Here is a 57,671-nt window from a genome sequence, read left to right as displayed (position 1 = left end):
GGTTAAATTAAGAGTGAATAGTAGCACAAAAATAAATAGAAAGTCTCTTGTGCAGATTATAGATTGTGTGATTTTTGCAAAGTTTTAGGAAAAAATGACCGCTTGTACGATAAATTAGTTTTTGGCAAGCGTTTTATTCTGTTTTTACACTGAGTTTTTTCTTTCTTTTTTTAGAAAAAAAGTTAAAATGAACGCTTGTTCATTATGAGCTGGGAGATGAAATGTCTAGGCGAATTGAGCCTAAAGAAGATATGGTTAAACGTATCTTGTTGGCAACAGAAGCTCTTATTGTAAAAGAAGGATTGCAAAATCTTTCAATGCGTAATATTGCTAAAGAAGCAGGAATTGCCTCTGGGACATTATACCTTTACTTTAAGACTAAAGATAATTTATTACATTGTTTAGCAGCACAGTTATTGAACTGCTATAACAGTTATATTGATTTTGATTTCAAACCAGAAATTGAATTATTCAATCAATATCAAGAATTAGTAAGAAAAAAATGGTTATTTTTGACAGAGCGTTTGGAGTTAGTAAAACAATTTCAAGCGGTTATTGGTATTGATGAATTGATCCGAGAAACTATTGCAGCTGAAGATTCATTTTGGAATAAACTTGTTTTTGAAGGAAAGAAACAGCAGCTTATAGTTGATCTTCCTAATGAGTTGCTTTATGCGTTAAGTATTGGCACGCTTGTTGATATGAAGTATTTACAACGATTTAGGCAGGATATCAATTTTGAAACCTATTTAAACGAAATTACTTTACGTACTTGGAAAGCGATCACTTTTTAAGTTTATTTTTATTAATCTTATGGAGAAAGTATGACAACTGAAACTCAAAAACCTGGCAAAGGTAAGAAGTTTTTAATTGTACTCACGTTGTTAATTGTGCTCATCGTTTTTGGTGGGGTAGTTGGAATGCAGCAATTTATTGCGGGCAAAAAAGCAGAGGCTGCTGCTAATATGCCAGAATCAGTTAGTGAAATTACTGCAATGCAAGTGACAACACAAGAATGGACCCCAACAATTTCAGCTGTTGGTTATATTCGCCCAAATCAAGGGGCAATGCTAAGTTCTGAAGCATCAGGTGTAGTAAGCAGAGTTCTAGTAACTTCTGGTCAGAAAGTAAATAAAGGCGATTTATTAGTTGAATTTGATAGCAGTGTTGAAATCGCAAATTTAAAGGCCTCAGAAGCACAGTTACCAAATGCGAAAGCTAACTATGATCGTTATCGTCGATTAATTGCTTCAAATAGTGCATCAAAAGCAGAATTAGATAATGCACAAGCAACATATAATCAATTAGTTGCAAATATTGAAGCATTACGTGCAACAATTAAACGTCGTCAGGTTTATGCACCTTTTAGTGGTGTTGCTGGTATTGTGAATGTCAATGTTGGTCAGTACATCACAATGGGAACTGAGATTGTTCGTGTAGAAGATCAATCTTCAATGAAGGTTCGTTTTACACTTCCTCAAACAAATTTAGAGCAAATCTCTGTTGGGCAAAAAGTAACAGCAGAAATTGATGCTCTGCCAGCTCAAACATTCCCTGCTCGAATTATTGCGATTGATCCAGCGGTAGATCGTCTAACTGGCTTAATTAATGTAGAAGCAGTAATTGAAGAAGGTCAAAATAAATTACTTTCAGGTATGTTTGCTCGTTTAAATGTGGCATTACCAACAGAGGTTGGGCAAATTGTTGTGCCTCAAATTGCGGTAGCTTATGCAATGTATGGTGAGACCGTTTATGTTTTACAACCTTTATCTGATGAAGATAAAGAAATGGTTACAAAAATGGCTGAACAAAACCCAAGTTTAGATGTAAATAAAATCTATCGTGCAAAACAAGTTGAGGTTAAAACTGTAGATCGTAGGGGTAACTATTCACAATTAGGTAAAGGCGTTAAGGCTGGCGATTTAATTGTGACCGGTGGTTTACAACGTTTAAGTAATAATGCTTTAGTAAAAGTATCAGATGTTGAAGCTATTGGGATAACAACCCCAGCAACAAACAGTAAACTTTAATGGAGTAGTAAGTGAAATTTACCGACATCTTTATTAAGCGGCCTGTATTAGCGGTTTGTATTAGCTTATTAATTACTATTTTAGGCTTACAATCGATTGATAAATTGCAGGTGCGTGAATATCCTGAGATGACAGTTTCTATTGTAACGGTGAGTGTTAACTATTCTGGTGCTGATGCAAGTTTAATGCAAGCACTTGTAACCTCACAGTTAGAAGAGGCTGTTGCTCAAGCAGATAATATTGACTATATGACTTCATCAAGCTCGCCAAGTACAACAACAGTAACGGCAAAAATGAAGTTAAATACTGATCCGAATGCAGCACTTTCTGATATTTCAGCAAAAGTAAATGCGGTTCGTTCAAATTTACCAAGTGGTATTGATGACCCGTCAATTAGTGTATCAACAGGTTCTAATGATGCGTTAATGTATATTCGTTTTGTATCTGATGAATTAAATACCTCACAGGTAACAGACTATATTAATCGTGTTGTTAAGCCTCAATTTTTTACCGTAAACGGTATTTCTAGTGTTGATGTATATGGTTCTTCATTTGGTTTACGTATTTGGTTAGATCCAGATAAAATGGCAAGTAATAAGTTATCAGGTGCTGCAGTATTATCTGCGTTAAGTGCAAATAACTTACAAACAGCTGCGGGTAACTCAAATGGCTACTATACGGTGTATCGGAATAAAGTATTATCAACAACACCTTCAGTTGAAGAGTTAGAAGAAGTAACGGTGACAACCACACCTGATGGTAGAACAATTAAATTAAAAGATATTGCTACTGTTGAATTAGATAAATATCAAGATGTTGCTCGAGCAACAGTAAGTGGTAAAGAAGCGGTTGTTTTAGCGGTATCTGTTGCAACAACGGCTAACTCATTAACAGTTGCAAAAGATATTTATCCGGTATTTGAGCAGATTGTAAGAAATTTACCGAGCTCTATTGAAGGCGATATTATTTACGATAAAACTATTGCTATTGATAGCTCTATCAGCGAAGTTATTTATACCATCTTCGAAGCAACAATTATCGTATTAGTAGTAATTATCCTATTCTTAGGATCACTGCGAGCAATGATTATTCCGGTTATTACTATTCCGATTTCATTGATTGGTGCTTTATTCTTGCTACAAATGTTTGGTTTTTCTATCAATCTTTTAACATTATTAGCATTAGTACTAGCAATCGGGTTAGTAGTTGATGATGCGATTGTGGTATTAGAAAACGTAGAACGTCACGTTAAAGAAGGAAAATCGCCTTTTGATGCAGCGATTATTGGTACACGTGAAATTGCAGTACCTGTAATTTCGATGACTATCACGCTTGCAGCGGTATATTCTCCAATGGCATTAATGTCTGGTGTAACAGGAACCCTATTTAAAGAGTTCGCTTTAACACTTGCTGGTGCGGTATTTATTTCGGGTATTGCCGCTTTAACACTTTCTCCAATGATGTCGAGTAAAGTATTAAAAGAGCATAAAGAAGGCGAAGAAGGGGCATTTGCACGTTTAGTGAATAAATCACTAGATAAAATGACAAATTGCTATACCAATATGTTACGAGCAGTATTGGCAGTTCGTAGATTTATGTTAGTGTTTGCGATCGCAATTTTTGCAAGCCTTCCATTTTTATTTAATGCACTTTCTAGTGAAGTTGCACCAACCGAAGACCGTGGTTTCGTTGTAGGGATTTCAAATGGTCCATCTAATACAAACTTAGATTACACACAAGAAGCATTAGTGGATTTTGATACTAAAGTCAGTGAATTGCCTGAAGTGTCTTCAATGATGACAGTATCTGGTTTTAATGGTGGAAATAGTGCTTTATCTATTATTTCTTTAAAAGATTGGAATGATCGTTCACGTGAGCGTGCTGAAATTTCAAATGATATTGCTGCTATTGGTAAGCAAGTTGTTGCAATGGATGTGAATGCGATTGCATTCCCTGAAATTTCAACAGGGGAAAGTGGTTTACCATTCTCGCTTGTTATTACCACTGCCGATAGCTATCAAAAACTAGCAGAAGTGGCATCAGATTTCTTGAAAAAAGCACAAACATCGGGTCAGTTCTTCTTTGCGAACCTAGACTTGAAATTTGATACGGCAACAATGAATATGAAGTTTGACCGTGAAAAAATGGGTGCTTATGGTGTAACAATGCAACAGGTAAGTGGCACATTAGGGGCATTCTTATCAGGAGCTATTATTACTCGTGTTGATATAGATTCTCGTGCTTATCCTATTGTATCTCAAGCGGTGCGTAATGATCGTTTAAATCCTGAAGATTTAATGAACTACTTTGTTACAACAGCAAGTGGTGAGTCAATCCCATTAGGTTCATTTGTGACAATGGAACTAACGACATCACCTTCATCATTACCACGAATGAGCCAGTTAAATTCAGCAACTATTTCTGGTGTTGTGGCAGGTTCTATTGGTGATGCGGTAAATTGGGCAAAAGCTGAGTTAGATCGTAGTTTACCTACTGGATATCAATATGACTTCCGTAGCGAATCTCGCCAATTTATTCAAGAAGGTAATGCGATGGCAATGACGTTCGCTTTAGCAGTTGTTATCATCTATTTAGTACTGGCAATTCAATTTGAATCTTGGCGTGATCCAATGGTAATCCTTGTTTCGGTACCATTAGCCGTAAGTGGCTCATTATTAGTAATGAATATATTAGGTATAGCCGGAATAGCGGGTTCAACATTAAACTTATATTCTCAAGTAGGTTTAGTAACCCTTGTAGGACTTATTACCAAGCACGGTATTTTAATGTGCGAAGTAGCGAAAGAAGAGCAGCTTAATCACGGTGTCTCTCGTTATGAGGCGATAGTGTATTCTGCAACGATTCGTTTACGTCCGATTTTAATGACAACAGCAGCAATGGTGGCAGGTCTTATCCCATTACTATTTGCGGTAGGTGCAGGTGCGATTGCTCGCTTTAGTATGAGTATGGTTATCGTAGCAGGTCTTTCAATCGGTACGTTATTTACACTATTCGTACTACCTGTAATTTATACTTTCTTAGGTCAAGAGCATAAACCATTACGTGAATTTGATGAGGAAAAATACTTCCCTACAACAAAAGAAGCGTAATTACACTTAAAAGACAAAACTGCATCTTAATATTCGTTAAGATGCAGTTTTTTTATGCTCAAAATATAGTGTAAACATGGTGGGAATAGCTCGTTTTATGAGCGAAAAGAAAGCTAAATCTATGTTTTGTGAAGAATTTCACAAAATTAATTTCTAATAAACAGTAAAATATTTGTCCTTTATATTATGGAGTATTCGTTATGAAAAAAATGCTTGGCACTTTATTTATGTTATCAGCTGTGAGTGTAGCGGTAGCTAAAGAAGTTAATATTAAATTTTTAGGCACATCAGATATACACGGTCGTATTGTACCTTGGAGTTATGGTGCAGATGTTGAAGATCGTTCTGGCTCATTTGCACAGATATCCACTTATGTAAATCAAGTTCGTCAAGATCCTAATAACAAAAATGTGATTTTGGTGGACATTGGCGATGCTATTCAAGATAACCAAGTTGAAGTCTTTGCAAAAACACCAGAATACTATAATGATAACCCAGTACCAAAAGTATTAAATGCAATGGGATACGATATTTTTATTCTAGGTAACCACGAATTTAACTTTGGTATGCCAGCATTAGATGCGATTGTAAGAGATATTGAGGCTAAAACACTAACGGCTAATTTCTATTATAAAGATGGTCGCCGTTATGTCGATCCTACAATGATTATTGAGCGTGAAGGTGTGAAACTTGGCATTATTGGTTTAACAACACCAATGTCGGAAATTTTTGAGAAAGATACTGGTCATCTAGATGAGATGAAATTTACTTCACCTATTGAAGAGACAAAGCTCCAGATTGCAGATTTAAAAGCTAAAGGTGTAGATGCGATAGTGGTTCTTGCTCATATGGGAATTGAAAATGAAAATAATATTCCTGATACTGGTGTTGCAGATTTAGTTAATGCCGTTGATGGTATTGATGTCATTATTGCAGGTCATATGCACAAAAACATTCCAAGCGAAATCATTAAAGATACTTTGATTACTGAGCCACATCGTTATGGCACGGTTGTTTCTGAAGTTGATTTGAGCTTTGATGTAGCAGATGATGGCAAAGTAACGTTGCTTTCAAAAACAGCTAAAACGGTACCAATGAAAGATCTTGCAAGCGATCCAAAAATTGAAGGAATTTACAAACCTTACCACGATGAGCTACGTCGAATGAATAATGTGGAAATTGGTGAAACTGAAAATGATATGATTCCACAAGGTAAGAACCACGGGGTATCTATCGCATTTTCACAAGATACTGGTATGTCATCTTTCATCACTGATGCTCAATTACACTATAGTAAAGCCGATGTAGTCTCTTTCGCATTTGACTATGAAACAGTGCGTTTAGATAAAGGCCCAATTAAGAAAAAAGATATTATCTATAACTACCGTTATGCTGGTGGTGATGTAACTGTTTATGAATTGACTGGTAAGCAACTTAAACAGTATATGGAATGGTCGGCAGATTATTTTGATACAATCCAACCGGGGGACAAAGAATATCGTTACAATGAAGTTCGTGGCAAATCAAAATACGTAACCTTTGATATTTTTGGTGGTGTAAGCTACAACGTGGATTTACGCAACCCAAGTGGCAGTAAAATTACGGAATTGAAATTAGCCGATGGAAAAGCCATTACCGATGATATGAAATTAAAAGTCGGTATGAATTCGTATCGTTTCGGGCAACTAAGTAAAAAAGGCGGTATTTTTGAAGGCCAAAATATCCCTGTATTATGGGAATCTAAAGTCGCAATGGGCTCAGAAGCTGGCACAATCCAGAATATGATGATTAGTTATCTGACCAATGTTAAAAATGGCAAAATTGAAGGTGTTTCACATAATCGCTGGAGATTAATTGGCTTAGATTAACTATAAAATAAAAGAAGGCTAGAATACGTTAGATTCTAGCCTTCTTTTATCTATTTATTTTTCTCAAAAATCACGAAAACGTTTGCTTGGGAGATTTACAATATTAGACTTTACCTGTATAATCCGCTCGCAATTTTCCAATACAGTTTTTCAATATTAATTACTTTTTAAGGAATTATTGCAATGTTACGTATCAAAACAGAAGCCCTTACATTTGATGATGTTCTTCTCGTTCCTGCACATTCAACTGTGCTTCCTAATACGGCCGATCTTTCAACTCAATTAACAAAAACAATTCGCTTAAATATTCCTATGCTTTCAGCCGCAATGGATACCGTTACTGAAACTAAATTAGCAATTTCGCTTGCTCAAGAAGGTGGAATTGGCTTTATTCATAAGAATATGTCTATTGAACGCCAGGCAGATCGTGTACGTAAAGTGAAAAAATTTGAAAGCGGGATTGTTTCAGAACCGGTTACTGTTTCACCTGATATCACTTTGGCTGAATTAGCAACTTTGGTAAAACAAAATGGTTTTGCAGGGTATCCTGTTGTTGATGTACAACAAAATTTAGTCGGCATTATTACTGGGCGAGATACCCGTTTTGTGAATGATTTAAGCAAAACAGTGCGTGAATTTATGACCCCGAAAGAGCGTTTAGTAACAGTTAAAGAAGGTGCAACTCGTGAAGAAATTTTCAGCTTAATGCACGAACACCGTGTTGAAAAAGTTTTAGTGGTAAATGATGAATTTAAACTTAAAGGGATGATCACACTAAAAGACTATCAAAAAGCAGAAAGTAAACCAAATGCGTGTAAAGATGAATTCGGACGCTTACGTGTTGGAGCGGCAGTAGGGGCTGGCCCTGGTAATGAAGAGCGTATTGAAGCACTAGTGAAAGCAGGTGTTGATGTTTTATTAATTGATTCATCACACGGTCATTCAGAAGGTGTATTGCAACGTGTGCGTGAAACTCGTGCAAAATATCCAGATTTACCGATTATTGCCGGTAATATTGCAACGGCAGAAGGTGCGATTGCACTGGCTGATGCTGGAGCAAGTGCCGTCAAAGTTGGGATTGGACCAGGTTCAATTTGTACTACTCGTATCGTAACAGGTGTAGGTGTACCACAAATTACGGCAATTTCTGAAGCTGCGACAGCACTAGAAGGACGAGGTATTCCTGTTATTGCCGACGGTGGTATTCGCTATTCTGGCGATATTTCAAAAGCGATTGCTGCAGGTGCAAGTTGTGTAATGGTTGGTTCAATGTTTGCAGGTACAGAAGAAGCTCCGGGCGAAATTGAGTTATACCAAGGTCGAGCATTTAAATCTTACCGTGGAATGGGATCATTGGGTGCAATGAGTAAAGGTTCATCAGATCGTTATTTCCAATCAGATAATGCAGCGGATAAACTCGTGCCAGAAGGTATTGAAGGACGTATTCCTTACAAAGGGTACTTAAAAGAAATTATCCACCAACAAATGGGCGGATTACGTTCTTGTATGGGCTTAACAGGTTCAGCAACCATCGAAGATTTACGCACTAAAGCTCAATTTGTTCGTATCAGCGGTGCGGGTATCAAAGAAAGCCACGTGCACGATGTAACGATTACAAAAGAAGCTCCGAACTATCGAATGGGCTAAAAAGGCGCAAGCGGTCAGATTTAGTAAATTTTTTGCAAAATTTGACCGCTTGAATAGAGAAACAAAATGACACTCTCTTTATCAAAACGAATTTATAATAAATTTAATCAAATTGTTCGTAATATAATGAATCGGGCAAGGCGAAAAAAATTACAAAATACGCATTTTTCAGTGCTGTCGCATAATTGCACAGGTGGCTTTATGCTACACGATTTAGGGCTACAATTTCGTTCACCTTTTGTGAATTTATATCTTTCACCTGAAGACTTTATCCGTTATCTGAAAAACATTGAACATTATCGCCAACAATCATTGGAATTTATCAATGAAAAAGATTATCCAGTGGCAAAATTAGATGATTTAACTCTGTATTTTATGCACTATCATTCTGAGCAAGAAGCTGAACAAAAATGGCATGAGCGTACTGCAAGAATTGATATGAATAATTTATTTGTGATAATGACCGAGCGAGACGGTTGCACTTATCAAGATATGCAAGAATTTGATGCACTACCATTTCCAAATAAAGTACTGTTTACTCATCGTACTTATCCAGATATTAAATCTAGCTTTATGATAAAAGGTTTTGAAAATCAAACGGATGTGGGAGATTTATACGAATATACGGGGTTTAATGGTGAGCGTTATTATGATCAGTTTGATTTTGTGAGCTGGTTTAATCAAACCAAATGATAACTCTACAAGCGGTTAAATTTTCCCTTAAGTTTGCAAAATGAGGTTTCTATGCTTCAAGCTATTATTTTTGATATGGATGGTGTCATTGTTGATACTGAATATTTAGAGTTTTCACTCCAGAAGCAGTTTATTGAAAACCTTAAGGAACATGATCGTCCAATTACTTTAGCTGAACAATCAGTGGTTGTTGGAAAATGTTTAAGCAAAATCCCAGTAGTTATTAAAAAACTAGCGGAATCTAGTTTGCCGATTGAAGAAATTCGTAATCGTTATTATGCATTTTTCCACGAAATATTCAGCACTGTTGATTTTAAAACGATTTTTAGGTCTGATATTCAAAAAATACTGCTGTTTGCTAAACAAAATCAGATAAAATTAGCGGTCGCATCGTCCTCTGAAACAGCACATATTAAGAATATTTTAACAGTTTGTGGCATTATTGATGAATTTGATTTAATTGTCAGTGGTGAACAGTTCGAACATAGTAAACCCGATCCAACTATCTATCGCTATACTTGTGAAAAATTAGGGGTTCAGCCACAAAATGCAGTAGCAGTTGAGGATTCTTACTATGGAATGCTTTCTGCTAAAACGGCAGGCTTAGCGGTAATTGGCTATGAAGAAAAACGGATGTTGATTGACCAATCGCTTGCTGATTATATGGGAAAAGATATAGGTGAAATTTTAGAGATCATACAGCAGCTATATTCTAAAAGATTAGCGTTTGAAAATGTTTAATTGAATGATTTCTAGTTATGAATAATCGATTAATAATTGCTATTGTATATATGATATTAGTAGGATTTGCCTTCCCTATTATTCGTTATATGAGTTTGCATTTTGACGTATTAAATAATAATGCGGTAAGACTGTCATCTGCGGCAGTTGTTTTTATATTGTTAGCTATATGGAAATTTAAAGCACAAGTTATTCGTTTATTTCACGAGCCTAAAACATTATGCTATTTATTTCTGATTGCAATAATAATGTTTTTTAATATTTATCTCTCTACTGAAGGATTAAAATATACAACTGCACTGATGGGCAGTATTTTTGGCATTATTATGATGCCTGTTGCCATTATTATTTCGGCTATCTTTTTTAAAGATGAAAGAGCACAACTTAAATCTTGGTATTTTTATATCGGGGCAATCATTGCAATTATTGCGTCTTTTGCTTTTGTACTAAACAATTCGGAGCAAGGGGAAAGTATAGATTTAACTAAAGGTGTTTTATTTCTTACTGGCTGGATTATTGTTCAGCCGATACAAAATCTTATCGCCAAGAAAATAACCAGACAATATCATTCTATTGTTGTGAGTGCATCTACTGCAACATTAGGCGGATTATTGTATTTTTCTGCTGCCACACAAACTGGTGTTATTACACAATTAGCAGATGTGAGTGGGTTTATGTTTATTGCCCTTATGTTGGCAGGAGTCTATTGCTTAACAGCAGGAATGTTTTTTGCATTTTATATTGTAGAAAAGCAAGGTCTAGTTTTCTACAATATTATACAACTGCTAGTACCGGTTTCTACAGCAATTATCGGTTTTCTTATGCTTGGCGAGGCGATTAATATAGAACAGACAGTAGCTATGTTATTTGTTATGCTAGGTTGTTTTATAGCGTTAAAAAAATAAATTTAAATTCTTTATAAATAAAGGTAAACAATGAACAACATTCACAATCATAAAATTTTAATTTTAGACTTCGGTTCACAATATACTCAACTGATCGCCCGTCGTGTGCGTGAGATTGGAGTGTATTGCGAGCTTTGGGCTTGGGACGTAACGGAAGAGCAGATCCGTGAATTTAATCCGACAGGAATTATCCTTTCTGGTGGCCCTGAAAGTACTACCGAAGAAAACAGCCCTCGTGCGCCGGAATATGTGTTTAATGCAGGTGTGCCGGTATTAGGTGTGTGCTACGGTATGCAGACAATGGCAATGCAATTAGGCGGTTTAACTGAAACTTCAGACCACCGTGAATTTGGCTATGCCTCGGTTGAGTTAAAAGCAACTGATAGCCTATTTGCAAAACTTAACGATGATTTAACCGCTAGTACACCGAAATTAGACGTTTGGATGAGCCACGGCGATAAAGTTACTCGTTTACCTGAAGGCTTTAATATTACTGGTGTAACCCCAACTTGCCCGATTGCAGCAATGTCGGACGAAAGTCGTCGTTTCTATGGCGTGCAATTCCACCCAGAAGTAACGCATACTAAAAGTGGTTTAGAGCTTTTAACTAACTTTGTGGTGAATATTTGTGGTTGTGAGCGTAACTGGACACCAGAAAATATTATTGAAGATGCGGTGGCTAGAATCAAAGAGCAAGTCGGTGATGATGAAGTCATTTTAGGTTTATCTGGCGGGGTGGATTCATCAGTAACCGCACTATTATTACATCGTGCTATCGGCAAAAATTTACACTGTGTATTCGTGGACAACGGTTTATTACGTCTAAACGAAGGCGATCAAGTAATGGAGATGTTTGGCGATAAATTCGGTTTAAACATTATTCGAGTAAATGCTGAAGATCGTTTCTTAGATGCACTAAAAGGTATTGATGAACCAGAAGCCAAACGCAAAATGATTGGCAAAGTGTTTGTGGATGTATTTGATGATGAAAGTAAGAAATTAACCTCGGTAAAATGGTTAGCACAAGGCACGATCTACCCAGATGTAATTGAATCAGCTGCAAGCAAAACCGGTAAAGCTCACGTAATCAAATCACACCACAATGTTGGCGGTTTACCGGATTATATGAAATTAGGCTTAGTCGAGCCACTTCGTGAATTGTTTAAAGACGAAGTGCGTAAAATCGGTTTGGCTCTTGGTTTACCAGCAGAAATGCTTAACCGCCATCCATTCCCAGGCCCAGGCTTAGGTGTGCGTGTGTTAGGCGAGATCAAAAAAGAATATTGCGACTTATTACGCAAAGCTGATGCGATCTTTATCGAAGAGTTATACAACAGTGGTTGGTATTACAAAGTTAGCCAAGCATTTACCGTATTCCTGCCGGTTAAATCAGTGGGTGTAATGGGCGACGGACGTAAATATGATTGGGTCGTGTCACTACGAGCGGTTGAAACTATTGACTTTATGACGGCTCATTGGGCTCATTTACCTTATGATTTACTTGGTAAAATTTCTAACCGCATCATCAACGAAGTTAATGGTATTTCTCGTGTAGTATATGATGTTTCTGGTAAACCACCAGCAACTATTGAATGGGAATAAAAAACTGACGTTTCACAACGTTTCATAACATTTCAAAAATCCCTTTAAGCCCCGTATTTTGGGGCTTTATTCATTTCATAACGTTTCATAGTATTTCAATTTATAAGGCTTAATTTGTCAAATAATTCAATAGGTTAATTCTATGTTATACTAAAAAAGAGTTTATAGTAATTCGTTATTGTTTTGTACATTAAAGCAGTATTCGAAAAGTTATTTTCATTTTAAGAAGGAGTAACAGTGGATTATAAAAAAATAGTAATGATTTCTCTAGCGTATGTAGGCGTAGTAACTGGTGCAGGTTTATCTTCTGGTCAGGAGGTTTTTCAATATTTTGTTAGTTTCGGTAAGATGGGATTAGTCGGTGTAGTTGCTGTCGGGATTTTACATACTCTATTTGGAAAAATCATTTTATCTTTTGGTTCTTTTTATCGTTCAAGTGAACATAGTGAGGTACTAAATCGTATAGCCGGCCCATTAGTTAATCGTTTTTTGGATTTTGCATTAATTGTTAGTGGTTTCGTATTAGGGTTTGTAATGATTGCCGGGGCAGGGGCTAATTTGAATCAAGAATTTGGGTTACCAACTTGGTCTGGAGCCTTGATTTGTTCTTTGCTTGTAATTGGTATTAGTATGCTTGATTTTGAACGTGTTACTCAAGCGATCGGTATTTTTACTCCTATTATTGTTGCGGTAATTTTTGCTTTAACTATCTATACTTTCTGGGGTAAATCATATGATTGGGATTTTTTGAATGAGTATGCGTTACAACAGCCAGTATCTTTCCCGAGTGTTTGGATTTCAGTTGTTAATTATTATGCAATCTGCATTATGGGAGCAACTGCAATGGCATTTGTATTAGGCGGTGAAGCAATGTATGTGGGCGAGGCTGGACGTGGTGGAATGCTTGGCGGAGCTATTATTGGCATAATTACCACTTGTACCGCATTTGTTTTATTAGCTCGAGTCGAATTATCTGCCACAGCAGATATTCCTATGCAGGCTTTAGTTGCAGAAATTAATCCTATATTAGGCACACTGATGTCATTTGTGATCTTTGGAATGATTTTTAATACTGCCATAAGCCTATATTATTCTTTAGCGAAACGTTTTTCAAATGGAGATGAAAAACGTTTTAAAATACTGATGATTACCTTAGTTGCTATTGGGTTTGGTTTAAGTTTTGCTGGTTTTAAAACATTGGTATCAATAATGTTCCCTATTTTAGGCTATATTGGTATGGTTTTAATGTTATTGCTAACTATTGCTTGGTTTAAAAATCGTAAGCTTATAGAAGAAGAACGTTTACGTCGCCGACAAATGTTTGATTTAATGCTTAAAAAACACGATGATAATCAAGAGTTTACGAAAAAACATCAGGCCAAACTTAATCAATTAGTTGAGGATTCTGTGATTGATAATAAAGAAATTCGTAGTGATATGCGAGAAATTGTAAAAAACACGCTTGAAAATAATACTCAAGATACCTCTCGCTAATTATTTATGGTCATAATTTTTGTAAGTCCGTCTGTATATGCAGGCGGATTTTTATATTACTAAGAATAATTCCTATCCCAATCTTATTACAAAATAATTTGTTAAAGATATTTTATAGTCTTGTCGCTAATTGTTTATAAAATGTTAGATTCAGGGCTTTTCTGATTCGATCTTTTGTTTTCTGATTTAGTAAATGATAAACTCAATACAATTACCATAATTAGAGACAATAAAATGAGCAGTACGGAGTTATTAGTAAATGTAACGCCAAGTGAAACCCGAGTAGCGTTACTTGAAAATGGTTTATTAAAAGAATTACATATTGAGCGTGAAGCTAAACGTGGTATTGTAGGGAATATCTATAAAGGTCGGGTAACGAGAGTTCTGCCGGGTATGCAATCTGCGTTTGTGGATATTGGGTTAGAAAAAGCGGCATTTTTACACGCATCTGATATTGTTTCTCATACAGAATGTGTTGATGAAAATGAGAAAAAACAATTTGTTGTAAAAGATATTGCAGAACTTGTGCGTGAAGGTCAAGATATTGTTGTCCAGGTTGTTAAAGATCCAATTAGCACAAAAGGTGCTCGTCTAACAACAGATATTACCTTGCCTTCACGTTATTTGGTGTTTATGCCAGAAAATAGCCACGTTGGTGTTTCTCAGCGTATTGAAAGTGAGTCTGAACGAGAACGTTTAAAAGCATTAGTTGAGCCTTATTGTGATGAATTAGGTGGCTTTATTGTGCGCACAGCGGCAGAAGAAGCCTCAGAAGAAAGCTTAAAACAAGATGTGGAATTTTTAAAACGCTTATGGCGAAAAGTATTAGAGCGAAAAGATAAATATCCTGCTAAATCAACGCTTTATGGAGAGCTTGCACTAGCCCAACGAGTATTAAGAGATTTTATCGGTACACATATCAACTCCGTTAGAATTGATTCCAATCTGACCTATGAGCAAGTGAAAGAATTTTTAACCGAATTTATGCCAGAACTCACAGATTGTGTCACACTTTATACGGGAGCCCAAACACTATTTGATGCCTATGGGGTCGAAAAAGCTATTCAAAAAGCGTTAGACAAACGAGTCGATTTAAAATCTGGTGGCTATTTAATTATTGAACAAACGGAAGCAATGACGACTATAGACATTAATACAGGAGCTTTTGTTGGGCATCGTAACCTTTCGCATACAATTTTTAATACAAATATTGAAGCAACTCAGGCGATAGCACATCAACTTCAATTACGTAATTTAGGTGGCATAATCATTATTGATTTTATTGATATGCAAGAAGAAGAACACCGTGAGCGAGTATTGCAATCCTTAAAAGATGCCCTAAAAGGCGATAGAGTGAAAACCAATGTGAATGGTTTTACGCAATTAGGGCTAGTGGAAATGACCCGTAAGCGAACTCGAGAGAGTCTAGAACGTATTCTTTGCTGTGACTGCCCAGCTTGTCAAGGTAGAGGTACGATTAAAACAGTTGAAACGGTTTGTTATGAAATTATGCGAGAGATTGTACGGGTTGATCATCTATTTAAAACGGAAAAAATCCACGTGTATGCAGCTAAAAATGTGGCTGAATATTTAATTAATGAAGAAAGTCACGCATCACTTGCGGAATTACAAGCATTTATTGGCAAGAAAATTGAGATAAAACTTGAACCGTATTATCATCAAGATCAATTTGATGTTGTTGTAATGTAGGGTTGTTTATTATTGAGGCTAAAGTTCTTAGCCTCATTGAAATTTGGAGTAAATTTGTAAATTTTTTAGAAATTCTTACCGCTTGTTTCCTATCCAAAATGCCTAAAATCACGTATAATCGACCAGTTTTATTCATTCAAATTTTATAAATCTAAGGTAGTTCAATGTCTGAAGTAGAAAATCAAGAATTCGATCTAAACGGTGAAATGCTAGCTCGCCGTGAAAAATTAAACAAAATTCGCCAACAGGGTAACGCATTTCCAAATACATTCCGCCGTGATGCATTAGCGAAAGATCTTCATTCTCAATATGATGCAGTAGATGGAGAATCATTAAAAGAGCAGAATATTCAAGTTAAAGTTGCTGGCCGTATTATGCTAAAACGTGTAATGGGGAAAGCATCTTTCTTCACTATTCAAGATGTGAGTGGTTCAATTCAGCTTTATGTTGCTCGTGATAATCTTGCAGAAAATATTTATGCAGAAAAAGTAGGATTATGGGATTTAGGCGACATCATTGGTGTGGAAGGTACATTATTCAAAACAAAAACGGGTGAATTAACGGTTCGCTGTTCTGAAGTTGAATTATTAACTAAAGCATTGCGTCCATTACCAGATAAACATCACGGTTTAACTGATTTAGAAACACGCTATCGCCAACGTTATTTAGATTTAATTTCTAATGAAGAATCTCGCCGCACATTTATGATTCGCTCGCAAGTGGTGTCGGGTATTCGTAAATTCTTCTTAGACAGAAACTTTATTGAAGTTGAAACTCCAATGTTGCAAGTTATTCCTGGTGGTGCAGCAGCAAAACCATTCGTGACGCATCATAATGCGTTAGATGTGGATATGTATTTACGTATTGCCCCAGAGCTTTACCTAAAACGTTTAGTTGTGGGTGGCTTTGAACGAGTGTTTGAGCTAAACCGCAACTTCCGTAACGAAGGTGTTTCAGTTCGCCATAACCCAGAATTTACAATGATTGAATACTATCAGGCTTATGCGGATTATCACGATTTAATGGATAACACCGAAGAATTACTACGCCAGTTAGCTTTAGATATTTTAGGTACAACAGATGTGCCATATGGCGAATATGTATTTGATTTTGGTAAGCCATTTGAACGTATTACGATGCACGATGCGATTGTAAAATATGGCAATGGCATTAGCCGTTCCGATTTAGATAACTTTGAGAAGTCTGTTGAAATTGCAAAAGGTTTAGGTATTGAGATCCAAAAATCTTGGGGCTTAGGTTCAGTTGTGAACGCAATTTTTGAAGAGGTAGCAGAACATCAATTAATTCAACCAACTTTCTTAATGGCACACCCTGCGGAAATTTCGCCATTAGCTCGTCGTAATGATGAAAACCCAGAAGTAACAGATCGTTTTGAATTATTCATCGGCGGACGTGAAATTGGTAATGGTTTCTCAGAATTAAACGATGCGGAAGACCAAGCAGAGCGTTTTGATGCACAAGTAGCAGCAAAAGATGCAGGCGATGATGAAGCGATGTTTAAAGATGATGATTTCATTGTTGCACTTGAGCACGGCTTACCGCCAACAGCTGGTGAAGGTTTAGGGATTGACCGTTTAGCAATGATTTTTGCAAACGCTCCATCTATTCGTGATGTGATCTTATTCCCTGCAATGCGTCAGAAATAAATTGCTATCATAACCTAAGAAACAGAAAAGCACACTTCGGTGTGCTTTTCTGCATTTTGTGAACAAGCGGTTGTATTTTGGTGAAATATTACAAATTTCATTAATTTATTGAATTTATTTAGCCAATCCTTTTTTAATCATTGGTTCAAAAAAATCATAATCAACTAAAAAAGAATCGTGGCCAAAATCAGAATTAAATTCGTGAAATTCTAGATTAACCCCCGCCTGTTCTAATTTTTGTTTGCTTTTGTGTAAATCAACCTGTTTAAATAGCTGATCGCTGGTTACACCAATTAAGGTATAATTTGCCTTAATGCGTTTTAGAGCTTCATCTTCATTTGTATATCCTAATCCCGGATTGTATAAATCGAGAGCTCTTAATAATCTAAGATAAGTATTCGCATCAAATCGCCCTAAGAATTTCATTCCTTGATAGCTTAAATAAGATTCCACTTGGAAGTGATCTCCCCAGATTTTCCCTTGTTGCTTGGTTTCTCTACCAAAGGCTTTTGCTAATTGAATATCGGTGCGGTAGGTTAGCATTCCAAGCATTCTAGCAATTTTTAAGCCATTATCAGGAGCAATGCCATCATAATAATCGCCACCATTAAAATAGGGATCGTTAATAATAGCTTGTCGCATAACGTGGTTAAAACCAATCGCTTCAGCACTTAGAGTTAAAGAAGAGCAAAGATTAATAATATTACGAACTTGTTCAGGATAACTAATTCCCCATTGAGTTGCTTGCATTCCACCAAAAGATCCGCCCACAACGGCGTGAAGCGTTGGAATATTAAGATAATCAAGTAACTCTCGTTGCACCGTGACAATATCTTGCACCGTAATAATAGGAAATTCGCTGCCGTAAGGCTTATTTGTTTTGGGATTAAGTGAGGATGGCCCAGTAGTACCTTTACAGCCACCTAAAACATTACTACAAATAAAAAAGTATTGTTCAATATCAAAAGCAAGCCCTTTACCAATAAAATCTTGCCACCAGCCTTTTTCAGTCGGCGAATCGTAGCTAGGCTCAGCATCGCCAGTGAGTGCGTGACAAAGTAAAACAGCATTGCTTTTTTCAGCGTTTAATTTACCATAAGTTTGGTACGCCACTGTAATAGGGGATAGCTCGCCCCCTAATGCGAGTTGTAAAGGTCTATCCTTAAAAAGTGTGATGTTCTGAGCCATAAAGTCCTTATTTGCAAAATAAAATAGGGTTTTAACCGCTTGTTATTATTATCGTGTTTGTGTAGTAAATTAGCTTTGTTCATTTAAATTGTCAAGAAGTTTTAGACGTCTAAACGTCTAGATTTTTAAACGTCTAAAACTAGATGTGAATAAGAGTGAAAAAAACGAGTAATCTCTCTTAACAAATGAGGCGAAATAGACTAAATTTATTGAACATTTAAACTATTTTATCTGTCAGAAATTGAATAATTAGACGAAATAGGGAGAATATATTTGAGTCAAAAAGAGAAAAAAACAGTATTGCCATTTCTTCTCCAAATTAAATATTGGGGAATAAAATTAGTAAAATTTATTTTAGGTGTAAATTTACTCATTCTTTTAGGGTTATTAGTCATAGATGCACTAACAAGCTATATTATCAGAGATAAAATTTATACTGACATTAAGGCTTTGCCTCAGCGAGAATATGCTCTTGTACTCGGAACTGCAAAGTTTTATTCAAAAGATGTAATTAATGAATATTATAAATATCGTTTAGATACCGCAACCCAGTTAATTAAAAATGATAAAGTAGATAAATTATTAGTCAGTGGGGATAATAAAACACCTTACTATAATGAACCGAAAACAATGACTAATGATTTAAAGAAAATGGGGGTTTCTTCACAAAGGATAAAGCAAGATTATGCTGGTTATACCACCTTTGATTCAATGCTAAGGGCAAAGTTGGTTTATAAATTGCCTCCATTTACGATTGTTTCACAAAAGTTTCATTGTGAGAGAGCATTACTAATTGCAAAGTTTAGAGATATTGATGCCATTTGTTATGCAGCAAAATATCCAGAAGGGGCATATCAAGTTCGCTTACGAGAAATTTTAGCAAGAGGCGGAATGTTATTTAATCTTCTATTTGGCAAAATGCCGGAAACATTGGAAGATGTTCCTTCAAAATAAAATAGCCGGTGATTATGCCGGCTATTTTTGTTATAGAATAATTGTTTTATTTTTATATACGAAAATTTTGTCTGCTAGCACAAGCTCTAATGCCTGACTTAGAACGGTTTTTTCAACATCTCTGCCTGCTTTCATCATTGCTTCTGCGGTATAAGTATGATCAACATTAATGACATTTTGCATAATGATTGGGCCTTCATCTAATTCATCATTTACAAAGTGTGCTGTCGCACCAATGATTTTTACACCACGCTCATAAGCTCTTTGGTAAGGTTTGGCCCCAATAAAAGCGGGCAAGAATGAATGATGAATATTTACCACTCTATTAGGATAACGAGCTACAAATTCAGGATTCAGCACTCGCATATATTTCGCAAGCACAATGTAATCTGGATTATACTCATCAATTTTTTCAGCTAATAATTGATCGTGCTCTACACGAGTCAGATTTTCGTGACTGACTAAATGGAATGGCACTTCAAAACGCTCAACTAATCCTCTTAATGTATCGTGATTACCAATTACTGCCGCAATTTCAACATCTAATCCGCCATAATAGTTTTTCATCAGCAAATCACCTAAACAGTGTGCTTCTTTTGTAACTAAAATTACAATACGTTTTCTCTGTTTCGGAAGTAATTTATAGCTTGAACCTTCAGGAAGGGTAAATTGTAAATCCGCTAGTAATGTTTGATCGTTAAATATACCGTGTAATTCAGTTCGCATAAAAAAACGTTTAGTTTCGTTATCAACAAATTCTGAATTTTTAATAATATTTAATTGATGTTTGTAGCAGATATTAGTAATTTTTGCGACTAAGCCCGTATCATCAGGGCATTCGGTTAATAATATTTTGTGTTCTTGCATTATGTTTCCTGTTATAAAATAAGAGAACTCAAACGAGTTCTCTCTAAATTGGAATGAGAATAACAATTAAATTTCGAAATCTTCTAATTTTTTGCCTTCGTTTAATAATTTTTGTAATGCTTTTGGTGTTCTACCTTGACCAGTCCAAGTTTTTTCATTGCCATTTTCATCAACGAATTTATATTTAGCCGGACGAGGTGCGACTGGCTTGCGAGCTTTACGAGCTTTAATCACTTTATTTGCTAATAATTCTGCAAGTTCATCAATAGTGATACCATCTTGCTTTAACATTTCTTTATATTTATTTAAGTTTTCTAACTGTTTGGCTTGTTCTAATTCTTGCTTTTTAATTTCTTCTTGCTTTTCTGTAATGATAATAGCCAATTTTTCTGAAATTGATTCTAATTGTTCTAGGGTTAAATCTTTTGAAAAGGCTCTTAAACTACGAATATTGAACAATGCTTTTAAATCAGACATTTTTATTCTCCTAAATCTCTTTTAGTTATCATTAAAATAAGGGGGTAAAATAGTTTATTTATCATATAGTAAAAGATATTTTAGGTAAATAAATATAAATAAAAAATAGAGACTTTATATCTTAAGCTATTCGTGTTATCTTTAGCCGTCCTACAAATTGTAGAGGTGCAAATTCAATAAGTATTTTTTCTGAGTGGAAAACGATGAGGGGAAAGGAAAGGTGAATTTGCCGAAATCAATTAAGCGTCATCTTAATTGGTTGGGGTCGTTGTCGAAAGAAACGACACTGTCGTAGTAAATGCTACGGAGTGCTACTGTTAGGGTTGGTTTCAATTTTTACGCTTTTACCTTCCTTTATATTTATTCTAATAAATATCCCAGTAGATCTCTTGTTTGGCTATTATTCTTATTTCATACAAAGTCATTTTAGAGGTTTTATGAATTTAGTTGATTATTCTAATTCACTTTGGTCAGTCTTACCGCCATTAGTTGCTTTAATATTGGCAATTATTACTCGTAAAGTAATTATTTCATTAAGTATCGGGATTATCTTTGGAGCATTTATGCTTACCAATAGTAATTTCCTTGATGCCTTAACTTATATTAAAAATAGTGTTGTTTCATTAGTGTATCAAGGGCCAGAAGAAGGCTTAAATTCTAATAATGTGAACATTATTTTATTTTTAGTATTATTAGGGATTTTAACTTCACTATTAAGTATTTCTGGTAGCAATCAAGCTTTCGCAAATTGGGCTCAAAAGAAAGTAAAAGGCAAACGTGGTGCTAAATTAATGGCAGCAGGGTTAGTTTTCTTTACTTTTATTGATGATTATTTCCATAGCTTAGCTGTTGGTGCTATTGCCCGCCCAGTTACAGATAAATTCCACGTGTCTCGTGCAAAATTAGCTTATATTCTTGACTCAACCGCAGCACCAATGTGCGTATTAATGCCAATTTCAAGTTGGGGAGCTTACATCATCACCCTTATTGCTGGTTTATTAGCGACGCATTCTATTACGGGTTATTCGCCACTTGGTGCATTTATGACAATGAGTGCAATGAATTTCTATGCAATTTTCTCTATGCTAATGGTTTTCTTTGTTGCTTATTTTTCATTTAACATTGGTTCAATGGCTCGTTTTGAACAACAAGCAGCAAAATTAGCTGAGTTTGAAGATGAGCAAATTGAAACTAAAGGGCACGTGCGTGATTTAGTTTTACCTATTATCACATTAATTATTGCAACCGTAGCAATGATGATGAAAACAGGGGCGGATGCTCTAGCAGGAGAAGGATTACCGTTTTCTGTGTTAGGTGCTTTTGAAAATACAACTGTAGGTATTTCTTTAGTTGTAGGTGGTTTATCAGGTTTAATTGTGGCTACTATTTGTATTGTAACAAGCGGTAATATTTCATTGAAAAATTACTTCCGAGCTTATGGCTTAGGGGTAAAAATGATGTCTGGTGCAATTACCATTTTATGTTTTGCTTGGACAATCAATGGTGTAGTAAGTGATATGCAAACCGGTAAATATTTATCTGGTTTAGTTGCAGAAAGCATTGGTGCTGGTTTCTTACCTGCTATTTTATTTGTGCTAGCGGCATTTATGGCATTCTCAACGGGTACAAGCTGGGGAACCTTTGGTATTATGCTTCCAATCGGTGCTGCAATGGCGGTGCATTCTGATCCTGCATTAATTATACCTTGCTTATCAGCAGTAATGGCAGGGGCGGTCTGTGGTGATCACTGCTCACCAGTATCAGATACAACAATTTTGTCTTCAACGGGGGCACAATGTAACCATATGGATCACGTAATTTCGCAATTACCTTATTCTCTATTAGTTGCAACTGCTTCTATTGTTGGTTACCTAGTGGTTGGTTTTACCCAATCTGCATTATTAGGATTTGTGGCTACAGCAGCCGTAATTGTCGTTCTTGTTTTATTATTTAAAGCTAAAAAACAGCAAAATAATGAATAAATTTCTCAAAATGTGAACCATATCACAGTATTAAATTTATTTATCAATTAGAATGCAATTCAAGATATGGATATCTGATGTTGTGTTATATAAATCTTAAAATAAGATCCTCCTATGTATTAGCGTACCTTCGTGGTACGCTTTTTCTTTTTTATCACTATATTTCTCTTGCATAATCCATTGTTTTGTACTACTTTAATAGTACATTTATATTTTTGAGGGCAAACGAATGAAAATCGCATTAGTAACAGGAGCAACCGCAGGTTTTGGTTTAGCTATTTGTAAATTGTTAATTCAATCAGGTTATAAAGTGATTGGCACAGGCAGAAGGAAAGAGCGTTTAGATGAACTGCATTTGCAATTTGGTGATAATTTTCTACCGCTTGCATTTGATATTCAAGACCCAAAAGCCGTAGAACAAGCTTTAAATAACCGTCCTCAAGGCTGGCAGCATATTGATCTATTAGTAAATAATGCAGGCTTGGCTTTAGGCTTAGAGCCAGCTTATAAAGTGGATTTGGCTGATTGGCACCAAATGATCGATACCAATATTAAAGGCTTAGTAACAGTTACTCGTCTGATATTACCCGAAATGGTAGAGCGTAATTCAGGGCATATTATCAATATTGGCTCCATTGCTGGTACTTACCCTTACCCAGGCGGGAATGTTTACGGCGGAACAAAGGCATTTGTAAAACAGTTTAGCTTAAATTTACGAGCAGATTTAGCAGGGACTAAGATCCGTGTTTCGAATGTAGAGCCTGGCTTATGTGGTGGTACAGAATTTTCAAATGTTCGCTTTAAAGGCGATGATGAAAAAGCAGCAAAAGTTTATGAAAATGTAGAATTTGTTCGACCAGAAGATATTGCTGAGATTGTGTTATGGCTTAATCAGCAACCAGAGCATGTCAATATTAACCGCATTGAAGTAATGCCGGTTGCTCAATCTTCATCGGCACTAAATGTGGTAAAAAATCATTAAAATAAAAAAGAATAATCAAAGGAAAAAATATGTCAGATACTCTTCTTAATCCTTATTTTGGTGAATTTGGGGGAATGTATGTTCCTGAAATTCTCGTTCCGGTCTTAAAACAACTAGAACAAGCTTTTGTTGAGGCACAAAATTCACCAGAATTCCAAGTAGAATTTACCGATTTACTCAAAAACTATGCAGGTCGCCCGACGGCATTAACCCTTTGCCGTAATTTAACCAAAGGTACAAAAACAAAATTATATTTAAAACGTGAAGACTTATTACACGGTGGGGCCCACAAAACAAACCAAGTATTAGGGCAAATTTTATTGGCAAAACGTATGGGAAAAACTCGCATTATTGCTGAAACCGGAGCAGGGCAACATGGCGTTGCTACCGCGCTTGCCTGTGCAATGCTCGGTATGCCTTGTATTGTGTATATGGGAGCAAAAGATGTAGAACGTCAGTCACCAAACGTATTCCGTATGCGTTTAATGGGAGCAGAAGTGATTCCGGTAGAAAAAGGCTCTTGTTCGCTAAAAGATGCTTGCTGTGAAGCAATGCGTGATTGGGCTGCAAATTATGAAACAACTCACTATTTAATTGGTACAGCAGCTGGCCCGCATCCATTCCCAACAATGGTCAGAGAATTCCAAAAAATGATTGGCGAAGAAACTAAACACCAAATTTTAGAAAAAGAAGACCGCTTGCCAGATGCCGTTATTGCCGCAGTTGGCGGTGGTTCGAATGCGATTGGAATGTTTGCTGATTTTATTGATGAAACATCAGTTAAATTAATTGGTGTGGAACCAGCAGGCAAAGGCATTGAAACAGGCGAACACGGAGCCCCATTAAAACACGGCACAACAGGAATTTATTTCGGAATGAAATCGCCGATTATGCAAGATAAAGACGGGCAGATTGAAGAATCTTACTCTATTTCTGCAGGCTTAGATTTCCCATCGGTTGGGCCGCAACACGCACACCTAAATGCAACGGGGAGAGCGGATTATGTCTCAATAACCGATCAAGAAGCCTTAGATGCCTTCCAAGCATTAGCGAAAAATGAAGGCATTATTCCGGCATTGGAATCTTCACACGCATTAGCTTATGCGTTAAAACTGATTAAGCAAGATCCTGAAAAAGAGCAGTTATTAGTGGTAAATCTATCTGGACGTGGCGATAAAGATATTTTCACGGTAGATAAAATTTTAAATGGAGAAAATTAAAATGAGCCGTTTTGATACTTTATTTACAGAACTAAAAGCGAAAAAAGAAGGGGCTTTTGTACCTTTTGTTACGCTATGTGACCCTGATTTTGAACGCTCGTTTGAAATTATTGAAACAATGATTGCTAATGGGGCAGATGCTTTAGAGTTAGGTTTTCCGTTTTCTGATCCGCTTCTTGATGGCCCCGTTATTCAAGCCGCCAATAAGCGAGCTTTAGATGGCGACTATAGCACGGATGCTTGCTTTAAAATGATTGAACAAATCCGAGCAAAATATCCTAATATTCCAATCGGTTTACTACTATGTGCAAATTTGATTTTTGTACCTACAGCAGATGTATTTTTCCAACGTTGCCAACAAACTGGTGTGGATGCGGTTTTAATTGCTGATGTGCCGGTGCTTGCTGCAGAAGAATTTAGTATTACTGCTAAAAAATACGGTGTTCAATCTGTATTTATTTGCCCACCAAATGCAGATCAAGAGACGATTGAACGTATTGCCCAATTAACAGAAGGTTACACCTATCTAGTTTCTCGTGCAGGTGTAACCAGTGCAGAAAATCAATCTCACGCCAGTAATTTAGATAATTTAGTGGAACGTTTAAAACAAGCAAAATCCGCTCCGATTTTGCAAGGCTTTGGTATTGCAAAACCTACACAGGTTAAAGAAGCACTACAGTTAGGTGCAGATGGTGCGATTTCAGGTTCAGCAATTGTGAAAATTATCGAAAGTAATTTGGGCAATCAAGCGAATTTAGTTAAAGAAATGGCTGAGTTTGTCAAATCAATGAAAGCTGCAACGAAAGCTTAATCTTACAAGCGGTTATATTTTCCAAATAATTTGCAAACGCTTTTAACGAAAGGTTAAAAGCGTTTTTTATAGGAAAAACGGCGAATTAAGAAAATATCTCAAGTTAATAGTTGAACAGATAAGAAAAAGTGGTAATCTACTCAGATACTTATCATTCTTAACATTCTATTTACAACGTAAGGAAAAATATGAAATTAACTAAAATTGCCACTTCAGTGGTTGCGGTTATTGGTGCAGTAGCCGTTGGCGGAAGCTGGTACACAGGTAAACAAGTTGAAGAAAAATATCATCAATTAGTTGAGCAGGCAAATAGCCAATTAAATGTAATTAATGCTCAGTATGGTAGCAATATTGCCATTAAAGATGTTCAAATCCAGCGTCATTTCTTTAGTTCAGATGCAACATATAGTTTAGACATTGAGATTGCTGATGAAAAACTGACTTTTATCGGTAATGATAAAATCCATCACGGCCCCCTGCCATTAAATCGCTTAGCTAAATTTAATTTATCGCCTGTATTAATGAGTGTGGAAAATAATGTACAAGCACCAGAACAGCTAAAAAAAATACTGGGTGAGCAATTAGGCACTGGTATTACTAATATTCACTATTCTGGCAAAGCTGATGGAGAGTTTACATTATCTTCAATTAATTTTAGTGATGAGACTGCAGCAGTAGAGGTTACACCACTTAAAGTAGAATATAGTTACGATCAAGGGACGAAAAATACAGAGGGTACAGTTTATTTAGATAATCTAAAATTCATCTCAGAAGAAGGATTTTTGCAACTACAAGGAATGTCTTATGATATCCAGACGGGAAAACAACAGGGATATGAAAATTTAGGATTAGGTAAAGGTAGTGCGAAGATTAAATCTGTTGAATTCCAATTCCAAGAAGCTGAACAACAAAATGCCAAATTATCACAAATTAAAGATATTGTGATTCACGGTGAGAATGCGTTAAAAGGCGATCGTTTTATTTCTAATGGTAAATTAGATGCAAGCTCTTTCAGTATAGAAGGTGTGGAGCTAGGCAAGTGGAAAATGGATATGGCTTATGATTTTGATGCCAAATTAGCAAATGATCTTATTCCTGCATTTTCAGAGCCAGACGCTTTAGAAAATAGTGAAACAGGCGAAATGCTTTTACAATTATTAGCCAAATCATTCAAATTCGATATTAATAATTTCTCTTTTGAAAAAGATAACGGTAAATTTGATTTAGCATTGCTCTTAAATGTTGCGTCATTCGACCTTCAAAACCTGAGTAATTATGATGAAATAATTAAAACGCTCTCACCGAGTAAATTTACATCTAATGTAAATCGTGAGTATGCAGAAGATATTATTCGCCAAATTGCGATGGTGAAAGAAAAATTAAGCGAAGATGAAGCCAAAGCAAGAGCTAAACAAGAAGTGGATACTGCTTTTGCAAATGCAGAGTTTAGCGGATTAAGAAACGTTGATGGTAAAAGTATTGGCATAGAACTTATTGCTGAAAATGGCAAGCTGCTATTAAATGGCCGTGAATTGACTGAAAATGAAATTCAACTCGCATTATTTGCAATTATGATGGGTGTTGGCGGTTCATTCTAAGAATTATCTTAAGCTAATAGAGCGTATTTCGGCAATGGCAGAAATACGCTTTTTTTATCCTTTTATGCCCTTAATCTTGTATAATAAAGCCAATATTTTATTGATAATAAAGAGATTTTTATGGCAACAATCGCACAAAATCCCCTCGTTCTTGTGGACGGTTCTTCTTATTTATATCGTGCATTTCACGCATTTCCTCCGCTAACTAATCGTAGTGGCGAGCCAACAGGGGCGATGTATGGTGTACTCAATATGCTAAAAAGCCTGATTTCACAAGTTGAACCAAGCCATATTGCGGTGGTGTTTGATGCAAAAGGCAAAACCTTCCGAGATGAACTATTCGAGCAATACAAATCGCACCGTCCGCCAATGCCTGATGAGCTACGTTCGCAAATTCAACCGCTTCATAAAATTATTAAAGCCTTAGGTATTCCACTTATTTCGATTGAAGGGGTTGAGGCTGATGATGTTATCGGCACCCTTGCAGTACAAGCTGCAAAAGATGGCAAAGATGTGTTAATCAGCACCGGCGATAAAGATATGGCACAACTGGTGAACGATCACATTATGTTGATTAACACAATGAACAATACCTTGTTAGACCGTCAAGGTGTAATTGAAAAATATGGTATTCCACCAGAATTGATTATCGATTTCTTAGCATTAATGGGCGACTCATCAGACAATATCCCCGGTGTGAAAGGGGTGGGGGAGAAAACTGCACTCGCCTTATTGCAAGGCATCGGTTCACTAAAACAGATTTATGAAAATTTAGACCAAATTGCTACCCTCTCTTTCCGTGGGGCAAAAACATTCGCTCCTAAATTAGAGGCTGAAAAAGCCAATGCAGATTTATCTTATCTGCTTGCTACCATTAAAACCGATGTAGAATTAGAGGTTACGCACGATCAACTTTTAACTCAGCCACAAAATCGAGCGGAATTAGCCACACTATTTGAACATTACGAATTTAAACGTTGGCTAAATGAAGTGAATCAAAATGCTAATCCATTAACACAAGTAGCAGCAGAAAAAGTTCCGAATAACTACCAAGCGACACAAGCGGTCAAAAAAGACGAAAAATTTGCAACTGCCACGCAAATTGAGATCGACCGTAGTCAATATGAAACGGTAGATACGGAGGCAAAATTTGCGGAATGGCTTAAAAAGTTACAATCGGCAAGTGTTTTTGCCATTGATACTGAAACCGACAGTCTTGATGCAATATCCGCTAATCTAGTTGGGATCTCATTAGGCTTAGAAAATGGCGAGGCTTGCTATATTCCGCTTGGGCATAAACAAAAAGCTCAGCCTCAGCAAGCGGATATGTTTGCAGAAGCAGAAGATGATAATGCAGAAACAGGCGAAGAATTGGTAAAAAATCAGCTAAATTTAACCTCTTGTTTAAACAAATTAAAACCGATTTTAGAAAACGCAGATATTAAAAAAATCGGGCAAAATATTAAATATGATCTAACCATTTTTGCCAATTACGGTATTGAACTGCAAGGTGTGGCATTTGATACGATGATTGAATCTTACACTCTAAATAGTACAGGTCGCCATAATATGGATGATTTGGCATATCGCTATTTAGGGCATAAAACGATTCCATTTGAGGAGATTGCCGGCAAAGGCAAAAATCAACTTACTTTTGACAAAATTGAGATTGAAAAAGCGGCGGAATATGCGGCAGAAGATGCCGATGTAACAATGAAATTACACCAAGTCTTATGGGAAAATCTAGCCAAAGAGCCAGAATTAGTCAAACTGTTTGATGAAATCGAAATGCCGTTGGTAAGCGTACTTTCTCGTATTGAACGCAATGGGGTATTGATTGACCCGAAAAAATTATTGGCTCAATCGGTAGAAATTGAACAACGCTTAAAAGAGATCGAGCAATTAGTGCATACGGAGGCAGGGCAGAGTTTTAATTTAGCCTCAACCAAACAGTTACAAGAAATTCTGTTTGAAAAATTAGGCTTACCTGTGTTGAAAAAAACACCTAAAGGGGTTCCTTCTACTAATGAGGAAGTATTAGATGAGTTAGCTCAAAAAGGGCATATTGTGCCGAAATTGTTAATGGAACATCGTGGGCTAAGCAAATTAAAATCCACTTATACAGATAAACTACCGCAGCTGATTAATAAAAAAACAGGGCGGGTGCATACCTCTTACAACCAAGCGGTTACAGCAACGGGGCGACTTTCATCAAGCGATCCGAATTTACAAAATATTCCGATCCGCAATGAAGAGGGAAGACGAATTCGCCAAGCCTTTATTGCCCGAGAAGGCTATAAAATTGTGGCGGCGGACTACTCTCAAATTGAGCTACGCATAATGGCACATCTCTCTAATGATGAGGGAATGATCGAGGCTTTCACGGAAGGCAAAGATATTCACCGAGCGACTGCCTCAGAAATTTTTAATGTTGCACTTGATGAAGTAACAAGCGAACAACGTCGTAGTGCTAAGGCGATTAACTTCGGCTTAATTTATGGTATGTCGGCATTTGGATTATCGAACCAACTTGGTATTGGGCGAGCAGAGGCACAAAAATATATGGATCTCTACTTCCAACGCTACCCAGCCGTACAACATTTTATGACCGATATTCGAGAAGTAGCAGCAGAAAAAGGCTATGTTGAAACGCTATTTGGTCGCCGTTTATATCTGCCGGATATTAAATCTAGTAATGCGATTTTACGTAAAGCGGCAGAACGGGTGGCAATCAATGCCCCAATGCAAGGCACAGCGGCAGATATCATCAAAGTGGCAATGATTGGGATTGATAAAGCAATTCGCAACAATGATGAAATCACAATGATTATGCAAGTTCACGATGAATTAGTATTTGAAGTGAAAGCCGATAAAATTGAGCATTACAGCCAGTTGATTAAAACAGAAATGGAAAAATCGATTAAGCTTAACGTCCCGCTAATTGCAGAGGTTGGTGTTGGCGATAATTGGGATGAAGCACATTAATCTATACAACCATATTATTTTATTGTATTGTTGTAGTAGTGCATTAATATGAAACTTTTAGTTATTTCATTGTCAAAGAAGAACCACTTATTCTTCTTTAACAATAAGGAAAACAGATGAAAACATTATTTAAAAAATCGGTATTTAGCTTGGCACTATTAGGTTTAGCAGGGAGTGCTTTGGCGGATGCTCAATCTGTTGCTGAACTACAACGTCGTTTAGAGCAGGTTAGTCAATACAGTGCAGACTTTGACCAAACAGTACGCTCAAGCAAAGGTAAAGAGATCCAAAAAGGTAACGGTAAGTTTCAAGTAAAACGTCCTAATTTATTTAGAATGGATACCAAATCACCACAAGAGAATTTGATTGTTTCTGATGGAAAAGATTTATGGTTTTACGATCCTTTTGTTTCGCAAGTAACGGTAAATACAGTGCAAGATGCGGTAAATAATACGCCTTTTGTGCTTTTAACCAGTAGCGATAAAAGCCATTGGGAGCAATATGATGTAACCCAAAATGCAGATACTTTTGTGCTTAAACCAAAATCGAAAAAAAGTAACTTAAAGCAATTTGATATACGTATTGATCAAGGTGGTTTGTTAAAAGGATTCAGCACGATTGAACGTGATGGACAAAGTAATTTATATATTCTAAGAAACATTACAACAGGCAATGTTTCAAACGAACTATTTAAATTTAGCGTACCAAAAGGTGCCGCTTTAGACGACCAACGTGGTGGTAAAAAAGCGAAGAAATAATAGATAAACAAGCGGTTGTTTTTAAATGATTTTTTGCAAAAAATAGCATTTTTATGACCGCTTGTTTTATTGAGGAAAAGGAATGAAAACACTTTATAACCAAAGAGATGCTAAAGAGTGGGAGCAGTTTTTAGTACTCTTAAAACAGGCTGTTGAAGAAGATAAATTAGAGCCGTTTTTCTCTCTATTTTTAACAGCGGATGAGCGAGGATCATTAGGACTTCGTTTGCAAATTGTACAAGCATTATTAGACGGAAATGAATCACAACGTGAAATTCAACAAAAGCTAAATACCAGTGCAGCGACAATTACACGAGGTTCTAATATGCTTAAAACCTTAGACCAAGATTTTTTACAATGGGTAAATGGTAGGGTAAATGGCAAAGACTAAAAGCAGATGGCTGACTAAATTATTTAAGAAGCTAATGCTTTTTTTTATACCTAAAAAAATATCCTCTAAAAAAGGCTGGCTATGGTTTATTTTTAGTCGAATTATAACTTTTTTTGGAAGCTTCTTTATTATTTTCACACTTTTATTTTCCATTTTTCCTGTGCCTTATTCATCTTATATGGTGCAAAAGAAAATTGAAAATGTGTTACAAGGTAACGATTATCAAATAAAAAAAGAGTGGGTTAATCTTAATAATATAGCTTGGCAAATGCAAATGGCGGTAATTGCTTCCGAAGATCAAAAATTTGAAAGCCATTTTGGGTTGGATCTCAAAGCGATAGAAACGGCATTGTTACATAATTCAAAATCAAAACAAGTACGAGGTGGTTCGACTATCTCACAGCAAACCGCAAAAAATATGTTCTTATGGCACGGTCAAAGTTGGATAAGAAAAGGCATTGAAGTACCTCTTACCATTATACTAGAGAAAATTTGGGGAAAGGAGCGTATTTTAGAAGTTTATCTGAATATTGCAGAATTTGGCGAGGGGATTTTTGGGGTTGAAGCTGCAGCTCAACATTTTTTTAAGAAATCAGCTAAAAATTTAACATTACAAGAATCTGCACTATTGGCGGCTTCCTTACCAAACCCTATTGTTTATAAAGTAGATAAACCAGGTCCATCTATGCGAAAACGGCAAGCTTGGATTATTCGCCAAGTAAATGCATTAGGCGGGAAAAATTATTTGAACAAGCTTTAGGAAATTAGAATGAATAGCAAACCTACCTTAGATACAATATTGTCTCATCGTTCCATTCGAAAATTTACGCAAGAACCTATTTCAGAAGAAATCTTCCAAACATTGATTAATGCAGGAAAAGCGGCATCAACGTCTAATCATTTACAATGTGTTAGCGTTATTCGTATTACAGATAAATCTATTTGTGAGGCATTAAGAGAAATTTCTGGTATGCAATATGTAGCAGATTGCCCAGAGTTTCTTGTGTTTTGTATTGATTTTAATAAACACAAACAGTTAGTACCAGAATCTCAATTAGATTGGGCGGAAGTAAGCCTAATTGGGGCTGTTGATACAGGGATGTTTGCTCAAAATGTATTGTTAGCTGCAGAATCTCTTGGGCTTGGCGGTGTTTATATTGGAGCATTGCGAAATAATATTGAACGGGTATCAAAATTATTAAATTTACCTGAGTATTGTGTGCCATTAGTTGGAATGTGTTTAGGGTATCCAGCACAAGAACCAGGGCTAAAACCTCGTTTACCAACAAGTTTAGTCTGCTACACTAATCAATATCAGCCATTAAATGAGCAAGAATTTGCAAAATATAATGCAAATTTAACCGCTTACTATGAAGCTAGAACAGGGCAACCACAACAATGGCAGGCTGCAATTGATAAAACCTTAAATAAAGCGGTTCGCCCTCATATTTTACCGTTTTTCAATCAAAAAGGTTTATTGAAAAAATGAGATGGCTAATGTTATGCCGTGAGCCACGCTTGTATAGTTGCCAAAAATTTAAAGAGGCTTGCACACGAAAAGGGATTGAATTAGATATTTTAGATCCTAACCGAATGTTATTAGCCTTAGATAATGGACGATTTGAACTTTTTTACCAATATGGTGAGGAGTATGATAAAAATTGTCCTCATCTTCAGAAATTATCCGAATATGATGCGGTATTGCCTCGGTTTGGTACTGCTAGCACTGAAATGGGGTGTTACGTTCTGCGACATTTTGAAGCCAAAGGAACACCCGTACTTAATCGAGCGGATGCCTTTGAACTTGCTCGAAATAAATGGAAAAGCTTACAAAGATTAATGGCTTATCAATTACCAGTGCCAAATACCTCATTATCAGGCAGTTTAGTTTCTGTTTCTGAACAAATAAATCAGTATGATTTTCCAATAATTGCTAAAGTTTTAAATGGATCACAGGGCAAAGGTGTGATGTTGTTTGAAAATCAAATAAATGCAGAAAGTGTGTTATCTACCTTTCATCAGCTTAGCGAATCTTATTTATGCCAACAATTTATTAGAGAATCCAAAGGGCAAGATATTCGAGCTATTGTGATTGGTAATAATATTGTTGCAGCGATGCAGAGAATTAGTGCTAGTAATGAATTTCGAGCTAACCTTCATCAAGGTGGAACAGCTCAACCTATTCAATTAACAGAACAAGAACAAAAAATAGCGATAAAAGCAGCCCAAGCAATAGGCTTAGATATGGCTGGAATCGATCTTCTACGAACACAAGACGAAAGCTTGATTTTAGAAGTAAATGCCAGCCCAGGCTTTGAAGGAATAGAGCAAGTGAATAGTGTTGATATTGCAACAGAAGTTATCAATTATTTATTAGCTAAAATTCTAGCTATACCTAAATTTAGTTAATTTAAGCGGTTGTTTTTAATCATTTTTTTACAAAATCGAATTATTTTTTGTAAAAATGTTAAAAATTAGAGTTTAATCAAAAAAATAAAAATTTTTTGCGGTAGAATACAGCAATTAAAACTTGTGATTACTTAATTAGTTAAAAATATAAGGTATTAAAATGAGCGATTTAAAACAACAAGCCCTTGATTTCCACGAATTTCCTGTTCCTGGAAAAATCTCAGTCACACCAACCAAATCATTAACAACTCAACACGATTTAGCCCTAGCATACTCTCCTGGCGTAGCAGAACCTTGTTTAGAAATTGAAAAAGATCCATCAACAGCACGTCGTTATACGGCAAAAGGCAACTTGGTTGCAGTTATTTCTAATGGTACAGCAGTGTTAGGTTTAGGTAATATTGGTGCTTTAGCCTCTAAACCGGTAATGGAAGGAAAAGGTGTATTATTCAAAAAATTTGCAGGTATTGATGTATTTGATATCGAAATTAATGAAACAGATCCTGAAAAATTAGTGGATATTATTGCTTCATTAGAACCGACATTTGGTGGAATTAATCTTGAAGATATTAAAGCACCAGAATGTTTCTATGTAGAGAAAAAACTACGTGAGCGTATGGGGATTCCAGTATTTCACGACGATCAGCACGGTACCGCAATTATTGTAGGTGCGGCTGCACTTAATGGTTTAAATATTGTAGGTAAAAATATTGAAAATGTACGTTTGGTTGTAAATGGGGCGGGTGCTTCTGCGATTGCTTGTACCAATTTATTACACTCACTAGGCTTCAAAAAAGAAAATATCACAATGTGCGACTCAAAAGGTGTTATTTTCAAAGACCGTGGCGACAAAATGGACGAAACCAAACAATTCTATACAATCGAAGATAATGGTTGGAGAACGTTAGCTGATGCGGTTGCTAATGCAGATGTATTCTTAGGTTGCTCTAAAGGTGGTGCATTAACTCAAGAAATGGTAAAAACGATGGCAAAAGATCCACTCATTCTTGCTTTAGCGAACCCAATTCCTGAAATTACCCCTGATGAAGCAAAAGCGGTTCGCCCAGATGCGATTGTGTGCACCGGTCGCTCAGATTTTAATAACCAAGTAAATAACGTGCTTTGTTTCCCATTCTTATTCCGTGGAGCATTAGATGTTGGTGCAACAACAATTAATGAAGAGATGAAAATGGCTGCAGCAAAAGCGATTGCAGATTTAGCAAAAGAACCAGTTCCGTTTGAAGTTCTTTCAACATATGGCGAATTATCATATGGCCCAGAATATGTAATACCAACACCATTTGACCCACGTTTAATTGTTAATGTTTCTATTGGGGTAGCGAAAGAAGCAATTAGAACAGGTGTTGCCACTCGTCCAATTACAGACTGGAATGCGTATGCAGAACAGCTCAAAAAAATAATTGCTTAATAAGTAAAAGCTGCATTTTGTAAACTACACTTTAAAAGTTGAATACAACTTAACGATTAAAGTGTAGTTTTTTGTATGCGGACTAAAAAACTGGCAAGAGCAAGATTCTTGTTAGGGATAGAGGCTAATTTGCCAGTTTCATTATAAAAGCGGACAATGCCATAAAATTGATCGCTTTTTAGGGGTAATATATGTTTAAAGAAAAAGGTTATGATGAATTTTTAGCAGAGTAAATTCGTGTTGGAATAGAACAACTCAAAGCTGGGCAAGGTATTTCTTTTGATACTGCCAAACAACAAATTAAAAAGCAATTAGAGCAGAAAAAAGAGATGGAGTTAAGCCGAAATAGAGATGTTGTTTATGGCTAATCTTAATACCAAAAGCACGCAATAATATCAATGAAATTTTAGAAAATGTTGTTGAGTTTACCGGCTATGAACAGAGCAGTATTAAACTATATAAGAATATTTTCATCATTACCATTATTCATACTCGCCGACTTTACCCCTGACTATAATCATTAAAGCGACCATAACAGTACTTGTTAAACCCCATCTCAATTCGCAAATCCTCACGCTTTTGAAAAATAATCTCATTTTAAAATTGTTTATAGCCCCAGAATGAATGAAATACTATTCACCTTATCATTATTGCCGAGGTTGATTTAACTAATGTAATCACCCGATAGAATTGCTACAGACTTTTACCGTGGAGCAGAAAAATCTAAAACCTAGTAGGTAAAATAAGTCCAATTAAGTAACTTAGAACGTTGGAATCGGCGGTAATCTGGTAGGAGAAATTAATACGTAAGAGGTAATAAAAACCAAAAGTGCAAGAATAGTGTGGATCCCTATGGGAGCAAGTTATTTGGTGTGCAGTTCGTGTGTGCAAATTTGTGCAAAGGAATATAAATAGAGAGTATAAACAATCAATAAATACTATATTTTATATTAAAAACGTAGGTTTTATAGGAATTATGCTACATTATGGAGATATATTAAATAACAATAAGTGATTGATATTTAAAGTTTTTTAAATAAAAAAGCACGAAAAGTGATTTTCGTGCTTAAAAATAATGGTGCGACTAGCTGGACTCGAACCAGTGACCCCCACCATGTCAAGGTGGTGCTCTAACCAACTGAGCTATAGTCGCAATGTGGGAGGAATTCTAATAGAAAAAGCAGCTGCACGCAAGTGGGTTATAGCCTATTTGCTTATTTTAAACGCATTTGGGTAAAGATTTGTTTGTCTTCCCAGCGTATCATTGTTAAATAGCTTCCCCACGCACAGCCGGTATCTAATGCGTAGATATTAGGGCGAGAGCATTTCCCCATTAAACTTGCCCAATGTCCAAATAAAATATCTGTATTGCTAAATAAAGGATTATCTAATTCAAACCACGGAACAAGCTCTTTTGGAGCCTCTTCGATAGGTGATTTACATAAAAAATCTAACCGCTTGTCAGTGTAGCAAAAACGCATTCGGGTAAAGACGTTAATAATATATCGCCAGCGTTCAATACCTTGCAAGTCGGAGTGCCAACGCTCTGGGTGGTTTTCGTACATTTGAGCAAGATAGTTGGCATAATCTTCACGTTGTAAAATCTGTTCTGCTTCTTTTGCACAGGCTAGCGTAGTTGGAAGATCCCATTCAGGGCTGATTCCTGCGTGAGTGAGTAGGAATTTATGCGTAGGGTGTTGAATAACAAGCGGTTGATTTCTTAGCCAATTTTGCAAATCAGCACGATCTTTCGCTTCAAAAATGGCATCGACTTTATCATTCGGTTTAACTTTTTTTATTCCTAGCAGGGTCGAAAGTAGATGCAAGTCGTGGTTGCCAAGAACGGTTTTCGCATTGTTTGCAGGATCTTTGACGAAGCGTAAGCAAGAAAGAGAATCTTCGCCACGGGCAACGAGATCGCCGGTTAGAAAAAGCTCATCTTGCGTTGGGTCGTATTTTACTTTGTCGAGTAGAAGTTGAAATTCTTTAAAACAGCCGTGTAAATCGCCTACAATATAGGTTGCCATTTTTTCTCCTCAAAATTTAAAACAAGCGGTCAAATTTTATCGAAACTTTGCAAATTTTTGCAAAATAATTCTAAAATTTGACCGCTTGCCATTCAAATAATATTCCCTACAATAGAACGGGTTTCTAAGCGAACTTCGGTTAGTTTTACCTTAACCGCTTGCCCGATTTGGTAGGCCTTTTCGCCTTTGATGTAAAGTGCAAGTTCTTCTTGGCGGTAGTCCATTTCCTCTTTATTATCGTGTAATGTCGAGAATGGGACGAAAATTTGTGCTCCGTTTTTAATCACTTTTGCACGCACACCGCCACGGGAAACATCTGCAATTTCACAGTCAAATTCGACCGCTTGTTCCACCATTGGGAAGAGGTAACGAGCATATAGCCAATCCGCAATATCACGCTCAACTAAACGATTTTGGCGGCGAGCTTCTTGCAAGCGAGTTAATACCGATTCCTCAACCGCATTGATTTGTTTACCTAACAATACTTGTTTGATTAAACGATGGTTTACCATATCGCCATATTTACGGATAGGCGATGTCCAAGTAGCGTAATGGCTGATACCTAAACCAAAATGCGGTGCAACTTCTGCTTTAAATTCTGCAAAAGTTAAATAACGACGTAAACGCAATTCTAAGAATTTTTCAGGAAAATCTTGAATATCTCGTTGCATTTCGCAGTAGCCTTCTAGCGTTGCTAATCTTTCGGCAGAGTAGCGTTCAGAAAGTGCTTCAAGGTTTTCTTCTGTGGCTAACGTTTGCAGTAAGAATGATTTAACTGACTCATAGTTTTTGCTATCAAAGCCTGAGTGGGTGTTAAATACGCCGGTATTGGCATTTGCGGCTAAAAATTTTGCACAGCAAATATTGGCGATAATCATAGACTCTTCAATCATTTGATTCGCAATGCGGCGGTATTCCACGTGAATATCTTTTACCGAACCGTCTTCATTTAATTCAAACGTATAGTCGCCTTGTTCTTTAAATACTAATGCGTTTTTAGCTCGCCATTGAATGCGGGCTTGTGTAAATTGATGTAACCAATCAATTTGTTGTTTGGTTTCAGAAGATGCTGGCTGCCACGCATTTTCAACCTTTTCAAGATAATCAGAAACATCATCATAAGCGAGGCGATCTTTAGATTCTACCCAAGCCGAAGTAAAGGTCGCTTCTTTGGTTAAGTTTCCTTCTAAATCGGTTTCGATAAAGCCAACTAATGCAGGACGTTTTTCATTTGGAACGAGAGAGCAGAGATCGTCTGATAACTCACGGGGCAACATCGGAATGTTAAAACCCGGTAAATAGTTGGTAAAACAGCGTTGGCGGGCGGCTTTTTCAATATTAGAATTTTCAGGAATGTAAGCGGTTGGGTCGGCAATCGCCACCACTAATCGCCAGCCTGTTTGTGAGCCATTTTCTTCAATCGGTTCAATGAATAGAGCATCGTCCATATCTTGCGTGCTAGGGCTGTCGATAGTTGTGAAATATAAGTGTGTTAAATCTTCACGAGGCAGCTCATCGTGCAATTCGTAGCTTTTTTCATTAGCTACTGGTTCACGAGGTTGTTCGTGGCGAGCAAGGGTTACCCACCAAGGAGCAAAGTTGTCATCAGCTTTACAAATAAATTGAGTCACTTGAGAGAAGAAAAAACGGTCATCACGTAATGGGTGTGTTTTAAGTTGTGCCACAACCCAGTCGCCATTTTCTAATTTTTCTGTAACCGATTTGTGGGTATTGGCTGGAATGTTTTGTTTAATACTTGGGTGATCGACCGATAACTGTAATTTACCTTCTTTATTTAAACGCACTTGTGCAATAAAGCGACTTAACATTGGCTCGATTAAAGAGTCGATTTCCACTTGTTCTTTATCGCCTTCACGTTTAACTACGGCTTTTACGGTATCGCCGTGCATTACTTTTTTCATTTCCATTGGTGGAATGAAATAGCTTTTTTTATCACATTCTAAAAAGCCGAATGCTTTATCAGAGGCTTTCACATAGCCTTCTACATATTCTTTATTGGCTTCAATTTGTTGTTTTAGCTGAGCTAAAAGAGGATTGTTTTGAAACATAATACTGATAATCTTATAAAATAAATAAACCCTCTTTCGAGATTACTCCAGAAAGAGGGGGATATTTTGAGGTTAATACGAAAAATTATTCTTCTTCGCCTAATTCGCCCATTGCCATTACGCTGAAACCTGCATCAACGTGTAACACTTCGCCCGTTACACCAGAAGCTAAGTTTGAGCATAAGAATGCAGCTGAATTACCTACATCATCAATAGTCACAGTACGACGTAATGCAGCTGTTTTTTCAAATGCAGATAGCATTTTCTTGAAGTTTTTAATGCCAGAAGCTGCTAATGTACGAATTGGGCCCGCTGAGATTGCATTTACACGAATACCTTGTTTACCTAAATCTGCCGCCATAACACGTGTTGCTGCTTCTAATGATGCTTTCGCTAAACACATTACATTGTAGTTAGGGATTGCACGCTCTGCACCTAAGTAGCTTAATGTTAAGAGTGCTGCATTTTCATTTAAGAATGGGCGAGCTGCTTGTGCCATTGCAACAAAGCTATATGCACTAATATCGTGAGCAATACGGTAGCCTTCACGGGTTGCAGCGTTTACGTAATCGCCGTCTAATTGATCGCCCGGGGCAAATGCGATGGCGTGAACAAAGCCGTCAAATTTTTCCCAATGTTTACTTAATTCAGTAAAACATTCGGTAATGCTTTCATCGGTTGCAACATCTAATGGAAGCACGATATCTGAGCCAAATTCTTTTGCAAATTCTTCAACACGTGGTTTTAATTTATCGTTTAAATAAGTAAATGCTAATTCTGCACCTTGTTGTTTCATTGCATTTGCAATGCCATAAGCAATAGAACGATTGCTTGCTAAACCTGTTACTAAAATACGTTTACCAGTTAAGATACCCATAAAAATTCCTCTAGATTTGGGGGATAAAAATTGTGTCGATTATAGCGGATATGCCACTATGTAGCAAATAAGCTGATGAGCTGATCGGATCAGAAATCCCTTTTCTGATGATTATCAAAAAAGGGATTTAAAATAATGAATAATTAGGCAGTAGTTTGAGCAATAACTTGTTGTTGAGGTTTTATTGCACCAGCAAGTTCAGCTAAGTCTTCCATACTATTGATGATAATATATTTACCTTGTACAGAGATCATTCCACTTTTTTGGAAGCGGCCTAATAGGCGACTAATAGTTTCAATGGTTAAACCAAGATAATTGCCAATATCGCCACGAGTCATTGTTAAGCGGAACTCTCGAGCAGAGAAGCCTCGGGCAGAGTAGCGTTGAGAAAGATTATATAAAAAAGCCGCTAATTTTTCTTCCGCATTCATCTTAGAAAGTAATAAAATCATTTCCTGATCGCTTTTAATTTCATTACTCATTAATCGCATAATTTGATGGCGAATTTTTGGCATTTTTCCTGCCAAGTCATCTAAAATATCAAATGGAATTTCACAGATCATCGAAGTTTCTAATGCTTGAGCATAACCTTCGTGCTTCATATTTGTGATGGCATCAAAACCAATTAAATCGCCAGGCAAATGAAAGCCTGTAATTTGTTCTTCACCACTTTCACTTAAGGTATAAGCTTTCAATGTACCGGAACGGATTGCATAAAGTGAACGAAGTTCATCGCCAGATTTAAAAATAACTTGAGATTTTTGAACAGGTTTTTTACGTTCAATAATATTATCCAACTGTGTTAGCTCAGTTTCATTGAGGGTAAATGGTAAGCATAATTGGCTAATACTGCAGTTTTGGCAATGAATTGTACAAGCTGTGCGTCCATTCGATTTTGATTCAGATACAATTTTCATTCATTCAACCTTAATCAGGAAAAATAGTTTAAATTTGATTTAGAACAAAGTTTACCACTAAAATTTAGCTTAAGCAAAGAGAGATGGAAAAATTAGCAATACTCCGAAATGAGTAATTAAAAAATTCTAAGAAATTTTCTGTTTTGCGATCTACTTCAAGTTTTTATTAAAAAGAGTGTGTTAGTATGCCTCTACAAATTAAGAATAAACCTAAAAACAAGGAGCTTATTATGTACAAACATATTTTAGTTGCAGTCGATCTTTCAGAAGAAAGTCTTGTTTTAGTTCGAAAAGGTGCTGGTTTAGCTGCAAAATGTGGAGCAAAACTTTCACTTATTCACGTTGATGTAAATTTCTCTGATTTATACACAGGACTCATTGATATAAATATGTCTTCAGTACAGGATAGTGTTGTTGAGGAGACCAATACGGCATTAGCGGAGCTAGCCGCTAAGGTAGATTACCCAGTTTCAGATTGCTTAAATGGTACAGGTGATTTTAGCCAAGTCTTACAAGAGGCTGTTGAAAAACATAATGTTGATTTATTGATTACAGGGCATCATCAAGACTTCTGGAGTAAATTTATGTCTTCTACTCGCCAAGTAATGAATAATGTGACTATTGATATGTTAGTAGTGCCACTAACAGAAGAATAATTTTGTTAAATGTTAAATAAAAATAACCGCTTGAGATAAGTTTGTGCATTCTTCAAGCGGTTATTTTTTGAAGAAAATTTACACCGTAGGGTGCTATATCGTATTGATGCTAAAGTCTATCTGCAAATGCAAGTGTTTGGATAAAAAAACGACTAAATTGCTTAAATAAGACAAACATAGCTAACAAAATATAATAAAAAATGTGTAAAATAGTTGCATTATTTTAATGCTTAACTTTTCTTTTTTAAGAGTATTTCACAATGAAAACAACTTCAGATATTAGACAGTCTTTTTTAGAGTTCTTTCAAACTAAAGGTCATACGATTGTACCGAGCAGCTCTTTAGTACCAGAAAATGATCCAACATTATTATTTACTAATGCGGGTATGAATCAATTTAAAGACGTTTTCTTAGGTTTAGAAAAACGTCCATACACAAGGGCAACAACAGCACAACGTTGTGTGCGTGCCGGTGGTAAGCATAACGATTTAGAGAATGTAGGTTACACTGCTCGCCATCATACTTTTTTTGAAATGATGGGTAATTTCAGCTTTGGGGACTATTTCAAACAAGATGCGATTAAATTTGGTTGGGAATTTTTAACTTCTCCACAATGGTTAGGTTTACCAAAAGAAAAACTTTACGTGACGGTGTATGAAACCGATGATGAAGCCTATGATATTTGGCATCAAGAAGTAGGTGTACCGGCAGATCATATTATTCGTATCGGGGATAATAAAGGTGCCGCTTATGCATCAGATAATTTCTGGGCAATGGGAGATACTGGTCCTTGTGGCCCTTGTACTGAGATCTTCTATGATCATGGTCCGGAACATTGGGGCGGTTTACCTGGTACACCAGAGGAAGATGGTGACCGTTACATTGAAGTTTGGAATATTGTATTTATGCAATTTAATCGCCAAGCCGATGGTACGATGGAAAAACTACCTAAGCCTTCTGTTGATACAGGTATGGGCTTAGAGCGTATGACCGCAGTTTTACAACACGTAAACTCTAACTATGAAATTGATATTTTCCAAACATTAATTAAAGAAGTGGCTTCATTACTGAATGTCACAGATTTAGATAATAAATCATTACGTGTAGTTGCTGATCATATCCGAGCTTGTTCTTACCTAATTGCTGATGGAGTCGTTCCTTCAAATGAAGGTCGTGGTTATGTGTTACGTCGCATTATTCGTCGTGCGGTTCGTCACGGTAACCTTTTAGGTGCTAAAGAAGCATTCTTCTATAAATTAGTGCCGACATTAGCTCAAGTAATGGGGCAGGCTGGTGAAGTATTGAGCCAAAAACAAGCACATATCCAAAAGACCTTAAAAGCAGAAGAAGAGCAGTTTGCTCGTACACTTGAACGTGGCTTAGCGTTATTAGAAGATGCTTTAACTAAAGTAGAAAATAAAACCCTTTCAGGTCAAGTCGCATTTAAACTTTATGATACTTATGGTTTCCCATTAGATTTAACAGCTGATGTTTGCCGTGAGCGTGATATTACGATTGATGAAGCAGGCTTTGAAGCTGAAATGACAGCTCAGCGTGAACGTGCTAAAGCAAGCAGTAATTTCGGCACAGATTACAATAATGTAATTAAAGTCGAAGGCAAAACGGAATTTGTAGGACACACCGAAACCGAATTCACAGATGCAAAAATTATTGCCTTATTTAGTAATGGACAAGCCGTTGAATCTATTCAATCAGGCGAAAATGCAGTTGTTATTTTAGATAAAACGCCATTCTATGCTGAAATGGGTGGGCAAATCGGTGATAGCGGTTATATTTCATCAGAAATTTGCAATTTTGATGTGGCAGATACACAAAAATATGGTCAAGTCTTTGGGCATATTGGTCAATTAACCTCAGGCACTCTTTCTGTCGGTGATAAAGTAGCTACCCAAGTAAATAAAGAGCGTCGCCACTCAATTACATTAAATCACAGTGCAACCCACTTATTACATTCTGCATTACGTCAAGTATTAGGTGATCACGTTACCCAAAAAGGTTCTTTGGTTTCAGAAAATGTATTGCGTTTTGATATTTCTCAACCAGAAGCGATTACTAAGGTGCAACTTGAAGAAGTTGAGCGTATAGTAAATACAAAAGTGCGTGAGAATATCAATGTCGTTATCCAAGAAATGGATATTGAATCAGCAAAAGCAAAAGGTGCAATGGCATTATTTGGCGAAAAATACGGTGATGTTGTGCGTGTTGTTGAGATGTCTGAGTTCTCTATTGAGCTTTGTGGTGGTACGCACGTTAAACAAACAGGTGATATTGGTCTATTTAAAATCACCTCAGAAGGTGCAGTTGCTGCAGGTGTTCGCCGTATTGAAGCATTAACTGGTGAAAATGCAATAGCATGGCTACAGAATTTACAACAAGCAATGCAACAAAGTGCAGAATTATTAAAAGCAGATAGCAATTCGTTAGTTGAAAAAATTCTTCAATTACAAGAAAAAGCTAAACGTACAGAAAAAGAACTTCAGCAGCTAAAAGAAAAACAAGCTGCTCAAGCAGGGGCTGATTTAGCAAAACAAGCGACCCAAATTAATGGAGTAAACGTCGTTATTCAACAATTAGAAAATGTTGAGCCAAAAGCATTAAGAACAATGGTTGATGATCTTAAAAATCAATTAGGAAGTGCAATTATTGTTTTTATTGCCAATACAGATGGAAAAGTAAATCTGATTGCAGGTGTGACCAAAGACTTAACGAATAAAGTAAATGCAGGTGAGCTAGTTGGTGCAATGGCTCAGAAAGTTGGTGGGAAAGGAGGCGGTCGTCCTGATATGGCAATGGCTGGAGGTTCAGAACCTGAAAGTATTCCACAAGCTTTAGCATTGGCACAAGATTGGATTACTGCAAAACTTTAAAATAATAACAAGGCAAAAATTAGCCTTGAAGCTTAGCCCTATATTTAAGCAGTAATAGGGCTTTAACCCAGTAGGAGACAATTATGCTTATTCTAACTCGTAAAATTGGGGAGGTTTTACTCGTAGGAGACGATGTTGAGATCACGGTACTCAGCATACGAGGAAACCAAGTTAAATTAGGTGTGAATGCACCTAAAGAGATCTCAGTACACCGTCAAGAGATTTATGACAAGATTAAAGCCTCGGCAGACGAGGATAAATCGGATTAATTCATTAACCTCACAAGGAAAACACTATGGGAAAACTTACTTGTTTTAAAGCTTATGATATTCGTGGCCAATTAGGTACAGAGTTAAATACAGATATTGCATATCGTATTGGTCGAGCATTTGGTCAATATCTTAAGCCAAAATCAATAGTAGTGGGTGGAGACGTTCGTTTAACTAGTAATGAACTTAAAAGTGCTGTTACAAACGGTTTGTTAGATTCAGGTGTAGATGTTATTGATCTGGGTTTAACTGGAACAGAAGAGGTATATTTTGCCACCTCATTCCTAAAAACAGATGGCGGTATTCAAGTAACGGCAAGTCATAATCCGATGGATTATAATGGTATGAAACTGGTGCGAGAAGGTTCTAGACCAATTAGTGCCGACACTGGTTTAGCGGATATTCAACGTTTGGCTGAAGAAAATAATTTTCCAGCTGTTGAAAAACGAGGCACTTATACACAGAAATCAGTGCAAGGTGAGTATGTTGAACATCTTCTTTCATACATTGATTTAAGTAAGCTAACACCGAAAAAATTAGTGATTAATTCTGGAAATGGTGCAGCAGGTCAAATTATTGATGCGATTGAAGCACAATTTAAAGCTCATCAGGTACCTGTTGAATTTATCAAAGTACACAATAATCCAGATGGTAATTTCCCAAATGGTATTCCTAACCCAATTTTGCACGAAAATCGTGAAGACTCTATCCAAGCTGTTTTAGAAACTAAAGCAGATGCTGGTATTGCATTTGATGGCGATTTTGACCGTTGTTTCTTTTTTGATGAAAAAGGTGGCTTTATTGAAGGCTATTATGTGGTAGGTTTATTATCACAAGCATTTTTAGCTAAAAATAAAGGTGCTAAGATCATCTATGACCCTCGCTTAATTTGGAATACCGAAGAACTAGTCAGTGGGGCGGGTGGAGTGCCTGTAATGTCTAAATCAGGGCACTCTTTCATTAAAGAAAAAATGCGTGAAGTTGATGCTATTTATGGTGGTGAAATGTCTGCACATCACTATTTCCGAGACTTCTTCTACTGTGATAGTGGAATGATTCCGTGGTTATTAACATTAGAATTACTCTGCACTACAGGCAAATCATTAAGTGAATTAGTGGGCGAGCGTTTAGATAAATTCCCATCGCCAGGCGAAATTAATAGCAAACTTACCGATGCACAAGCCTCTATTGCTCGGGTGAAAGAAGCTTACAAAGATGGTAAGGTTGAAACACTAGATGGTATTAGTGTAGAGTTTGAGAATTGGCGTTTTAATTTACGTAGCTCTAACACCGAACCAGTCGTTCGCTTAAATTTAGAAACACGTGGCGATAAAGCATTAATGCAACAAAAAACAGATGAAATTTTAGCATTATTACGTCAATAATTGGTAAAATATCAGTGAAATCTAACCGCTTGTTAAACAGACAAGCGGTTAATTTTAAAATAATAAATAATTACTTAAAGGATTTTCAATGAAAGTTATTATTCCTGTAGCTGGTCTTGGCACACGAATGTTGCCTGCAACAAAAGCTATTCCAAAAGAGATGCTAACCCTTGCAGATAAACCGTTAATTCAATATATAGTAAATGAATGTGTTGCTGCAGGGTTTAAGGAAATTGTACTGGTTACACATTCTTCAAAAAATGCGATCGAAAACCATTTTGATACCTCTTTTGAGCTTGAAACAATGCTTGAAAAACGAGTTAAGCGTCAATTACTAGAGGAAGTACGCTCAATAGTACCAAAAGATGTTACCTTAATTCACGTTAGACAAGGGCAAGCAAAAGGGCTTGGACACGCAGTTTTATGTGGACGTTCAGTAATTGGAAATGAACCTTTTGCAGTGGTTTTACCTGATGTATTATTAGGTGACTTTACTGCAAACCAAAAAACAGAAAATCTGGCTGCAATGATTAAACGTTTCAAAGAAACGGGAAATAGCCAGATTATGGTGGCACCAGTACCGATGGAAAATGTCAGTAGTTATGGTGTAGCTGATTGCAATGGAGTAGATATTCCGCTAGGTGATTCAGCACCAATTAGCCGTATGGTAGAAAAGCCAAGTGTAGAAGAGGCACCATCAAATTTAGCGGTTGTGGGACGTTATGTGTTCTCAGCTAATATTTGGGATTTATTGGAAAGAACACCTGTGGGTGTGGGCGATGAAATCCAATTAACGGATGCTATTGATATGTTGATTCAACAAGAAACAGTTGAAGCATTTAATATGACAGGTCGTTCATTTGACTGTGGTGATAAAGTTGGCTATATGAAAGCCTTTGTTGAATATAGTTTGCATCACGATAAATGTGGGACAGAATTCAAAGAATTTATTAAAGATTTAGCAAAAACTTTATAATGATAAATGCCTCTATTGACTCAATAGAGGCATTAATTTTAAAGCTATGTTAGCTTTATTTTTTAGTTGGACGTTTCCAACCTTGAATATGGTGTTGTGGTACTCGGCTAATAACTAATTCATTTTCAGCAATATCTTTAGTTACCGTCGCTCCAGCTCCGATAGTTGAGCCGCTAGCAATAGTAACCGGTGCAACTAATTGGCTGTCTGAACCGACAAAAACATTATCGCCAATAATGGTTTTAAATTTGTTTGCACCATCGTAATTACAGGTGATCACACCTGCACCGATATTACAATCTGTTCCAATTTCTGCATCACCAATATAGGTTAGATGGTTTACCTTAGACCCCTTACCAACAACGGCTTTCTTAATTTCAACAAAGTTACCAATATGTGTTTCTTCTGCTAATTCTGCACCAGGACGCAAGCGTGAAAATGGCCCGATTGCCGATTTTGCTCCAACAACAGCATCTTCAATTACAGAATACGGTTTAATTTCTACATTGTCGCCAATTTCACAATTTTTTAGTACGCAACCAGCACCAATTTTTACATTATTACCTAGTTTGATATTACCTTCTAAAATAACATTAACATCAATATACACATCTTTACCGTGAACAATATTGCCACGAACATCAAAACGGGTTGGATCAATGATAGTAACACCGGCTAATAGTAATTTTTCAGCCTCTCTTTTTTGATAAAAACGTTCTAATGCAGCTAGTTGTAAACGGTTATTAGCACCTTCTACTTCCATAAATTCATCTGCCTGTACCGCTTGAACTTTAAAACCATCTTTATTCGCCATAGCAATAACATCAGTAATATAATACTCGCCTTGAGCATTGTTATTATCTAAATTATTTAACCATTTCTTAAAGCTTGCACCGCTTGCCACCATAACACCAGTATTAACTTCCTGAATTTTTAACTGCTCTGGGGTAGCATCTTTTTGTTCAACAATCGCAACAACTGAACCATTTTCTCGAATAATACGGCCATATCCCGTTGGGTTTGCCAGCTCAACGGTTAAGAGAGCAATACCATTTTCTGGTTTTTCAGCGATTAAACGAGCCAGCGTCTCTTTAGTAATTAAAGGAGCATCACCATAAAGCATTACAATGTTTTCATTATCTGCAAAAAACGGAGCTGCTTGCTGCATTGCGTGACCAGTACCGAGTTGTTCAGCTTGAAAAACCCAATTAACAGGTTCTTCATTTAATCGGGCTTTTAATAAATCAGCACCGTGTCCATAAATAAGATGAATTTGATTAGCTTCTAATTGTTTAGCGGTATCAATTACGTGTTTGACCATCGGTTTTCCAGCAACTGGATGCAATACTTTTGGTAAATCTGAATACATACGAGTACCTTTACCAGCAGCTAAAATAACAACACTAAGTTGAGTCATAATTTTCCCTTATTAAATTTTCTTAAATAAAAAAGCACATTGGGATATATTTTAGCGTGTTTATTAAATGATTTCATCGGTTAGCTCAAAATTTTACTTTTCTGCTATAATATTTCCCTTTTTAGAAAAAGGAGCCATATGTTAGCTATTATTTCCCCAGCAAAAACGTTAGATTTTGAAAGTAAAGTTGACGGTTTTGCATTTTCTCAACCAACTTTGACCGCTTACAGTCAAGAATTGATCAATATTTGTAAACAGCTTTCGCCTGCAGAAGTTGGCAGTTTAATGTCTATCAGTGATAAATTAGCCGCCCTTAATGTTGCTCGATTTACCGAATGGGCATTTGAACATACCGAACAAAATTCAAAAGCTGCATTATTTGCATTTAAAGGTGATGTTTATACGGGGTTAGATGCAAAAAGCTTAACAAAAGAGCAGGTAGAGTACGCACAAACGCATTTACGAATGTTATCTGGCTTATATGGATTATTACGCCCGTTAGATTTAATGCAACCTTATCGTCTTGAAATGGGAACGAAACTGGTGAACCCTAAAGGTAAGAATCTTTATGCCTTTTGGGGTAATACTATTACAGAATATCTTCAACAAGCGATCGATGAACAGCGAGACGGGGTATTGGTAAACCTGGCTTCGGATGAATATTTTAATGCGGTTAAAACACACCATTTAAACGCAACGATTGTTAAACCTATTTTTTTAGATGAAAAAAATGGCAAATATAAAGTTATTAGTTTTTATGCTAAAAAAGCCCGTGGAATGATGGTTCGTTTTATATTAGAAAATCAACCAACTGAAATTGAACAGTTAAAAGCTTTTAATTATGGCGGTTATTGGTTTGATGGAGAAAACTCTACCGAAACAGAATTAGTCTTTAAACGAGAAGAACAGTAATGAACAAAAATGTAGGGGCGTATTACATACGCCTATTGATGAAAAAAGGGCGAATATTATTCGCCCCTATGGCTTTATTGTTATCAAGTTGTGCAAACAATATCTCCCAATTTTCCATACCGGATAAAGTAGAATTTCAAGGGCAACGTTACGTAAAAATAACGGATAATCAACTGGATGATATGCAACATTTGCTCTATTTACCCGAGAATAGCACTAAAAATGCAGAAGATTGGGATAAAGGCATTCTCTTTTTCTTAGATAAAAATAGTAAAGGACAAACCTTAGAACAACGTCTTGCTTTTCGTCAATCTAGCTTTGCGAAACAACCTAATGTAGCCACTGAATTTGGTATTTGGCAAAATGAGTTGCAAAGTCAGATTATATACCCACCAACAGAACGCTTTCAAAATATAATGTTTGAGGTAACACGTGGGCGAGATTTGGCTTGTGGCTATGGGCAACTACAATTTTCAGATAAGCGTGCAGTCAATAAAATTGCAAAAAAATCAGAAAATTTGACCGCTTACACAGATGAGATGATAAAGCTCGCTTTAGCCTTTAACCAAATGCGGTGGCAAATTGAATGTAGATAATAGAAATGAGAGAAGAATACAATAAATTAGTTAAAAGAGCGGCTAATTTAGCCATTATTGTTGCGGTTTCTTTAATAATTATTAAAGCACTTGCTTGGTGGAAAACTGGGTCTATTTCAATTTTAGCCGCAATGACAGATTCCGTTGTCGATTTATTCGCATCATTGACGAATATTTTGGTATTGCGTTTTGCTTTACAGCCTGCAGACGACAATCACGCTTTTGGGCACGGTAAAGCAGAATCTTTAGCAGCTTTAGCACAGAGTGCTTTTATTTCAGGCTCAGCTGTGTTTTTGTTACTTCAAGGCTTTCATAAATTAACAGATCCCGAATTAATTGAACAATCAAATATTGGTGTAATAGTCAGTATTGTGTCAATGGCTGTAACCGCAATATTAGTATTTTACCAGCGTTATGTAGTGAGCATTACCCAAAGCCCTGCGATTGAAGCTGATTCCTTACACTACCAGACAGACTTATTTATGAATGGGGCAATTTTAGTGGCGATGTTGCTAAATGGTGCGGGTTTTATTTATGCTGATGCTTTATTTGCTATTGGTATCGCACTTTATATTGCATTAAATGCCGTAAAAATGTTTTGGGTAGCAGTACAAACATTATTAGATCAAGCTTTACCAGATGAAGAAATAGAATTAATTAAAGATATAGCTTCAAAGCATCCTAATATTTTAGGAATTCACGACATTCTTACTCGTCGAGCAGGGGCAGTCCGTTTTATCCAGTTACATTTAGAGCTTGATGATCATCTTACCTTGTTGGTGGCTCACGAAATTACAGATAGTTTAGAACAAAAATTGTTATCTGCTTTTCCAATGTCAAAAGTAATTATTCATCAAGAGCCAACAACTGTTGTGAAAGAAGAATTTAAAGATATGGCGGAGAGTATTTAGTGTATCAAGTAATTGCACATTTTAGCTATCAGAACTTTGAACAAGACCCTGTCACGCTAATAAGTCAAGTCTTAAATCAGTGGTTATATAATGGACAAGTTATTGGCAGAGAGATGCCGATAACATTTCATCAAACTGAGTTTCAAGTACGAGTTTGCACGTCAGAGCAAGAGAGCTTATTAGCTTGCTACAATAGTGAGGAAGTTAATGAGGCTCTTCAACAAGCAGCTGAGGCAGGTGTTCAATTTAAAGCCTTTGAGATAGTAGGGCAAGACTATCAGGCCGAAGAAACAAGTAAAATTTTGCAACCTGTTTTTCAAATTTTATATACAACGCATTTAGATACCTGTTCGCCTCTTTTCGATGGTGAAAGCTTTGCTCCTATTCCACTTTATCGCCTAAAAAATCAATCACTAAGTGAATCGTTGCTAAATTGGCAACAAAATTGGCAAGCTTGTGATCAGCTACAAATGAAAGGTCAAATTCTTGAATTTGAGGCATTAAATCAGATCAGTAATGAAAATAGCCCTTTGTCTAAAATGGGATTGGAATTATGCAAGCAAATCGAGAAAAAAACAAAAATCCCCACCTTTTATTATCTCTATAGATTAGGTTCAGATTTTAATGAAGAATATAATCGAAAATGCCCATCGTGTAATGGGGACTGGAAATTGCCAGTACCACTGCATAATATTTTTCATTTCAAATGTGAGCGATGTCGGCTTATTTCCAATTTAAGTTGGGAATTGTTATAACTTTTAGTTATAGTAAAGTAACAAATCGTCTTGATTGAGTGTTGTAAGCATATTAGTCTTACGACATTTTTTTATTGGAGGAACAATGCTTATTCTAAACTTAATTGTATTTGCTGCCATTTTATTTTTACTGGCACAAATTTATAAATCTACACAAAAATTAGGGCAAACTGTCTTTATCGGTTTACTGCTAGGGGTGGCAAGCGGTGCTTTTTTACAATCTTTTTACGAAAAAAACACTGTTGATGCAACACTAGATTGGATTAATTTAATCGGCAATGGCTATGTTCGTTTGCTACAAATGATCGTAATGCCGTTAGTTTTTGTCTCTATTTTATCTGCAATTACACGCTTAAAAGAAGCAGGGGCATTAGGTAAAATTAGTTTTAGTGTACTGTCTGTCTTATTAGTGACAACCGCAATTTCAGCAGCTATTGGTATTGCATTAGTTTACCTTTTCGATTTATCAGCAGAAGGATTAGTTGCTGGTAGTCGTGAATTAGCTGCACAAGAGCGAGTAGTTGGGCGAGCAGAGCAAGTAAGTAATTTATCTGTGCCTGCAATGTTGCTTTCATTTATTCCTAGAAATCCATTTTTAGAACTAACGGGTGCGAATCCTACATCAATTATTAGTACCGTTATTTTCTCCGCTTTACTCGGGCTTGCAGCACTCAGTTTAGGTAAAGAAGATAAAGATTTAGGTGAAAGAATTAGCCAAGGGGTTGAAACGCTAAATAAACTCATTATGCGTTTAGTACGTTTTGTTATTCGCTTAACACCTTACGGGGTTTTTGCATTAATGATCAAAATGGCTGCAACATCGCAATGGAGTGATATTGTGAATCTAGGTAGCTTTATTGTGGCTTCTTATATTGCGATTGGTTTAATGTTTGTGGTACACGGTATTTTACTTTTCTTTGCCAAAGTGAACCCATTTGATTATTACAAAAAAGTATTACCAACCTTGAGTTTTGCATTTACCTCTCGTTCAAGTGCGGCGACTATTCCGCTAAATATTGAAACACAGACAAATAAACTAGGTAATAATAATGTGATTGCAAATTTCTCAGCGACATTCGGGGCAACTATTGGTCAAAACGGATGTGCAGGTATTTATCCTGCAATGCTAGCGGTAATGATTGCACCAACAGTAGGTGTCGATCCATTTAGTATTAATTATATTTTAACGCTCATTTTAGTTGTTGCTATTTCATCTTTCGGGATTGCAGGCGTTGGCGGTGGTGCAACATTTGCAGCTATTGTAGTCTTATCAACATTAAATTTACCAATCGAATTGGTTGGTTTATTAATTTCGGTAGAGCCTTTAATTGATATGGGACGTACTGCATTAAATGTAAATGGGGCAATGGTTGCCGGCACATTAACAAATAAATGGAATAAAGAATAGAGCATACAATAATCCGTACTTTTAGGTGCGGATTATTTTTTTATCATAAGGATAAGACTTTTAAGCTCGCACGAATAAAAACATTGATTTTTCAATGAAAATCTTGTATTTATTCATAATCTTAACAACAATTATTTTTTAGGAGCGAACACAATGCAAAATGTAGGTTTTATCGGCTGGCGAGGAATGGTCGGTTCAGTTTTAATGGATCGTATGGTTGAAGAAAATAACTTCGCTAATATCAATCCTATTTTCTTCACAACATCACAAGCAGGCCAAAAAGCACCGGTATTTGGTGGTAAAGATGCTGGTGTATTAAGAGATGCCTTTGATATTGAAGAACTAAAAAAATTAGATATCATTGTAACTTGTCAGGGCGGTGACTACACAACAGAAGTATATCCAAAATTAAAAGAGAGTGGCTGGAATGGTTACTGGATTGATGCAGCTTCAACTTTACGTATGAAAGATGATGCGATTATCGTATTAGATCCAGTAAACCAAAATGTTATTTCTGATGGGCTAAAAAAAGGCATTAAAACATTCGTTGGTGGTAACTGTACCGTAAGCTTAATGTTAATGGCGATTGGTGGTCTATTTGAAAAAGATTTAGTAGAGTGGATCTCTGTTGCAACTTATCAAGCAGCTTCTGGTGCTGGTGCAAAAAATATGCGTGAATTGCTTTCTCAAATGGGCGAATTACGTGATTCGGTTCAAGCTGAGTTAGCAAATCCATCTTCTTCAATTTTAGATATTGAACGTAAAGTAACAGCAAAAATGCGTGCAGAAGATTTCCCAACGGAAAACTTTGGTGCAGCATTAGGTGGCAGCTTAATTCCTTGGATTGATAAATTATTACCAGAAACTGGACAAACTAAAGAAGAGTGGAAAGGTTATGCAGAAACCAATAAAATCTTAGGTTTATCTGATAATCCAATTCCTGTTGATGGTTTATGTGTGCGTATTGGTGCATTACGTTGTCACAGCCAAGCATTTACTATCAAATTGAAAAAAGATATTCCACTAGAAGAAATTGAGCAAATTATTGCGTCACACAATGAATGGGTTAAAGTGATTCCTAATGATAAAGAAACAACATTACGTGAATTAACACCTGCTAAAGTAACAGGTACATTAAGCGTGCCAGTTGGCCGTTTACGTAAACTTGCAATGGGGCCTGAATATTTAGCGGCATTTACCGTGGGTGACCAATTATTATGGGGTGCAGCAGAACCTGTGCGTCGTATTTTAGTGCAATTAACAAAATAATTTAATCTAAATGTAAGCGTTATAAGCGGTCAGGTTTTGTAAAGATTTTGCAAAATTTGACCGCTTTTATTGTTATAATCCCATTCAGTTTTCTATTTTAAGATAAAGTATTATGAAATCTATCTTTCTTGAAATTCGCCATTTACGCACGCTCATAGCTTTAAAAGAAAGTGGAAGTGTATCACTTGCGGCTAAAAGGGTACATTTGACACAATCAGCACTTTCCCATCAAATTAAATTATTGGAAGATCAATATGATCTAACATTATTCGAGCGTAAAAGTTCGCCTATCCGTTTTACTGCTGCTGGAGAAAGGTTGGTTAAGCTCGCCTATGATATATTACCACAAGTTATTGAGGCAGAACTAGATTTAGCTAGAGTAAAGCAAGGTGAAGTAGGCGAGGTAAGAGTTGCGGTAGAATGCCATACTTGTTTTGATTGGCTTATGCCTGCAATGGATACTTTCCGCCAGCATTGGCCATTGGTAGAACTTGATATTGTTTCTGGGTTCCATACTGATACAGTTGGCTTATTGTTAAGCCACAGAGCTGATCTTGCTATTGTCGCAGAAGAGGAAGAAAATGCAGGTATTATATATAAGCCCTTATTTTCATATGAAATGGTGGCAATTTGTTCCAAAGACCATCCATTAGCAACGAAAGAGATTTGGGAAGCTGAGGATTTTAAAGAGGAAACACTTATTACATATCCTGTTCCTGATGATATGTTAGATCTACTACGTAAAGTGTTAAATCCTGCCGGTATTAAAGTAACTCGTCGTAATAGTGAATTAACCATTGCTATTATTCAACTGGTTGCAAGCCGAAGAGGTGTTGCTGCTTTACCATACTGGGCAGTGAAACCTTATTTGGATAGAGGTTATGTTGTGGCTCGAAAAATAACGAAAGAAGGCTTATATAGCAATCTTTATGGTGCAATTCGTGAAACAGATTCGGCACTCGCTTATTTAGATGATTTCCACGATACCGTTAAATCGCAAAGTTTCGCAACTTTACCAGGGTTAATCGTTTTAGAGTAGAAATGAAAGCCACAACAGAAGATTGTGGCTGGGAATTAATCTATTTTCGTTTGAAAAAGAATGAGATGATAGAGACAACCAAAAAGACAAAAAATAGAATTTTAGCAATGCCCGCAGCACTTCCGGCAATGCCTCCAAACCCTAATAAAGCAGCAATAATAGCGATAACAAAGAATACAACTGAATAATGCAACATAATGATCTCCTTATGTTTTGTTATTAACTACCTTGAACTTAACACACTTAGATACATATTGCAAAAAAATATCAATTTTAGTCTTGGTTGATTCTGCTTGAAATGGCACTTTGTTGGTTTTTATATTTAGCGTCTTTGCGTGCGTTATAAGGCTTTTCAGCTTCACCGCTTAGCACTTCAAAGCTTAAGGCACCAATCGCCATATTAGGTCGTAATGCTAATGGTAATTTTCCAGCATTAAAGAATTCTAATACAATTTTGCCTTCCCAACCTGGGTCAATTCGATGAGCGGTCACGTGAACCATCAAACCTAATCTTGCCAGTGATGAACGGCCATCTAACCAACCTACAATATTTGCAGGTAAAGTCACCGATTCAAGTGTTGTAGCTAAAGCAAGTTCACCTGGGTGTAAGAAAAAGGCCTCATTATCTGCAATAATAATTTCTTCACTCATCACATTATTTAATTGAGCGGTTACTTCCTCTCTTGGGCCACTTAAATCAATATAAGGTGTATTATGTTCACGAAATACTCGAAATGAGTTACCCAAACGAACATCAGCAGTCGCACCTGAAATTTTATCGTCAGCGGGACGTGGGCTAATGATGATTTTTCCTTCATCTAAATAACGCTTAATATCAGTATCACATAAACGCATAGGAACTCCTATTTTAATAATTGCTTAATTTGGGCTTTTAAAATATCGATTGCAATACGGTTTTTACCACCTTTTGGCACAATAATATCGGCATATTGTTTTGATGGTTCGATAAATTGTAAGAACATTGGGCGAACAGTTTTGCGATATTGAGTAATAACAGATTCCATTGTTCTTCCACGTTCAACCATATCACGCTGTAAACGACGAATAAAACAAATATCTAATGGTGCATCCACGAAAATAGAGACATTGATTTCATTACGGATATATTCATCTGTTAATAATAAAATACCTTCAAGGATAATAATTTTTTTAGGTTCAAAATGTTTTGTCGTTGTTTTGCGGTTGTGTACAGAGTAGTCATATTCAGGAATTTCTATTGCTTTACCTTGCTTTAATTGGCGTAAATGCTCAACTAATAAATGGTGGTCCATAGAGCTTGGGTGATCGTAATTGGTTTTTATACGCTCATCCATCGAGAGATGAGATTGATCTTTATAGTAAGCGTCTTCAGAAATAATACCGATATTATCAGTTCCTAATTCTGTTTTTAACTCTTTGTAAATGGTTGAGGCAATAAGGCTTTTTCCTGATGCTGAGGCACCAGCAATCGCAATAACAACACAAGATGGATTCTGAATAATATCACTCATAAAAATTTCCTATTAAGTAAAAAGAATATCATTTAAATTATACCGAATTTTTACAAACTTTTCTGTATAATTGACCGCTTAATATGGGGTTTGGAGAAAAAATGGATACTTTTATTCAAGGATTTATAGTTTGTTTTGGCTTAATTGTTTCAATCGGAGCTCAAAATGCTTTTTTATTAAAACAAGGTATTTTAAAACAGCACGTTTTTTGGATAGCTTCGATGTGTTTCTTAGGCGATGTATTTTTAATGACCATTGGTGTGCTTGGCTT

General features: G+C 36.4%; 49 protein-coding genes, 1 tRNA gene and 1 riboswitch (1 of these 51 cut by a window edge). Of the genes, 38 read left to right on the top strand and 12 right to left on the bottom strand.

Going from position 1 to position 57,671, the window contains the following annotated elements; genetic code table 11:
* The first annotated feature begins 221 nt into the window (after window positions 1-221).
* The 12 genes from PTQ27_RS10835 to lysS all read left to right on the top strand — a co-directional run bounded on the left by PTQ27_RS10835 (window position 222) and on the right by lysS (window position 17,467).
* Window positions 222-794 (top strand): TetR/AcrR family transcriptional regulator, encoded by a 573-nt coding sequence (locus PTQ27_RS10835; protein WP_273748656.1) that lies wholly within the window; start codon window positions 222-224, stop codon window positions 792-794.
* A gap of 30 nt (window positions 795-824) precedes the next feature.
* Window positions 825-2,030, top strand: coding sequence for an efflux RND transporter periplasmic adaptor subunit (locus PTQ27_RS10830; RefSeq protein ID WP_273748657.1), 1,206 nt, complete (start codon window positions 825-827; stop codon window positions 2,028-2,030).
* Between the two features lie 11 nt (window positions 2,031-2,041).
* The gene (locus PTQ27_RS10825) at window positions 2,042-5,140 is read left to right on the top strand and encodes an efflux RND transporter permease subunit (protein ID WP_273748658.1); all 3,099 of its coding nucleotides are present in this window, start codon (window positions 2,042-2,044) and stop codon (window positions 5,138-5,140) included.
* 200 nt (window positions 5,141-5,340) lie between these two features.
* Window positions 5,341-7,008, top strand: coding sequence for a bifunctional metallophosphatase/5'-nucleotidase (locus tag PTQ27_RS10820; protein ID WP_273748659.1), 1,668 nt, complete (start codon window positions 5,341-5,343; stop codon window positions 7,006-7,008).
* A gap of 183 nt (window positions 7,009-7,191) precedes the next feature.
* Window positions 7,192-8,655 carry an IMP dehydrogenase gene (guaB, locus tag PTQ27_RS10815; RefSeq protein WP_273748660.1) on the top strand — a complete coding sequence of 488 codons (1,464 nt, stop codon included), beginning with the start codon at window positions 7,192-7,194 and terminating at the stop codon, window positions 8,653-8,655.
* A gap of 66 nt (window positions 8,656-8,721) precedes the next feature.
* Window positions 8,722-9,348 (top strand): DUF1919 domain-containing protein, encoded by a 627-nt coding sequence (locus tag PTQ27_RS10810; protein ID WP_273748661.1) that lies wholly within the window; start codon window positions 8,722-8,724, stop codon window positions 9,346-9,348.
* Window positions 9,349-9,399: 51 nt separating this feature from the next.
* Window positions 9,400-10,089, top strand: coding sequence for an HAD family hydrolase (locus PTQ27_RS10805; protein WP_273748662.1), 690 nt, complete (start codon window positions 9,400-9,402; stop codon window positions 10,087-10,089).
* Between the two features lie 17 nt (window positions 10,090-10,106).
* Entirely contained in the window at window positions 10,107-10,994 is an 888-nt protein-coding gene (locus tag PTQ27_RS10800) for a DMT family transporter (protein ID WP_273748663.1), read from the top strand.
* 30 nt (window positions 10,995-11,024) lie between these two features.
* A complete protein-coding gene (guaA, locus tag PTQ27_RS10795) occupies window positions 11,025-12,596 on the top strand; it encodes a glutamine-hydrolyzing GMP synthase (protein ID WP_273748664.1) in 1,572 nt (523 codons plus the stop codon).
* 237 nt (window positions 12,597-12,833) lie between these two features.
* Window positions 12,834-14,090, top strand: a complete 1,257-nt coding sequence (locus tag PTQ27_RS10790) for a YkvI family membrane protein (RefSeq protein WP_273748665.1) — start codon at window positions 12,834-12,836, stop codon at window positions 14,088-14,090.
* A 234-nt stretch (window positions 14,091-14,324) separates the two neighbouring features.
* Window positions 14,325-15,800, top strand: coding sequence for a ribonuclease G (gene rng, locus PTQ27_RS10785; RefSeq protein WP_273748666.1), 1,476 nt, complete (start codon window positions 14,325-14,327; stop codon window positions 15,798-15,800).
* A gap of 164 nt (window positions 15,801-15,964) precedes the next feature.
* Complete coding sequence (gene lysS / locus PTQ27_RS10780; protein ID WP_273748667.1) at window positions 15,965-17,467, top strand: lysine--tRNA ligase; 1,503 nt, start codon at window positions 15,965-15,967, stop codon at window positions 17,465-17,467.
* 114 nt (window positions 17,468-17,581) lie between these two features.
* Here lysS and metX read toward each other — a convergent pair whose 3' ends face one another.
* The gene (gene metX, locus PTQ27_RS10775) at window positions 17,582-18,655 is read right to left on the bottom strand and encodes a homoserine O-acetyltransferase MetX (protein ID WP_273748668.1); all 1,074 of its coding nucleotides are present in this window, start codon (window positions 18,653-18,655) and stop codon (window positions 17,582-17,584) included.
* A gap of 333 nt (window positions 18,656-18,988) precedes the next feature.
* Between metX and PTQ27_RS10770 the strand changes: the two genes are divergently transcribed.
* Complete coding sequence (locus tag PTQ27_RS10770; protein ID WP_434802839.1) at window positions 18,989-19,609, top strand: SanA/YdcF family protein; 621 nt, start codon at window positions 18,989-18,991, stop codon at window positions 19,607-19,609.
* A gap of 30 nt (window positions 19,610-19,639) precedes the next feature.
* On the opposite strand, the gene purU is transcribed toward PTQ27_RS10770, so the two are convergent.
* Both purU and PTQ27_RS10760 read right to left on the bottom strand, forming a co-directional pair.
* On the bottom strand, window positions 19,640-20,476 hold the full coding sequence (purU, locus tag PTQ27_RS10765; protein WP_273748670.1) for a formyltetrahydrofolate deformylase: 837 nt from the start codon (window positions 20,474-20,476) through the stop codon (window positions 19,640-19,642).
* A gap of 66 nt (window positions 20,477-20,542) precedes the next feature.
* The gene (locus PTQ27_RS10760) at window positions 20,543-20,953 is read right to left on the bottom strand and encodes an H-NS family histone-like protein (RefSeq protein ID WP_273748671.1); all 411 of its coding nucleotides are present in this window, start codon (window positions 20,951-20,953) and stop codon (window positions 20,543-20,545) included.
* A 152-nt stretch (window positions 20,954-21,105) separates the two neighbouring features.
* Window positions 21,106-21,275, top strand: a riboswitch (Lysine riboswitch).
* Between the two features lie 115 nt (window positions 21,276-21,390).
* On the opposite strand from PTQ27_RS10760, the gene PTQ27_RS10755 reads away from it, so the two are divergent.
* The 12 genes from PTQ27_RS10755 to PTQ27_RS10700 all read left to right on the top strand — a co-directional run bounded on the left by PTQ27_RS10755 (window position 21,391) and on the right by PTQ27_RS10700 (window position 35,518).
* The gene (locus PTQ27_RS10755) at window positions 21,391-22,935 is read left to right on the top strand and encodes a Na+/H+ antiporter NhaC family protein (protein ID WP_273748672.1); all 1,545 of its coding nucleotides are present in this window, start codon (window positions 21,391-21,393) and stop codon (window positions 22,933-22,935) included.
* A 229-nt stretch (window positions 22,936-23,164) separates the two neighbouring features.
* Window positions 23,165-23,917, top strand: a complete 753-nt coding sequence (locus PTQ27_RS10750) for an SDR family oxidoreductase (protein WP_273748673.1) — start codon at window positions 23,165-23,167, stop codon at window positions 23,915-23,917.
* A gap of 29 nt (window positions 23,918-23,946) precedes the next feature.
* Window positions 23,947-25,137, top strand: a complete 1,191-nt coding sequence (trpB, locus tag PTQ27_RS10745) for a tryptophan synthase subunit beta (RefSeq protein WP_273748674.1) — start codon at window positions 23,947-23,949, stop codon at window positions 25,135-25,137.
* Window position 25,138: 1 nt separating this feature from the next.
* Window positions 25,139-25,948, top strand: a complete 810-nt coding sequence (gene trpA / locus PTQ27_RS10740; RefSeq protein ID WP_273749047.1) for a tryptophan synthase subunit alpha — start codon at window positions 25,139-25,141, stop codon at window positions 25,946-25,948.
* Between the two features lie 188 nt (window positions 25,949-26,136).
* Window positions 26,137-27,546: a YdgA family protein gene (locus tag PTQ27_RS10735; protein ID WP_273748675.1), complete on the top strand. Its 1,410-nt coding sequence runs from the start codon at window positions 26,137-26,139 to the stop codon at window positions 27,544-27,546.
* Between the two features lie 120 nt (window positions 27,547-27,666).
* On the top strand, window positions 27,667-30,531 hold the full coding sequence (gene polA / locus PTQ27_RS10730; protein WP_273748676.1) for a DNA polymerase I: 2,865 nt from the start codon (window positions 27,667-27,669) through the stop codon (window positions 30,529-30,531).
* Window positions 30,532-30,647: 116 nt separating this feature from the next.
* Window positions 30,648-31,289 carry an outer membrane lipoprotein periplasmic chaperone LolA gene (gene lolA / locus PTQ27_RS10725; protein ID WP_273748677.1) on the top strand — a complete coding sequence of 214 codons (642 nt, stop codon included), beginning with the start codon at window positions 30,648-30,650 and terminating at the stop codon, window positions 31,287-31,289.
* A gap of 82 nt (window positions 31,290-31,371) precedes the next feature.
* Window positions 31,372-31,680 carry a trp operon repressor gene (trpR, locus tag PTQ27_RS10720; protein ID WP_273748678.1) on the top strand — a complete coding sequence of 103 codons (309 nt, stop codon included), beginning with the start codon at window positions 31,372-31,374 and terminating at the stop codon, window positions 31,678-31,680.
* A complete protein-coding gene (mtgA, locus tag PTQ27_RS10715; protein WP_273748679.1) occupies window positions 31,667-32,440 on the top strand; it encodes a monofunctional biosynthetic peptidoglycan transglycosylase in 774 nt (257 codons plus the stop codon). Before trpR ends, mtgA begins: the two co-directional genes overlap by 14 nt.
* A gap of 9 nt (window positions 32,441-32,449) precedes the next feature.
* The gene (gene nfsA, locus PTQ27_RS10710) at window positions 32,450-33,169 is read left to right on the top strand and encodes an oxygen-insensitive NADPH nitroreductase (RefSeq protein ID WP_273748680.1); all 720 of its coding nucleotides are present in this window, start codon (window positions 32,450-32,452) and stop codon (window positions 33,167-33,169) included.
* On the top strand, window positions 33,166-34,089 hold the full coding sequence (locus tag PTQ27_RS10705; protein ID WP_273748681.1) for an ATP-grasp domain-containing protein: 924 nt from the start codon (window positions 33,166-33,168) through the stop codon (window positions 34,087-34,089). Before nfsA ends, PTQ27_RS10705 begins: the two co-directional genes overlap by 4 nt.
* A 160-nt stretch (window positions 34,090-34,249) precedes the next feature.
* The gene (locus PTQ27_RS10700) at window positions 34,250-35,518 is read left to right on the top strand and encodes a malic enzyme-like NAD(P)-binding protein (RefSeq protein WP_273748682.1); all 1,269 of its coding nucleotides are present in this window, start codon (window positions 34,250-34,252) and stop codon (window positions 35,516-35,518) included.
* Window positions 35,519-36,594: 1,076 nt separating this feature from the next.
* Here the strand turns inward: PTQ27_RS10700 and PTQ27_RS10695 are convergent.
* The 5 genes from PTQ27_RS10695 to fnr form a co-directional block, all read right to left on the bottom strand.
* A tRNA-Val gene (locus PTQ27_RS10695) sits at window positions 36,595-36,671 on the bottom strand.
* Window positions 36,672-36,732: 61 nt separating this feature from the next.
* A complete protein-coding gene (gene apaH, locus PTQ27_RS10690; protein ID WP_273748683.1) occupies window positions 36,733-37,545 on the bottom strand; it encodes a bis(5'-nucleosyl)-tetraphosphatase (symmetrical) ApaH in 813 nt (270 codons plus the stop codon).
* Between the two features lie 92 nt (window positions 37,546-37,637).
* Window positions 37,638-39,614, bottom strand: a complete 1,977-nt coding sequence (locus PTQ27_RS10685; protein ID WP_273748684.1) for an exoribonuclease II — start codon at window positions 39,612-39,614, stop codon at window positions 37,638-37,640.
* 85 nt (window positions 39,615-39,699) lie between these two features.
* On the bottom strand, window positions 39,700-40,491 hold the full coding sequence (locus PTQ27_RS10680) for an enoyl-ACP reductase FabI (protein WP_273748685.1): 792 nt from the start codon (window positions 40,489-40,491) through the stop codon (window positions 39,700-39,702).
* A gap of 143 nt (window positions 40,492-40,634) precedes the next feature.
* Window positions 40,635-41,408, bottom strand: coding sequence for a fumarate/nitrate reduction transcriptional regulator Fnr (fnr, locus tag PTQ27_RS10675; protein ID WP_273748686.1), 774 nt, complete (start codon window positions 41,406-41,408; stop codon window positions 40,635-40,637).
* A gap of 230 nt (window positions 41,409-41,638) precedes the next feature.
* Between fnr and PTQ27_RS10670 the strand changes: the two genes are divergently transcribed.
* The 5 genes from PTQ27_RS10670 to galU all read left to right on the top strand — a co-directional run bounded on the left by PTQ27_RS10670 (window position 41,639) and on the right by galU (window position 47,582).
* On the top strand, window positions 41,639-42,064 hold the full coding sequence (locus PTQ27_RS10670) for a universal stress protein (RefSeq protein WP_273748687.1): 426 nt from the start codon (window positions 41,639-41,641) through the stop codon (window positions 42,062-42,064).
* A gap of 260 nt (window positions 42,065-42,324) precedes the next feature.
* Window positions 42,325-44,952 carry an alanine--tRNA ligase gene (gene alaS, locus PTQ27_RS10665; RefSeq protein ID WP_273748688.1) on the top strand — a complete coding sequence of 876 codons (2,628 nt, stop codon included), beginning with the start codon at window positions 42,325-42,327 and terminating at the stop codon, window positions 44,950-44,952.
* An 83-nt stretch (window positions 44,953-45,035) separates the two neighbouring features.
* Window positions 45,036-45,221, top strand: a complete 186-nt coding sequence (csrA, locus tag PTQ27_RS10660) for a carbon storage regulator CsrA (protein ID WP_273748689.1) — start codon at window positions 45,036-45,038, stop codon at window positions 45,219-45,221.
* A gap of 26 nt (window positions 45,222-45,247) precedes the next feature.
* Window positions 45,248-46,606 (top strand): phosphohexomutase domain-containing protein, encoded by a 1,359-nt coding sequence (locus PTQ27_RS10655; protein WP_273748690.1) that lies wholly within the window; start codon window positions 45,248-45,250, stop codon window positions 46,604-46,606.
* Between the two features lie 88 nt (window positions 46,607-46,694).
* Window positions 46,695-47,582 (top strand): UTP--glucose-1-phosphate uridylyltransferase GalU, encoded by an 888-nt coding sequence (gene galU / locus PTQ27_RS10650; protein WP_273748691.1) that lies wholly within the window; start codon window positions 46,695-46,697, stop codon window positions 47,580-47,582.
* Between the two features lie 55 nt (window positions 47,583-47,637).
* Here galU and glmU read toward each other — a convergent pair whose 3' ends face one another.
* Window positions 47,638-48,999, bottom strand: coding sequence for a bifunctional UDP-N-acetylglucosamine diphosphorylase/glucosamine-1-phosphate N-acetyltransferase GlmU (gene glmU / locus PTQ27_RS10645; protein WP_273748692.1), 1,362 nt, complete (start codon window positions 48,997-48,999; stop codon window positions 47,638-47,640).
* A gap of 138 nt (window positions 49,000-49,137) precedes the next feature.
* On the opposite strand from glmU, the gene yaaA reads away from it, so the two are divergent.
* The 7 genes from yaaA to PTQ27_RS10610 all read left to right on the top strand — a co-directional run bounded on the left by yaaA (window position 49,138) and on the right by PTQ27_RS10610 (window position 55,889).
* A complete protein-coding gene (yaaA, locus tag PTQ27_RS10640; protein WP_273748693.1) occupies window positions 49,138-49,911 on the top strand; it encodes a peroxide stress protein YaaA in 774 nt (257 codons plus the stop codon).
* Window positions 49,911-50,507 carry an HI_0983 family protein gene (locus tag PTQ27_RS10635; protein WP_273748694.1) on the top strand — a complete coding sequence of 199 codons (597 nt, stop codon included), beginning with the start codon at window positions 49,911-49,913 and terminating at the stop codon, window positions 50,505-50,507. The genes yaaA and PTQ27_RS10635 overlap by 1 nt, the downstream gene beginning before the upstream one ends.
* A 5-nt stretch (window positions 50,508-50,512) precedes the next feature.
* The gene (locus PTQ27_RS10630; RefSeq protein WP_273748695.1) at window positions 50,513-51,418 is read left to right on the top strand and encodes a cation diffusion facilitator family transporter; all 906 of its coding nucleotides are present in this window, start codon (window positions 50,513-50,515) and stop codon (window positions 51,416-51,418) included.
* A complete protein-coding gene (locus PTQ27_RS10625) occupies window positions 51,418-52,173 on the top strand; it encodes a Zn-ribbon-containing protein (protein WP_273748696.1) in 756 nt (251 codons plus the stop codon). Before PTQ27_RS10630 ends, PTQ27_RS10625 begins: the two co-directional genes overlap by 1 nt.
* Window positions 52,174-52,258: 85 nt before the next feature.
* Window positions 52,259-53,581, top strand: coding sequence for an L-cystine transporter (locus PTQ27_RS10620; RefSeq protein ID WP_273748697.1), 1,323 nt, complete (start codon window positions 52,259-52,261; stop codon window positions 53,579-53,581).
* A 153-nt stretch (window positions 53,582-53,734) separates the two neighbouring features.
* Window positions 53,735-54,850 carry an aspartate-semialdehyde dehydrogenase gene (asd, locus tag PTQ27_RS10615; protein WP_273748698.1) on the top strand — a complete coding sequence of 372 codons (1,116 nt, stop codon included), beginning with the start codon at window positions 53,735-53,737 and terminating at the stop codon, window positions 54,848-54,850.
* 112 nt (window positions 54,851-54,962) lie between these two features.
* A complete protein-coding gene (locus PTQ27_RS10610; RefSeq protein ID WP_273748699.1) occupies window positions 54,963-55,889 on the top strand; it encodes a LysR family transcriptional regulator in 927 nt (308 codons plus the stop codon).
* Between the two features lie 40 nt (window positions 55,890-55,929).
* On the opposite strand, the gene PTQ27_RS10605 is transcribed toward PTQ27_RS10610, so the two are convergent.
* The 3 genes from PTQ27_RS10605 to udk form a co-directional block, all read right to left on the bottom strand.
* Complete coding sequence (locus PTQ27_RS10605) at window positions 55,930-56,085, bottom strand: DUF1328 domain-containing protein (protein WP_273748700.1); 156 nt, start codon at window positions 56,083-56,085, stop codon at window positions 55,930-55,932.
* A gap of 77 nt (window positions 56,086-56,162) precedes the next feature.
* Complete coding sequence (gene dcd / locus PTQ27_RS10600) at window positions 56,163-56,744, bottom strand: dCTP deaminase (protein ID WP_273748701.1); 582 nt, start codon at window positions 56,742-56,744, stop codon at window positions 56,163-56,165.
* An 8-nt stretch (window positions 56,745-56,752) separates the two neighbouring features.
* Window positions 56,753-57,400: a uridine kinase gene (udk, locus tag PTQ27_RS10595; protein ID WP_273748702.1), complete on the bottom strand. Its 648-nt coding sequence runs from the start codon at window positions 57,398-57,400 to the stop codon at window positions 56,753-56,755.
* A 101-nt stretch (window positions 57,401-57,501) separates the two neighbouring features.
* Between udk and PTQ27_RS10590 the strand changes: the two genes are divergently transcribed.
* A protein-coding gene (locus PTQ27_RS10590) for a LysE/ArgO family amino acid transporter (protein WP_273748703.1) crosses the window boundary here: on the top strand, window positions 57,502-57,671 show its 5' end (the start). It continues 460 nt past the right edge of the window; 170 of the gene's 630 nt are visible here — the first part of the coding sequence; it begins with the start codon at window positions 57,502-57,504; the stop codon falls past the right edge of the window.

The organism is Mannheimia cairinae (genome assembly GCF_028649535.1).
Taxonomy (GTDB): domain Bacteria; phylum Pseudomonadota; class Gammaproteobacteria; order Enterobacterales; family Pasteurellaceae; genus Mannheimia; species Mannheimia cairinae.
This window is presented reverse-complemented; position numbering and strand designations above follow the sequence as displayed.

Bases quoted from the DNA above. Each gene is read 5' to 3' on its own strand.
- dcd (WP_273748701.1), bottom strand. From the start codon at position 56,744: ATGCGTTTATGTGATACTGATATTAAGCGTTATTTAGATGAAGGAAAA.
- PTQ27_RS10670 (WP_273748687.1), top strand. From the start codon at position 41,639: ATGTACAAACATATTTTAGTTGCAGTCGATCTTTCAGAAGAAAGTCTT.
- yaaA (WP_273748693.1), top strand. From the start codon at position 49,138: ATGTTAGCTATTATTTCCCCAGCAAAAACGTTAGATTTTGAAAGTAAA.
- PTQ27_RS10605 (WP_273748700.1), bottom strand. From the start codon at position 56,085: ATGTTGCATTATTCAGTTGTATTCTTTGTTATCGCTATTATTGCTGCT.
- purU (WP_273748670.1), bottom strand. From the start codon at position 20,476: ATGCAAGAACACAAAATATTATTAACCGAATGCCCTGATGATACGGGC.
- guaA (WP_273748664.1), top strand. From the start codon at position 11,025: ATGAACAACATTCACAATCATAAAATTTTAATTTTAGACTTCGGTTCA.
- rng (WP_273748666.1), top strand. From the start codon at position 14,325: ATGAGCAGTACGGAGTTATTAGTAAATGTAACGCCAAGTGAAACCCGA.
- trpA (WP_273749047.1), top strand. From the start codon at position 25,139: ATGAGCCGTTTTGATACTTTATTTACAGAACTAAAAGCGAAAAAAGAA.
- PTQ27_RS10805 (WP_273748662.1), top strand. From the start codon at position 9,400: ATGCTTCAAGCTATTATTTTTGATATGGATGGTGTCATTGTTGATACT.
- PTQ27_RS10755 (WP_273748672.1), top strand. From the start codon at position 21,391: ATGAATTTAGTTGATTATTCTAATTCACTTTGGTCAGTCTTACCGCCA.
- fnr (WP_273748686.1), bottom strand. From the start codon at position 41,408: ATGAAAATTGTATCTGAATCAAAATCGAATGGACGCACAGCTTGTACA.
- PTQ27_RS10760 (WP_273748671.1), bottom strand. From the start codon at position 20,953: ATGTCTGATTTAAAAGCATTGTTCAATATTCGTAGTTTAAGAGCCTTT.
- PTQ27_RS10680 (WP_273748685.1), bottom strand. From the start codon at position 40,491: ATGGGTATCTTAACTGGTAAACGTATTTTAGTAACAGGTTTAGCAAGC.
- PTQ27_RS10655 (WP_273748690.1), top strand. From the start codon at position 45,248: ATGGGAAAACTTACTTGTTTTAAAGCTTATGATATTCGTGGCCAATTA.
- lysS (WP_273748667.1), top strand. From the start codon at position 15,965: ATGTCTGAAGTAGAAAATCAAGAATTCGATCTAAACGGTGAAATGCTA.
- metX (WP_273748668.1), bottom strand. From the start codon at position 18,655: ATGGCTCAGAACATCACACTTTTTAAGGATAGACCTTTACAACTCGCA.
- PTQ27_RS10700 (WP_273748682.1), top strand. From the start codon at position 34,250: ATGAGCGATTTAAAACAACAAGCCCTTGATTTCCACGAATTTCCTGTT.
- lolA (WP_273748677.1), top strand. From the start codon at position 30,648: ATGAAAACATTATTTAAAAAATCGGTATTTAGCTTGGCACTATTAGGT.
- PTQ27_RS10705 (WP_273748681.1), top strand. From the start codon at position 33,166: ATGAGATGGCTAATGTTATGCCGTGAGCCACGCTTGTATAGTTGCCAA.
- polA (WP_273748676.1), top strand. From the start codon at position 27,667: ATGGCAACAATCGCACAAAATCCCCTCGTTCTTGTGGACGGTTCTTCT.
- alaS (WP_273748688.1), top strand. From the start codon at position 42,325: ATGAAAACAACTTCAGATATTAGACAGTCTTTTTTAGAGTTCTTTCAA.
- PTQ27_RS10830 (WP_273748657.1), top strand. From the start codon at position 825: ATGACAACTGAAACTCAAAAACCTGGCAAAGGTAAGAAGTTTTTAATT.
- PTQ27_RS10635 (WP_273748694.1), top strand. From the start codon at position 49,911: ATGAACAAAAATGTAGGGGCGTATTACATACGCCTATTGATGAAAAAA.
- PTQ27_RS10750 (WP_273748673.1), top strand. From the start codon at position 23,165: ATGAAAATCGCATTAGTAACAGGAGCAACCGCAGGTTTTGGTTTAGCT.
- glmU (WP_273748692.1), bottom strand. From the start codon at position 48,999: ATGACTCAACTTAGTGTTGTTATTTTAGCTGCTGGTAAAGGTACTCGT.
- csrA (WP_273748689.1), top strand. From the start codon at position 45,036: ATGCTTATTCTAACTCGTAAAATTGGGGAGGTTTTACTCGTAGGAGAC.
- PTQ27_RS10620 (WP_273748697.1), top strand. From the start codon at position 52,259: ATGCTTATTCTAAACTTAATTGTATTTGCTGCCATTTTATTTTTACTG.
- PTQ27_RS10735 (WP_273748675.1), top strand. From the start codon at position 26,137: ATGAAATTAACTAAAATTGCCACTTCAGTGGTTGCGGTTATTGGTGCA.
- mtgA (WP_273748679.1), top strand. From the start codon at position 31,667: ATGGCAAAGACTAAAAGCAGATGGCTGACTAAATTATTTAAGAAGCTA.
- trpR (WP_273748678.1), top strand. From the start codon at position 31,372: ATGAAAACACTTTATAACCAAAGAGATGCTAAAGAGTGGGAGCAGTTT.
- PTQ27_RS10800 (WP_273748663.1), top strand. From the start codon at position 10,107: ATGAATAATCGATTAATAATTGCTATTGTATATATGATATTAGTAGGA.
- PTQ27_RS10685 (WP_273748684.1), bottom strand. From the start codon at position 39,614: ATGTTTCAAAACAATCCTCTTTTAGCTCAGCTAAAACAACAAATTGAA.
- nfsA (WP_273748680.1), top strand. From the start codon at position 32,450: ATGAATAGCAAACCTACCTTAGATACAATATTGTCTCATCGTTCCATT.
- PTQ27_RS10810 (WP_273748661.1), top strand. From the start codon at position 8,722: ATGACACTCTCTTTATCAAAACGAATTTATAATAAATTTAATCAAATT.
- apaH (WP_273748683.1), bottom strand. From the start codon at position 37,545: ATGGCAACCTATATTGTAGGCGATTTACACGGCTGTTTTAAAGAATTT.
- asd (WP_273748698.1), top strand. From the start codon at position 53,735: ATGCAAAATGTAGGTTTTATCGGCTGGCGAGGAATGGTCGGTTCAGTT.
- udk (WP_273748702.1), bottom strand. From the start codon at position 57,400: ATGAGTGATATTATTCAGAATCCATCTTGTGTTGTTATTGCGATTGCT.
- galU (WP_273748691.1), top strand. From the start codon at position 46,695: ATGAAAGTTATTATTCCTGTAGCTGGTCTTGGCACACGAATGTTGCCT.
- trpB (WP_273748674.1), top strand. From the start codon at position 23,947: ATGTCAGATACTCTTCTTAATCCTTATTTTGGTGAATTTGGGGGAATG.
- PTQ27_RS10630 (WP_273748695.1), top strand. From the start codon at position 50,513: ATGAGAGAAGAATACAATAAATTAGTTAAAAGAGCGGCTAATTTAGCC.
- PTQ27_RS10820 (WP_273748659.1), top strand. From the start codon at position 5,341: ATGAAAAAAATGCTTGGCACTTTATTTATGTTATCAGCTGTGAGTGTA.
- guaB (WP_273748660.1), top strand. From the start codon at position 7,192: ATGTTACGTATCAAAACAGAAGCCCTTACATTTGATGATGTTCTTCTC.
- PTQ27_RS10610 (WP_273748699.1), top strand. From the start codon at position 54,963: ATGAAATCTATCTTTCTTGAAATTCGCCATTTACGCACGCTCATAGCT.
- PTQ27_RS10835 (WP_273748656.1), top strand. From the start codon at position 222: ATGTCTAGGCGAATTGAGCCTAAAGAAGATATGGTTAAACGTATCTTG.